At 53.8% G+C, this 57,671-nt stretch carries 49 protein-coding genes, 4 pseudogenes and 1 riboswitch (1 of these 54 running past the window's edge); of the genes and pseudogenes, 30 read left to right on the top strand and 23 right to left on the bottom strand.

Annotation, left to right across the window (positions count from 1 at the left end):
- On the bottom strand, positions 1-1,025 hold the 5' portion of the coding sequence (locus ACTQ33_RS12860) for an ABC transporter substrate-binding protein (RefSeq protein WP_441465001.1). The gene continues 61 nt to the left of window position 1, outside the view; the window shows 1,025 of its 1,086 coding nt (coding positions 1-1,025); its start codon is at positions 1,023-1,025; its stop codon lies beyond the left edge, outside the window.
- Between the two features lie 22 nt (positions 1,026-1,047).
- The gene (locus tag ACTQ33_RS12855) at positions 1,048-1,725 is read right to left on the bottom strand and encodes a Crp/Fnr family transcriptional regulator (protein ID WP_441465000.1); all 678 of its coding nucleotides are present in this window, start codon (positions 1,723-1,725) and stop codon (positions 1,048-1,050) included.
- A 175-nt stretch (positions 1,726-1,900) separates the two neighbouring features.
- On the opposite strand from ACTQ33_RS12855, the gene ACTQ33_RS12850 reads away from it, so the two are divergent.
- Genes ACTQ33_RS12850 through ACTQ33_RS12840 form a run of 3 tightly spaced genes read left to right on the top strand, consistent with a single transcriptional unit; the run spans position 1,901 to position 4,271 of the window.
- Entirely contained in the window at positions 1,901-2,617 is a 717-nt protein-coding gene (locus tag ACTQ33_RS12850; protein ID WP_441464999.1) for a GTP-binding protein, read from the top strand.
- Positions 2,605-3,348: an ATP-binding cassette domain-containing protein gene (locus ACTQ33_RS12845; protein WP_441464998.1), complete on the top strand. Its 744-nt coding sequence runs from the start codon at positions 2,605-2,607 to the stop codon at positions 3,346-3,348. The genes ACTQ33_RS12850 and ACTQ33_RS12845 overlap by 13 nt, the downstream gene beginning before the upstream one ends.
- Complete coding sequence (locus ACTQ33_RS12840; protein ID WP_441464997.1) at positions 3,345-4,271, top strand: hypothetical protein; 927 nt, start codon at positions 3,345-3,347, stop codon at positions 4,269-4,271. The genes ACTQ33_RS12845 and ACTQ33_RS12840 overlap by 4 nt, the downstream gene beginning before the upstream one ends.
- A 72-nt stretch (positions 4,272-4,343) precedes the next feature.
- Here ACTQ33_RS12840 and ACTQ33_RS12835 read toward each other — a convergent pair whose 3' ends face one another.
- The gene (locus ACTQ33_RS12835) at positions 4,344-4,835 is read right to left on the bottom strand and encodes a flavodoxin family protein (protein ID WP_441464996.1); all 492 of its coding nucleotides are present in this window, start codon (positions 4,833-4,835) and stop codon (positions 4,344-4,346) included.
- Positions 4,836-4,971: 136 nt separating this feature from the next.
- On the opposite strand from ACTQ33_RS12835, the gene ACTQ33_RS12830 reads away from it, so the two are divergent.
- Complete coding sequence (locus tag ACTQ33_RS12830) at positions 4,972-5,337, top strand: winged helix-turn-helix transcriptional regulator (RefSeq protein WP_441464995.1); 366 nt, start codon at positions 4,972-4,974, stop codon at positions 5,335-5,337.
- Between the two features lie 124 nt (positions 5,338-5,461).
- On the opposite strand, the gene ACTQ33_RS12825 is transcribed toward ACTQ33_RS12830, so the two are convergent.
- From ACTQ33_RS12825 to ACTQ33_RS12800, 6 genes and pseudogenes are all read right to left on the bottom strand, one after another.
- The gene (locus tag ACTQ33_RS12825; protein WP_441464994.1) at positions 5,462-7,633 is read right to left on the bottom strand and encodes an ATP-binding cassette domain-containing protein; all 2,172 of its coding nucleotides are present in this window, start codon (positions 7,631-7,633) and stop codon (positions 5,462-5,464) included.
- 55 nt (positions 7,634-7,688) lie between these two features.
- Positions 7,689-8,105 (bottom strand): annotated as a pseudogene (locus tag ACTQ33_RS12820) (ABC transporter ATP-binding protein); the annotation flags it as partial.
- The gene (locus ACTQ33_RS12815; RefSeq protein WP_441464993.1) at positions 8,102-9,085 is read right to left on the bottom strand and encodes a TIM barrel protein; all 984 of its coding nucleotides are present in this window, start codon (positions 9,083-9,085) and stop codon (positions 8,102-8,104) included. The gene ACTQ33_RS12815 and the pseudogene ACTQ33_RS12820, both read right to left, overlap by 4 nt.
- Positions 9,082-9,987 carry an energy-coupling factor transporter transmembrane component T gene (locus ACTQ33_RS12810; RefSeq protein ID WP_441464992.1) on the bottom strand — a complete coding sequence of 302 codons (906 nt, stop codon included), beginning with the start codon at positions 9,985-9,987 and terminating at the stop codon, positions 9,082-9,084. The genes ACTQ33_RS12815 and ACTQ33_RS12810 overlap by 4 nt, the downstream gene beginning before the upstream one ends.
- 2 nt (positions 9,988-9,989) lie before the next feature.
- Positions 9,990-10,910 (bottom strand): DUF4430 domain-containing protein, encoded by a 921-nt coding sequence (locus tag ACTQ33_RS12805; RefSeq protein ID WP_441464991.1) that lies wholly within the window; start codon positions 10,908-10,910, stop codon positions 9,990-9,992.
- 13 nt (positions 10,911-10,923) lie between these two features.
- Positions 10,924-12,453, bottom strand: a complete 1,530-nt coding sequence (locus ACTQ33_RS12800; RefSeq protein WP_441464990.1) for an S-layer homology domain-containing protein — start codon at positions 12,451-12,453, stop codon at positions 10,924-10,926.
- A gap of 190 nt (positions 12,454-12,643) precedes the next feature.
- Here ACTQ33_RS12800 and ACTQ33_RS12795 point away from each other — a divergent pair.
- Positions 12,644-12,943: pseudogene (locus ACTQ33_RS12795) on the top strand (ZIP family metal transporter); the annotation flags it as partial.
- Positions 12,944-13,070: 127 nt separating this feature from the next.
- Here ACTQ33_RS12795 and ACTQ33_RS12790 read toward each other — a convergent pair.
- Genes ACTQ33_RS12790 through ACTQ33_RS12765 form a run of 6 tightly spaced genes read right to left on the bottom strand, consistent with a single transcriptional unit; the run spans position 13,071 to position 18,926 of the window.
- Positions 13,071-13,745 carry an ABC transporter ATP-binding protein gene (locus ACTQ33_RS12790; RefSeq protein ID WP_441464989.1) on the bottom strand — a complete coding sequence of 225 codons (675 nt, stop codon included), beginning with the start codon at positions 13,743-13,745 and terminating at the stop codon, positions 13,071-13,073.
- Entirely contained in the window at positions 13,738-14,664 is a 927-nt protein-coding gene (locus tag ACTQ33_RS12785) for an ABC transporter ATP-binding protein (RefSeq protein ID WP_441464988.1), read from the bottom strand. Before ACTQ33_RS12785 ends, ACTQ33_RS12790 begins: the two co-directional genes overlap by 8 nt.
- Positions 14,661-15,485, bottom strand: a complete 825-nt coding sequence (locus tag ACTQ33_RS12780; RefSeq protein ID WP_441464987.1) for an ABC transporter permease — start codon at positions 15,483-15,485, stop codon at positions 14,661-14,663. Before ACTQ33_RS12780 ends, ACTQ33_RS12785 begins: the two co-directional genes overlap by 4 nt.
- Positions 15,482-16,423 (bottom strand): ABC transporter permease, encoded by a 942-nt coding sequence (locus tag ACTQ33_RS12775; RefSeq protein WP_441464986.1) that lies wholly within the window; start codon positions 16,421-16,423, stop codon positions 15,482-15,484. The genes ACTQ33_RS12780 and ACTQ33_RS12775 overlap by 4 nt, the downstream gene beginning before the upstream one ends.
- An 8-nt stretch (positions 16,424-16,431) precedes the next feature.
- The gene (locus ACTQ33_RS12770; protein WP_441464985.1) at positions 16,432-18,051 is read right to left on the bottom strand and encodes an ABC transporter substrate-binding protein; all 1,620 of its coding nucleotides are present in this window, start codon (positions 18,049-18,051) and stop codon (positions 16,432-16,434) included.
- A gap of 50 nt (positions 18,052-18,101) precedes the next feature.
- Complete coding sequence (locus ACTQ33_RS12765) at positions 18,102-18,926, bottom strand: class I SAM-dependent methyltransferase (protein WP_441464984.1); 825 nt, start codon at positions 18,924-18,926, stop codon at positions 18,102-18,104.
- 108 nt (positions 18,927-19,034) lie between these two features.
- Positions 19,035-19,236, bottom strand: a riboswitch (cobalamin riboswitch).
- 161 nt (positions 19,237-19,397) lie between these two features.
- Here ACTQ33_RS12765 and ACTQ33_RS12760 point away from each other — a divergent pair.
- From ACTQ33_RS12760 to ACTQ33_RS12745, 4 genes and pseudogenes are all read left to right on the top strand, one after another.
- Positions 19,398-20,285, top strand: a complete 888-nt coding sequence (locus tag ACTQ33_RS12760; RefSeq protein WP_441464983.1) for an alpha/beta hydrolase — start codon at positions 19,398-19,400, stop codon at positions 20,283-20,285.
- Positions 20,282-20,515, top strand: a complete 234-nt coding sequence (locus ACTQ33_RS12755) for a hypothetical protein (protein ID WP_441464982.1) — start codon at positions 20,282-20,284, stop codon at positions 20,513-20,515. Before ACTQ33_RS12760 ends, ACTQ33_RS12755 begins: the two co-directional genes overlap by 4 nt.
- Before the next feature lie 197 nt (positions 20,516-20,712).
- The gene (locus ACTQ33_RS12750) at positions 20,713-20,907 is read left to right on the top strand and encodes a hypothetical protein (protein ID WP_441464981.1); all 195 of its coding nucleotides are present in this window, start codon (positions 20,713-20,715) and stop codon (positions 20,905-20,907) included.
- A pseudogene (locus tag ACTQ33_RS12745) lies at positions 20,876-21,280 on the top strand (DNA cytosine methyltransferase); the annotation flags it as partial. The gene ACTQ33_RS12750 and the pseudogene ACTQ33_RS12745, both read left to right, overlap by 32 nt.
- 93 nt (positions 21,281-21,373) lie before the next feature.
- Here ACTQ33_RS12745 and ACTQ33_RS12740 read toward each other — a convergent pair.
- The gene (locus ACTQ33_RS12740) at positions 21,374-22,168 is read right to left on the bottom strand and encodes a sigma-70 family RNA polymerase sigma factor (protein WP_441465014.1); all 795 of its coding nucleotides are present in this window, start codon (positions 22,166-22,168) and stop codon (positions 21,374-21,376) included.
- Between ACTQ33_RS12740 and ACTQ33_RS12735 the strand changes: the two are divergent.
- The 16 genes and pseudogenes from ACTQ33_RS12735 to ACTQ33_RS12660 form a co-directional block, all read left to right on the top strand.
- Positions 22,149-22,496 (top strand): annotated as a pseudogene (locus ACTQ33_RS12735) (ParB/RepB/Spo0J family partition protein); the annotation flags it as partial. The gene ACTQ33_RS12740 and the pseudogene ACTQ33_RS12735 sit on opposite strands and share 20 nt — an antisense overlap.
- Positions 22,497-22,589: 93 nt before the next feature.
- Positions 22,590-23,009: a hypothetical protein gene (locus ACTQ33_RS12730; RefSeq protein ID WP_441464980.1), complete on the top strand. Its 420-nt coding sequence runs from the start codon at positions 22,590-22,592 to the stop codon at positions 23,007-23,009.
- A gap of 82 nt (positions 23,010-23,091) precedes the next feature.
- Positions 23,092-24,009 carry a hypothetical protein gene (locus ACTQ33_RS12725; RefSeq protein WP_441464979.1) on the top strand — a complete coding sequence of 306 codons (918 nt, stop codon included), beginning with the start codon at positions 23,092-23,094 and terminating at the stop codon, positions 24,007-24,009.
- On the top strand, positions 24,006-24,740 hold the full coding sequence (locus ACTQ33_RS12720) for a class D sortase (protein WP_441464978.1): 735 nt from the start codon (positions 24,006-24,008) through the stop codon (positions 24,738-24,740). The genes ACTQ33_RS12725 and ACTQ33_RS12720 overlap by 4 nt, the downstream gene beginning before the upstream one ends.
- Positions 24,741-24,840: 100 nt before the next feature.
- Positions 24,841-25,119 carry a type II toxin-antitoxin system Phd/YefM family antitoxin gene (locus ACTQ33_RS12715; RefSeq protein WP_441464977.1) on the top strand — a complete coding sequence of 93 codons (279 nt, stop codon included), beginning with the start codon at positions 24,841-24,843 and terminating at the stop codon, positions 25,117-25,119.
- Positions 25,100-25,408 (top strand): type II toxin-antitoxin system RelE/ParE family toxin, encoded by a 309-nt coding sequence (locus tag ACTQ33_RS12710; protein WP_441464976.1) that lies wholly within the window; start codon positions 25,100-25,102, stop codon positions 25,406-25,408. The genes ACTQ33_RS12715 and ACTQ33_RS12710 overlap by 20 nt, the downstream gene beginning before the upstream one ends.
- A 218-nt stretch (positions 25,409-25,626) precedes the next feature.
- Complete coding sequence (locus ACTQ33_RS12705; RefSeq protein ID WP_441464975.1) at positions 25,627-26,799, top strand: S-layer homology domain-containing protein; 1,173 nt, start codon at positions 25,627-25,629, stop codon at positions 26,797-26,799.
- An 87-nt stretch (positions 26,800-26,886) separates the two neighbouring features.
- Positions 26,887-32,349 (top strand): SpaA isopeptide-forming pilin-related protein, encoded by a 5,463-nt coding sequence (locus ACTQ33_RS12700; protein ID WP_441464974.1) that lies wholly within the window; start codon positions 26,887-26,889, stop codon positions 32,347-32,349.
- Between the two features lie 59 nt (positions 32,350-32,408).
- Entirely contained in the window at positions 32,409-32,750 is a 342-nt protein-coding gene (locus ACTQ33_RS12695) for a hypothetical protein (RefSeq protein WP_441464973.1), read from the top strand.
- Positions 32,751-32,786: 36 nt separating this feature from the next.
- Entirely contained in the window at positions 32,787-35,009 is a 2,223-nt protein-coding gene (locus ACTQ33_RS12690) for a hypothetical protein (protein WP_441464972.1), read from the top strand.
- Complete coding sequence (locus ACTQ33_RS12685) at positions 34,999-36,330, top strand: hypothetical protein (protein WP_441464971.1); 1,332 nt, start codon at positions 34,999-35,001, stop codon at positions 36,328-36,330. The genes ACTQ33_RS12690 and ACTQ33_RS12685 overlap by 11 nt, the downstream gene beginning before the upstream one ends.
- A complete protein-coding gene (locus ACTQ33_RS12680) occupies positions 36,331-36,603 on the top strand; it encodes a hypothetical protein (RefSeq protein WP_441464970.1) in 273 nt (90 codons plus the stop codon).
- A complete protein-coding gene (locus ACTQ33_RS12675; RefSeq protein WP_441464969.1) occupies positions 36,593-36,898 on the top strand; it encodes a PrgI family mobile element protein in 306 nt (101 codons plus the stop codon). Before ACTQ33_RS12680 ends, ACTQ33_RS12675 begins: the two co-directional genes overlap by 11 nt.
- A complete protein-coding gene (locus ACTQ33_RS12670) occupies positions 36,895-37,572 on the top strand; it encodes a hypothetical protein (RefSeq protein ID WP_441464968.1) in 678 nt (225 codons plus the stop codon). The genes ACTQ33_RS12675 and ACTQ33_RS12670 overlap by 4 nt, the downstream gene beginning before the upstream one ends.
- A gap of 4 nt (positions 37,573-37,576) precedes the next feature.
- A complete protein-coding gene (locus ACTQ33_RS12665) occupies positions 37,577-39,538 on the top strand; it encodes a VirB4 family type IV secretion system protein (protein WP_441464967.1) in 1,962 nt (653 codons plus the stop codon).
- A complete protein-coding gene (locus ACTQ33_RS12660) occupies positions 39,526-40,233 on the top strand; it encodes a hypothetical protein (protein WP_441464966.1) in 708 nt (235 codons plus the stop codon). The genes ACTQ33_RS12665 and ACTQ33_RS12660 overlap by 13 nt, the downstream gene beginning before the upstream one ends.
- Before the next feature lie 86 nt (positions 40,234-40,319).
- Here ACTQ33_RS12660 and ACTQ33_RS12655 read toward each other — a convergent pair whose 3' ends face one another.
- The gene (locus ACTQ33_RS12655; protein ID WP_441464965.1) at positions 40,320-40,481 is read right to left on the bottom strand and encodes a hypothetical protein; all 162 of its coding nucleotides are present in this window, start codon (positions 40,479-40,481) and stop codon (positions 40,320-40,322) included.
- Between ACTQ33_RS12655 and ACTQ33_RS12650 the strand changes: the two genes are divergently transcribed.
- The 5 genes from ACTQ33_RS12650 to ACTQ33_RS12630 all read left to right on the top strand — a co-directional run bounded on the left by ACTQ33_RS12650 (position 40,480) and on the right by ACTQ33_RS12630 (position 46,129).
- Positions 40,480-41,610: a hypothetical protein gene (locus tag ACTQ33_RS12650; RefSeq protein WP_441464964.1), complete on the top strand. Its 1,131-nt coding sequence runs from the start codon at positions 40,480-40,482 to the stop codon at positions 41,608-41,610. The genes ACTQ33_RS12655 and ACTQ33_RS12650 overlap by 2 nt on opposite strands.
- Positions 41,549-43,567, top strand: a complete 2,019-nt coding sequence (locus ACTQ33_RS12645) for a VirD4-like conjugal transfer protein, CD1115 family (RefSeq protein ID WP_441464963.1) — start codon at positions 41,549-41,551, stop codon at positions 43,565-43,567. Before ACTQ33_RS12650 ends, ACTQ33_RS12645 begins: the two co-directional genes overlap by 62 nt.
- Before the next feature lie 64 nt (positions 43,568-43,631).
- Entirely contained in the window at positions 43,632-44,546 is a 915-nt protein-coding gene (locus ACTQ33_RS12640; RefSeq protein WP_441464962.1) for a replication initiator protein A, read from the top strand.
- Positions 44,547-44,551: 5 nt separating this feature from the next.
- A complete protein-coding gene (locus ACTQ33_RS12635) occupies positions 44,552-45,097 on the top strand; it encodes a hypothetical protein (RefSeq protein WP_441464961.1) in 546 nt (181 codons plus the stop codon).
- Between the two features lie 18 nt (positions 45,098-45,115).
- Positions 45,116-46,129 carry a hypothetical protein gene (locus ACTQ33_RS12630; RefSeq protein WP_441464960.1) on the top strand — a complete coding sequence of 338 codons (1,014 nt, stop codon included), beginning with the start codon at positions 45,116-45,118 and terminating at the stop codon, positions 46,127-46,129.
- A 163-nt stretch (positions 46,130-46,292) separates the two neighbouring features.
- On the opposite strand, the gene ACTQ33_RS12625 is transcribed toward ACTQ33_RS12630, so the two are convergent.
- The 6 genes from ACTQ33_RS12625 to ACTQ33_RS12600 all read right to left on the bottom strand — a co-directional run.
- Complete coding sequence (locus tag ACTQ33_RS12625; RefSeq protein WP_441464959.1) at positions 46,293-49,448, bottom strand: S-layer homology domain-containing protein; 3,156 nt, start codon at positions 49,446-49,448, stop codon at positions 46,293-46,295.
- 90 nt (positions 49,449-49,538) lie between these two features.
- The gene (locus tag ACTQ33_RS12620; protein ID WP_441464958.1) at positions 49,539-52,964 is read right to left on the bottom strand and encodes an S-layer homology domain-containing protein; all 3,426 of its coding nucleotides are present in this window, start codon (positions 52,962-52,964) and stop codon (positions 49,539-49,541) included.
- Positions 52,965-53,002: 38 nt separating this feature from the next.
- Entirely contained in the window at positions 53,003-54,604 is a 1,602-nt protein-coding gene (locus ACTQ33_RS12615; protein ID WP_441464957.1) for a serine hydrolase, read from the bottom strand.
- 19 nt (positions 54,605-54,623) lie between these two features.
- Positions 54,624-55,805 carry a YARHG domain-containing protein gene (locus ACTQ33_RS12610; protein ID WP_441464956.1) on the bottom strand — a complete coding sequence of 394 codons (1,182 nt, stop codon included), beginning with the start codon at positions 55,803-55,805 and terminating at the stop codon, positions 54,624-54,626.
- A gap of 207 nt (positions 55,806-56,012) precedes the next feature.
- Entirely contained in the window at positions 56,013-57,059 is a 1,047-nt protein-coding gene (locus tag ACTQ33_RS12605) for a YccF domain-containing protein (protein WP_441464955.1), read from the bottom strand.
- Positions 57,056-57,671, bottom strand: a 616-nt coding sequence (locus ACTQ33_RS12600) for a zinc ribbon domain-containing protein (protein ID WP_441464954.1), incomplete at its 5' end; no start/stop codon positions are given. The genes ACTQ33_RS12605 and ACTQ33_RS12600, both read right to left, overlap by 4 nt.

The raw sequence follows: 57,671 nt of genomic DNA, 5'->3' as shown, positions 1-57,671 counted from the left end.
TCCAGTAATACGGAGAGATAGCCGGACAGCTTCTCCTGCATCTCCGTACCTTCCATAAAGACAATGTTGCAAGCAGGAATGGCCTTTTCTGCCACCTCTGCGGTAACAATATCATAGGCCCCTACCAGCTGGGCAGCCTCAGTTACATTAGAATTGACAAACTCCACAGAGGTCTGATAGTGGTCCAGAAAAGCTGAAACCGCATCAGGATGTTCCTCCACAAAAGCCGATCGGGCTACCACCACACCAGTGACCAGCGTGGAGGGCGTCTCACTGTCAGCCTGCAGCTTGTCCCACTCCTCTGTCAGATCCAACGCTACCCGGATGGCGTCACTCTTCGTCTGAGCTGTGGTGACAAAGGGCTGCGGCAGCATGGCGATGGCATTCTCCTGAGCAGTAAGGGCTGCCAGGCACTCCGTCTGCTCGCTCTTCCACTCAATGGTCACATCAGTGGCTGGATCGATACTATTTTCAGTCAGTATGTAGTTCAGCGCATACTCCGGTGTGCCGCCCTTACCACTGGCATAAATGGTTTTGCCCTGCAAGTCTGCTATGGACTGAACCGTATCGCCACTCTCAACGATGTACAACACGCCCAGTGTATTCAGAGCCAACACTTGAACCCCGCCTTCCGTATTGTGATACAGAATGGAGGCCAGATTGGCCGGTACAGCCGCAATATCCGTCGTGCCCTGCGCCAGGGCCGCACTGACCTCATCAGTCATGGCCGTAATCGAAAACTGATAGTTGTTGTCGGTGATTGTGCCGGCGTCCACTTCGCTCATAAACTGTACCATGCCCATGGCCGTAGGACCTTTCAACGCCATGACATTCACATCCACCGCCTCTGCCGTCTCCGTCTCGCTGACCTCCGGAGTATCCGCCGTTCCCGATTCCGTCACAATGGTCTCACCGTCGGTATCCTGCGAGTTTGAAGTGGCCTCCGTAGAGGAATCGACAGCGCAGCCTGCCAGCATGGTAGTCGTCAAAGACAGTGCGCACAGCAACGTAAAAAACTTTTTCATAATAATATTCCTTTCCTATGGATCACTTGATGTTGGATGGATGGTAGAGCAGATGCTCCAACTGTTGGGAGTCCAGAACCGACAAGCTTGTCCCATGAGCTGCAACGGTGCCCATGGCCTGCAGTGCCGCCAGCTCCCGGAACAGCGCCGCCCGACTGACACCCAAATGACGAGCCAGATCCTCCCGGGAACCATGCAGATACACCGTGCCGTTCTGATCCTGTCGGGACAATAAAAAGGCTATGACCCGGCCCCGGCAGGACTGCATGGTCAGCAGTTCAATACGACGCAGAAGAAATTGTAACTTTTTTCCGCACACCGTCCCGAATCGCAGGGCAAACGCGCTGTCTTTCGTCAAACACTGCCGCAGTACGCTTTTGGGAATATAGAGAATCTCCGCTTCCGTGCCGCAACGCAACACCGTCTCCAGCTCCGACGGAGCCAGAAGATTGCAGATTCCAAAACACTCCCCTGCCGTCAACTCATTGAGCAGGACATCCTTCCCATCCAGTGCCACGGAATAGACTTCCAGCCGACCGACTGTTACCAGCCCCACAGACGGCGTTCCTTTGTAACAATCGCTGACAATCTGCCCAGCGCGGTACTGTTGGACGGAAAGCTGCTCCGGCGGTATCTCCATCCCAGCCAGCAGCGGCGATAGAGCCAGCTTTGCCCCCAGTTCGGTCTGCTCCAACTCCACACCTCATTTCACTTTAGTTAGTTTCCACTAACCTTCCTGTATTGTACAGGCAAGAGGGCCTATTCGTCAAGGAAAAAAGATTTTTCCTTGGTCTCATTTGATACTGACAATCACGGTGTTCTTATGGTAGGTTAGATATAACTAACGAAATTTTATCCCTTAAGGAGGTACGACCATGCCAAGTCATGTTATTTTGTTTTCCGGAGCCTCGGCTGTGGGCAAAACTGCTGTCCTCCGCAGTCTGCTTCCTCTTCTGGATCAAAGTGGTTTTTCTCCCTGTGTCTGTAAGATCGACTGCCTGCACAGCCAGGATGATGCCGTATTCCACGCCCTGGGCCTCCCCTGTGTGACAGGCCTCAGCGGCGATATCTGCCCAGACCATTTTCTTGTTTCCAATTTGCCGGAGTTATGGGACTGGGCCGACCGGTTGGGACGCCGCACCCTTATCATTGAGACCGCCGGATTGTGCCACCGCTGCTCTCCGGCCACGGCGAAAATGGCAGCAGGCTGCGTTCTGGACTGTACCGCCAGCTGCCGGGCACCGGATCAGCTGGGCCCCATGCTGACCCAGGCAGATTTTATTGTGCTGACCAAGACAGACATGGTGTCCCAGGCGGAGCTGGAGATTATTTGCTGGCGGGTCCGGCATTTGAATCCCACCGCCGCCCTGTTTCCCGTGGATGGCTTGGCCGGTTATGGCGTGGATCGTCTGGCCCTGTGGTTGCAGGAACGACCCGCCTGCGGCGATTTTGCAGAGGATGTGCTTCGCCACACCATGCCCAGCGGCGTATGTTCCTACTGTGTGGGTGAGCAGCGGGTGGGCAGTTCCTATCAGCAGGGCATTGTAGGTAAAATTTCCTTTGGAGAGGAGGTTCCTTCATGGACTGCATAACGATCTTGCCCGGTCGGGATAAACATGGCCAGCCGGAGCCCTTTTCCGCCATCGACCTGTATCGCGGCCATCTGTACACCATTGTTGGCAACACCGGTTCGGGAAAATCCCGACTCATCAAGGATATTGAACAGCTGGCCCAGGGGGATTCTGTGACAGGCCGCACGGTTCTTCTGGACGGTGCTCCTGTGTCCCGTGCCTGCCGGCAGACGATGTCAGGGCAGTTGGTAGCCCATCTGGGGCAGAACATGCGTTTTGTATTGGACACCACAGTGGAGGAATTTTCGTTGCTTCATGGCCAGTGCCGTGACCGGCAAGTGGATCCGGGCGAAATTTTAAAGCTGGTTAACACCATTACACCAGAGCCGGTGGCCCTGGAGCAAAGCCTCAATCAGCTGAGCGGTGGTCAGTCCCGGGCATTGATGATCGGAGATATTGCTCTGATCTGTGACAGTCCCATTGTACTGATTGATGAAATCGAAAACGCCGGAATCGATAAGGAAAAGGCGCTGGGTTTGCTGCGGCACCAGGAGAAACTGGTACTGGTGGTGACCCATGACCCCCACACTGCTCTCCTGTCGAAGCAGCGCATTGTTCTTGGCGGTGGTGCGGTCAAAGCCGTGGTAGATCGCTCTCCGGCAGAATCCGAACTGTATCGAACACTGGAAGAAGAATACCGTCGGCAGCGGCACTATCAAGCCCTGCTGCGGAAAGGAGCCCTGTTGGCATGACCCATATTTTACTCTATTGGAATCACATCTGTGTACTGCACCGGCAGGAAAAGGCATTTCTGGATACTCTGGCCCAGCGATTGCTGGCTGACAACATCCATCTGGAAGTGCGCTATTTTGGCCTGGGATATTCTGAACATCTTTCCGACTATCTGGCCCGGCCTGACGCCATTCTGCCCGATTTGATCGTTTCTGCCGACCTGGAGGTATTCGAGGATCCGGAAATTTTCTGCAAACTGCGGGATTCCTTGTATTCGGTCCGGGACTGGATACCTCTGCGTTCCGGTCCCATGCTGGATGCCGTGGAGCGTGGCCCTTTTCTGCTCCCCTTTCTGTCCATTCCCCTGGTCTATTACACCCGGGATCCGGAGTCTTGTGCCTGTACTGCTCTGCCGGATTGGAACGGTCTGGCCCTGGGCGGCATCAACAACTCCGCTGTCAAGACGGTGGTCAAAGCCGTGTGGGAACGGTGGGGCAGCCGTGCGGCAGAAACACTGCTGGAACGCAGCCTTGTAACCGATATGCCCATTGGCGCCTTCCATGCCGTACGGCAGAACCGCGCTCGAACTGCTCTGGTGCCCTCGCTCTACGCTCTGCGGGCCGATGGCCGGGAAACTTTTTTGCAGCTTCCAGCCGGGGGGCCTGTTTTAATCCCCTCCTATTTCTGCGCCCGTACCTCTCTGGCACAGCAACTGGCTCGCCGGATGGCAGAAGAAATTCTATGCCCGTCTCTCTGTGCGTTTTATGCATCCAACGGAGATCTGATCGTTTACCCGGAGCATGCACAGTCCAGAAGCCTCCAGGATGTCTCCATGGCCTGCTGTCCTTCTGCCTCATGGCTGGAAGCTATGACACATGATGACTTTTATCGGCTGTACTGCCGGAAGCTCCCTGGTGCGGTAGATTGGACACAACGTTCTTGAATGGCTTAAAACACCGAAAATGGCTGCAGCGATTGCTAGATCGCTGCAGCCATTTGTCTCTCCGGTATGGTTTCAGTTCTGATACAGCCGCACAGCCTGGGTGGCCATCCGCTGGCCATAAGTACGGAACAGGTCGGCAAACTGCTCCAGCTGCGGCGCAATGGCCATAGGGCCCAAATGGATCACGGGCATACCGTAGGACTGACCGCCGGAATAGGTCATCATACCGTCCACCATCAGATGAGTCAGAATACACTGGATGGCCAGATCGCCGCCGCCGTGGATAAAAGCTGCCGTCGCATAGGCACCAGCCAGCTTACCGGCTACCTGCAACTTGGCAGGACCGCTTTCCAGCCAGGTCTTCATACGGGCGGACAAGTAGCCGTTATAGGTGGGCGTACCCACGATAAGGCCGCAGCTGTTCTTTACATAGTCGGCGTCGATAGCATCGATGGAAAAAGCTTTGGCCTCCATCCCTTCTACAGAAGTGATGCCCTCGATAATGTACTTGGCCATCTCCTCAGTGTTGCCGGTCTTGGTATCGTACACAATGGAAATCTGCATGGTTCTTCCCTCTTGCTTTCTAAAGAATATCTGGTATACTTTTCATACCACTTACCAGTATATCAACTTTTACCACTCTGGCAAGAACGCAGTTTTTCTGAACATGGTAAGAAAATTCTGACCTGGAGGAACTCCCATGGACTCTTCATTTCACGATCTCTGCCCCCTGCGGCTGACCATGGACATCATCGGCGGCAAGTGGAAGCTGAATATTATCTGTCTGTTGAAGGACGGCAGACCATGGCGATACAATGCCATCAAACGGGCCGTACCCGGCATCACCAATGTCATGCTGGCCCAGTCCCTCAAGAGTCTGGAAGGCTACGGCATTCTCAGCCGCCAGCAGTACAACGAGGTTCCGGTCCGAGTGGAATACCAGCTGACCGATGCCGGTGTGGAGCTACTGGAGCTCCTGCGGCAGCTCCGGGACTGGGGCAATCAGCATATGCAGGAGTTTTCCAATCTGAAAAGCCATTGCCCACAGTGTTTACTGCAAGAGTAGTGCCTGTCAGCATAAATATAACCGGCGATAGCTCGACAGCAAATCGCCGGTTATACTTAACTCAGATGTCTCACAAATACCTACCCTTATTTGCATCTGGTCGGCTGCTTTTTTTCAGTTTGTTCTATACAATTAAACCATATTTTACTTTGATCCGGTCTAACTTTTCCAGCATAGGTTCCGCGGCAAACCACAGAAACAGCCAGGTTGCCATGGCGTGGATACAGTCAAACGGCATTCCCACGATATAGCTGCTCAGCAGCATGCCGCCTGTCAGCTCCCGGTTTGCCGTCAGGGCAGAAGCCGGATTCATGATACCGCCGTAAATCAGGATGGCGCAGAGAGCGCCAAAGACACACAGTGCCCCCCGCGTCCGCATCAGCAGCCCTTTCCGGAACAGGATACCGGCAAGGAATCCAATGATACCCATGGAAAACATCTGCCATGGCGCCAGCGGCCCCTGTCCAAACAGGACATTGGATGCCAGCATGGTCATGGCACCCACCAGAAAACCGGCTTCTCCGCCAAACGCCACGCCGGAGATGATAGTCACTGCCATCACTGGCTTGAACTGTGGCAGCATAAAAAAGAACGCCCGGCCCGCCACGCCAATGGCACACAGAACCGCCAGAATCACCAGCTCCCGGGCCTGGGGTTTGCGGCCTTCAAAGATCATAAAAAACGGGAGCATGGTCTCCAGCAGAATCAGAAGGGAGATAAAATAATACTTCTTTCCCCCCAGATAAGTGATGCCAATAAAGAGTGTTACAGGAATGAGCAGTATGATCAGAATGGTTGCTGCCAACGTACGTTTTGTCAGCTTCCGCTGTTCCTTTGGCGTCTGCCGCAAATAGTCTGGTCGGTGGCTGCGGCGCGTAATACAGACGGCAAACGCAAGTAGAGAAACACAAAATACGATGTACAGCAGCAGCTGTTCCCCCGCCAGGGTAGTCAGCCCCTCCGCAGTGACCAGCGTCGTCAGATCTGCCACGCCCATAAAGGAGAAAAACAATATCAGCGCAACGGCAGCGGACAATGCCGCCAGCAGTTTGCGCCACCAGGGCAGCTTTTTCGGCTTTTCCGCCGGGCTCCCCTCCTCCGGTTCCGGAAGCAGTGGGATATCCTCCGGCAGCTCCGGCACAGGCGGCAGCTGCCCGCCGCACAGGGCGATCACATCTTCCGGCGTGATGGCCTCCGACGCCAGTTCCCGTGCCATACGGTTGGCAGAAGTGGTGTAAAAGCTGTTGCCGGAAAAGAAGGCCCGAGGCGTCCCCTCTGCCACCGTACTGCCGTCAAAGAAGAGCGCACAGCGGTGAGCATATCGGGCACAGAATGCAATATCATGGCTGACCATCAGAATCGTAACACCGCGCCGCAGCAGCACCTGCAAGATTTCTGCGAAGATCTGCTTGAACTCCGCGTCCAGTCCCTTGGTGGGCTCGTCCATTAGCAAAATATCCGGGTTCAGCAGCAGGACCTTGCCCAAAGCTGCCCGCTGCTGCTCTCCACCGGACAGGTCGTAGGGGTGTCGGTCCAGCAGTCCCTCCAGACGACACAGAGCTACCACATGGGCAATACGCGCTGTCTCCTCCTCTTTGCTGCCGCCCAGAATTTCCGCCAGATCCTCCCGGACGGTCTTTTTGACAAAAAGCGTCTGGGGATTCTGGGGCAGAGCGCCCACAGTTCCACAGACGTGGACCGTACCGCGATAGGGTTTTAAAAGTCCGGCCAGCAGCTTCAAAGACGTTGACTTACCGGCGCCGTTACCTCCCAGCAGTGCATAGAATTCGCCTTTTTTCAGTGCAAGGTGAAATCCACGTACCACATCGGGACCGTCTTTTTCATACTTGAACCACAGCTCCGACGCTTCCAGAACCGGTTCTTCCGGATAGGTTCTGGTTGGTTCCGGCGGCAGCGTGCCCAGAGGATGGGCCGTACCATAGGCTGCCAGCCAGTCCTTGCCTTCCCGGACGGTGACTGGGCAGGGTCCCACCTGCTCCACCGCCGCCCACACCCGCATGGCCGTGGGCATGGCCAGAAACATGGCATGACCCTTTTCCCGCAGAGCCTCCCCCACCTCGGCAGGCGTGCCGCTGCAAAGGAGCCGTCCTTGCTCCATCACCGCCACACGAGTGGCCAGAGGGAAGGCATCTTTCAGTCGGTGCTCCGTCAGAAGGATGGTGGTGCCCAACTCTCGGTTGATGCGTCCCAGCGTGGCCAGAAAGTCCGATGCCGCGATTGGGTCCAGCTGGGATGTTGGCTCGTCGAGGATCAGCACCGAAGGCTGCATGGCCATGCATGACAGATGCTAGGTTGAGCAGCTGTTTCTGTCCGCCGGACAGTTCCGTCACGTTTTTATAGAACCAGCTTTCGATACCGAAAAAGGCCGCCATTTCCGCCACCCGCTGTCGGATCACCGGCGTCTCATAGCCCAGACTTTCCAGGCCAAAGGCCAGCTCATGCCAGACCTTATCGGTGACGATCTGGTTGTCGGGGCTCTGCTGGACAAAGCCGATTCGCTCCGCCTGCTGCCGCTGGTCCATAGAATCCAGTGGCTGTCCTTCAAAAAGAATGGTGCCGCTCCGGCGTCCATGGGGTGCAAGCACCGTTTTCAGCTGCCGCAGCAGCGTGGATTTTCCGCAGCCGGAGGGACCACAGAGCACCAGAAACTCTCCTCGCCGGACCGTCAGAGTCAAATGCTGCAAAATAGTCCCAGGCTGTTCCGGATAGGAAAAACAAAGGTCTTCGATTACAATGGTATCTGTCATGGATCACTCTCTTTCTTTTGGAGCAGCGCCTGCTGAACAGCAATGGCACTTGCCCGTTTCTCCCGGGTGCGGGACGTCAATTCATGGGTCAGCCATGCCGGTTTGATCCGCTCCAGAACGGGCAATATGGCAGCGTCCGTCCAGGGCTGGTGCTGGTCAATTTGCAGCACATGGGCATAATTGACGGCAAAGCGTTCTTCAAAGGATGCCGGCCATGCTTTCGGCAGCCGGCCGGTATGGCTTTTGACATAGCTGCCGCTGAGAGACTGGTGAAAGTGAATACCGCGAATCATGGAGCAGAGACTGCCGTGACGGTCCAGTATGGCGCTGATATAGGCGGCCCCCTCTGCCTGATTTTGCAGCTCGGCACAGCAATTCATCAAATGACCGGTATCCAACAGGATACCTTTATTGGCATAGTGAATACCATCCAGCAATCGCTGGGTCTGACTGGGTTCGGTAAAGGTAAAACCGGGCCACCACTGATTTTCCACCAGGAAGACAAAGGTCCACTGCTTTCCCGTCAGCAATTCATTGATCAGCTCCAGGGCAGCAGTGATGACTTGATCGTTGCTGTGGGAAAACCGATAGGTAAAGCACTCTTCCATCGAGACATCCGACACATGGAACACCACATATTGCGCCCCCAGCCGCTCGGCCCGTTCCAGGTCTTCACGGTACTGGCGCAGCAGCGTCTCCCGACTCAGACCACCGTATATGGCGGTAGCCTGAGCCAGAGAGCCGTATTTCTCCTTTAGCGCCGACCAATTCCCATTCCACAGGTCTACCCAATCGTGGAAGAAAATCAGGTGATATCCCTGTACCAGGCCCGCCGGGATATCCTCCGGAACCTCTTCTCCACTCCATATGGCCTCAATTCCATCACAGCTCAGATCCTGTATTTCCTGTTGCAGATCTGCCCAGTCACGATACTCCCCCAGTGTGCCAGAATAGAGCGGCAGACTCATACTCTGAATCATTTTACGGCCTCCTCACAATGCAGCGCACGCCACACACGGTCTGCATGGACATTGATGACCACCGGTGTCAGACACAGTCCTGCCCAAAATAGCAGCAGGCAGATTGTCACCGGCGTCAGCGACGCGCCCTTTATGGTTGGATAATACCGCCAGGAAAGGCCGCCTGTCAACGCTCCCCAGCCAAGAACGATGCCGCAGCAGCAAAACCACAGCAGAATCGTCTTATCCCGGTCATCAAAGCGATAGATGGAGAACGCCGTTCTGCCGGGCAAACCGTAGCCGCGGCTTTTCATACTGTCCGCTGTCTCAATGGCATTCTCCAGCGCCCAGGTGACCATGATGGAGAAGATAGTCACCGCGTTGCGGACCCGCCGCAGGAGACTGCCGTCGGACACATCCCGGCCCACACATCGCTGGGACTCACTGACCACATGGAGCTGTGCCTTGAACTTGGGTACAAAGCGCAGCGTCATGGACAGCACCAGAGAAAGGGCCGGAATCACTCTGCCGAAGAGATACACAAATTTATCCGAGGTCATCACCGCCGTATAGCAGGAAAACCAGGAGATGACCGCCGCCAGCATGGCGGCGGCCGAAACGCCGTAGAGGATGCTCTCCAACGTCAGTGGATTGCCTGTCGGCAGGTAGGTCAGGATGGTGACACCCTGATGATTGAAGGCCGGATTGACCACCAGAGTCAGCACCATCATCGGCAGGAGAAAGGCCAGAGAAAACCGCACCGCCCGCTGACCGTTAAGGTACACCGCATAGACCACGCTGCCGACTAAAGAGATCCCCAAAATGACGGGATGCAGGCAAAACATGGTCACCATCAGGACCAAAGCAAAATACAAAAAATTGATGACTGGGTGACAGCTGGAAAACGCATCCCTGTTCCGCATGGTCAGTTCGCTCCTCTGTTCTCCGTAAAGCCCCGCCCGACATCTTCACCCAGGTCACAGGTGTAGACCCACTCGACGACATCACCGTCTTGCAGCTGATAGCGGCTGCATCCATAGTTGGGGAACCAGTCGTTGACGCTGTACATCCAGCCGGACAGCTCGCCCACATCGAATTCATAGAGGTTATGAATGCCTTCGATATAGGCAGAGTTATACATGGGTGTGTCCTCAACCTCCATATGGATTTTTTGCTGCTTACAGGTGCGCTGCAGCACGTTAAAGACACTTTCTCCCTCATAGAAAGTGACGGTCATGGGCTCCAGAATCCAGCCATCCTCCGGCACCAGTTCCTTCTTCTCCGGAGCACAGAGGTCCAGATTGTCCAGAATGGTAGCGCAGGAGATGGAAATGGTGCAGCTGTATGCCGTTGTGCCAATCGTCACATCCTGCGGTTCCACCGGCAGCGGCTTGCCTTCCGGCACTGGGTCAGTCAAATACTGATCCTTTCCCGTCTCTGGGTCAATGACCATCTCCGGCTGCTCTTCCACTTGGGCCGGTTTCGGTTGTTCCTGCTCCTGCTGTTGGGAAGTGGTCGGAGCCGCAGTCTGTTCTGGGGCTGTGGGCTGCTCAGGCGCCGTGACCGTCGGTTCTTCCTTCGGCTCCTCCGCTGATGCAGGAGCTTCCTGCTTTTCCGCTTCTATTGGTCCTTCCGGTACCGGTTCCGCCACTGTGGGCTTCTCCATCTGCACCGGCTTTACAATCTCCTGAACATCGTCTTTCGGTGCAGACTGGGCTGTCTCATTGGCAGCAACGGTCCAGCCCCGTGCGCCGGGCGCGTTGCCGCCGTACCAGAACGCGCCGACCAGCACCGCGACGATTAAAAGCGGTGCAAGGACTTTCCATTTATGCTGTTTCCACCACATTGCAGGATTCTCCTTACAGCAGCTTGGCGCTGCCCAGCATCCGATGCAGCATCTCGGCGATCTCACACCGCAGGATGGCACGGTTAGGCTCTACATTCAGATCACTCTGATCGAGGATATCTTCACCATAGCAGAAGGCAAGGCTCTCCTGGGCCCACTGAGCAACGGTCACATAGTCGGTAAACTGGGCCAGTGTATTGAGAATTTCGTAGTTTTCCAGTTCCGTATCCATGCCGCAAAGCTTGGCAGCACGGGCCACCATGACAGCTGCTTCCTGCCGGGTGATCGTACCGCTCGGATTGAAGCGTCCGCTGCCAACGCCGGTGATGATACCGTAGGAATAGGCAGTGCCCACATAACCGGCATACCATGCATCGGCGGCCACATCGGTAAAGGCATTGGTAGCCTTGGGCGTCAGCCCTAAGGACCGCACGATGATGGCGGCAAACTCCGCACGGGTCATGGTGGCATTGGGATCGAAGCGGTTTTCGCCCTTGCCGTTGATGATGCCCCGGGACGCCAGATCCTCAATGGCCTTCTGGTTGGTATGGCCGGTCACATCGGCAAAGGAGACGCTGCCGCTGACGGGCACCGGTTTGACATCGGCGTGCTTACCAGGTAGACCGATCGTTTCCACTGTTACACCAGTAACATGGATTGTCACATCATTCATCTCGTAAAGGGCGCTCTTTCCGGTAACAGCCCGCTGGGCCGCCACCAGGCCATAGAGACCTTGCTCGCTGGCCATCTGATTGTCTCCACCACCGGCAGAGGTATGCAGGAAGCTTCCATCTTGATTTTGATAACTGAGCAAATTATCCAGCAAAGTATGGCCATTTTTTACAAAACGAGCATCCTGCAAATCGATTCCCAGGGCGCACAAGCCAACGATCACTTGTACAACGCTCTCGGAACTGCTGGTATTGTGACTGGCGTAGCCGCCATCGCTCTCCTGCAGATTGCTTAAACACGTCAATGCCCGATCAATGGCCTGCCGTACATTGGCCTGATCCTGATAACCAGCCAGAGCCTGCAGCGCCATGCCGGTGATATCCGGATCGCTTTGACCATCTCCGCCTTTGTCCGTTAGATTCCAACCGCCGTCCTCCAGCTGCCGCGAAAGAATTTCATCCACATACATCTGTCGTGTGGCCTGGGTGGCAGCTTTGTCATTTTGAGGCATGGCATAGTTGCCGGAATCCAAAGCAATCAGCGCCCATATGGGACCGTTGATGCCTTGCCAGATGGTCTTATCAAAGTCTCCCAAAGGCGTGAGCAGATTATAACCTGCCACATCAGCAGGGTTGGCGCCAATGGCGGTGAGGGCCACGATCACACGGGAATACTCTGTATATTTTTTATCGTGGAGATTGCCTTTGTGGTCCTCCACATAGTCCTCTACTGTATTATAATACTGGTCCCAGTAAGATTGCGGCACATCGCAGCCACTGCGTGCCAGACCGATCACGGCCCACTCCCCGCCCACGGAGCCCACTTGGGGCTCCTGGACGGTGCGCAGCATGTAGGCTGTGCTGGTTTCCATGGCAGTCTGCAATTCTGGTTTTGCCGCAGCAGATGGCAGGGCCAACCCTAACAGCAAAGTCAGCGACAACGCTGCTCCCAAAATCCGTTTCAATTGTCGTTTCATACGCATCGCTCCTTTATCTTGCTCCACTCATGATCAAGTCAACAGCGGCATCATTCGCATCAGCATCGCAGCTACCTCCGCACGGCTTGCCGTATCGGTTCCCATCTACCAAGCCACCGGTTCCCGCTCCAAAGCCTTTGCTTACTCTTTCCTGTCGGGTCTGGCCGAGCCGTTGGGCGCTCTGCTGGGTTGGCTGGTACTGCGTCCCATCATGAGCGATACAGTCTTTGGACTGCTGTTTGCCGGTGTGGCCGGCATTATGGTGTTTATTTCTTTTGATGAGTTGCTGCCCGCCGCCCGGGAATACGGCGAACATCATCTGTCCATTTACGGCCTGATCTCCGGTATGGTGGTCATGGCTATCAGTTTGCTCCTGTTCTTATAAGCCATCTGACACTATATGCAAAATCCTGTGGAACAAGTGTACATCTTGTTCCACAGGATTTTTTTGCGTCTACAAACGACTTCAACTGAAAAAATAGCAAAAAACTATGCCATAGTATCATTTTGAATCAATGGGCAATCATGGGTTGTATACGATCGCAAAGGTACTCTGCCACCTCGCGGTCATGGGTGATAAACAAGTATGACAAACCGTGCCGTTCCCGTAGCTCTCGTAGGATCTGCAAAATCTGAGCTTGCACAGAGATGTCCAACATGGAGGTCGGTTCATCCAGAATCAGCACTTTCGGCTGCAGCAGCAGCGCGCGGCACAAGCTTAGCCTCTGGATCTCACCGCCGCTAACTTGGTGCGGGTAACGGCTCAGCAGTTCCTCTGTCAGCTTGACCTGCTCCAGCAGCCCTGACAGAAGCTCCCGCTCCTTTGGTAGTCCGAAGATATCCAACGGTTCCAATAGACTCTGTATCAGCGTACGGCGAGGATCAAAAAACGCTTCCGGCCGCTGTGCAATCAACTGCACCGACTTACGAAACGGGCGCAGCGCTTTGCCATGCCAATGTGTGATCTCCTCACCGCAGTAGAATATGCTGCCTTGATCTGGTGCAATCAACCGCAGCAAAATACGGCCCAGCGTACTCTTACCGCAGCCAGAAGGCCCCATGAGCCCCAGCGTTTCACCACGGTGCAGTTGGATCGATACTCCGTCCAGTGCCCGATGGGGCCGACTGCCGAAACCGCCCCGGAAGGTCTTTTCGATCTGGCGTCCCTCCAAAATAATCTCATTCATATCGAAAACACCTCACCATCTGCTCCGGCTGCGGGTGATATGCCGCCGGACGCTCTCGGTGACAACGTTCGGAGGCATGGGGGCACCGTGGAGCGAATGGGCAGCCAGGCAGTCGTTCTCCGGCTTTGGGCGCCACACCCTGCAAAGGCTGAAACCCATGTTCCGGCAGGGCGTGGAGAAAGGCTTGGGTATACGGGTGGAGAGGCCTGTTCCATACGTCCGGCCCCAATTCCAAAATTTGGCCGGCATACATCACCGCCACCTGGTTACAAAGCCCTTGCGCCAAAGGAACATCATGGGTGATTACCAACATACTTTCCACTCCACGTTTTTTTAATGACAACAGCGTTTCCTGTACCTGTCCCCGCAGGTCCCGATCCAAACCTTTGGTCGGCTCATCCGCCAGAATCCAACGGGGAGAACAGGCAGAGCCAATGGCACACAGTACCCGCTGCTGCATTCCGCCGGACAGCTCATGGGGATATGCCCGGAGAATCCGTTCTGGTGCGGAAAAACCGAATGCATTCAACAGTTGCTTCGCCTGTTCCAGAGCGGACCGGCGGGACAACTTTCGCGGCAGCAGCGCCTCCAGCAAATGCGCTGCAATAGTTCTGGCAGGATTCAGAGAATCGGCAGGATTTTGGGGGATCAGGCCGATTTCCGTACCCAAACGGCGTCGGGCGTCCCGGGCTGTCAAAGGCATGCCGTCAAGATATATGTTCCCGCCAACCTGGGCATATGGAGGCAGCAGCCCCAGCAGGGCCAGGCCCAACACGGATTTTCCGCAGCCGCTTTCCCCGATAATACCAGTAATGGTTCCGGCGGGAAAATCCGCTGTGACGCCATCCACCGCCCGAATATCGGTGTTGGGCAAGCGGAAGGTCACAGAAAGGTCATGAAATTGCAGTCCGTTCCTCACAGATCGCGTACCTCCTGGCTGCGCACGTCCAGTCGGTTCCGCAAGGCATCTCCCAGCAGATTGATGGACAGCAGCAGCAAAAAAATGCACATGCCCGGCGCAATAATCAAGTGCGGAGCGCTGCGGTAGTTCAGCCGGGCATCGGAGATCATCACGCTCCAATCCGGTGTAGGCGGACGAATACCCAGCCCCAGGTAACTGAGCGAAGCAATGGACAGGACACAGCGCCCAACCCGACTGGTAAATAGCACCACCATGTTGCTCATCATATTCGGAATCACATGCAGCCACAACAGACGGCAGTTTCCTGCTCCCAGCGTCCGCAGCCCTTCTATATAGGATTCTTCTCGGATACGGAGTGTCTCTGTACGGACAATGCGGGAAAATCCAGCCCAGCTGGTCAACACCAAAGCCAGCAATAGATTGGGGATACCAGGTCCCAAAATACCGGCAATTGCGATCATGAGACAAGTGCCGGGAAGCCCTTGAAAGATATTGGCAGCGGCAGTGGTAATCCAATCTATCGCACCGCCGAACCATCCGCCCAGCACACCCACCAACATCCCAAAGGCCATAGACAGGGCCGTGGCGGCCAGTGCCACCAAAATCGACGCCCGGCCGCCGTACAGTACCCGGCTGAACAGGTCCCGTCCCAGGGCGTCAGTACCCAACGGATGGGCTACAGAAGGCCCTTGCAGCCGCACCGCCATATCGGTGGCATTGGGATCGTAGGGAGCCAGAACAGGCGCCAGAAGATTGGAGAGCAGAAGGATAGCCAGCAGCGTGACCGCAAAGACCATTTGCGGATCGTGTTTCTTCATATACTTCTCCTTTCCAGCCGAACTTTTGGGTTTAATACCATGCTGGCTGTATCCACCAGCAAGGTGACGCCCACATAAATAGCGCCAGCCAGCAGCACATAGCCTTGCAGTGCTGGATAGTCGCGGTTGGAGATGGCCTCCAGCGCATAACTTCCAATACCGGGCAGCGCAAAGATGGACTCGACAATCACCGAACCGCCCAGCATCCCTCCTAAAGAGTTTCCAAGAAGCGCCACTGTAGGTACAATGGCGTTGGGCAAGGCATTGCAGATCACCAGCCGCCAAGGACGGATGCCACGGGCGGCGGCAGCCGTACAGTATTGCTTGCCGAATTCTGCCAGCAGAGCGGAGCGGGTCAGCCGGGCCGCCATAGCGGCACTGGCAGAAGACAGTACCACCGCCGGAAGCACCATATACCGCAATCCACCGTTGCCACTGGTGGGCAGCCATCCCAACGTCTCCGCAAAAAGAAGAATCAATCCTAGAGCCAGCCAGAACGCCGGCACAGACAGCTGTATATTGATCCATGTTTTGATGAGACGGTCTGGCCATCGTCCGCGATAAGCAGCTGAGAGGCAGCCCATGGCAATGCCTGTCACGCAGGCCACCACCATGGCGCAGGCCGCCAGTTTTAGGGTTACCGGCAATCGACGAGCCAGCTCTTCCCCCACTGCACGCTGGCTGTGGTAAGAGGTTCCCAGGTCTCCGGTGAGGACGCGCCCGACCCAACGCACATATTGGGCTGCATACGGTGCATCCAGGCCCATCTGCTGTTCCAACGTTTCAATCTGCTCCTGTGTGGGTTCATATCCCCCTTGACTGAGGGCAATCTCTGCGGGATTACCCGGAGAGATCACCCCCAGTACAAAGGCAATGAGGGAAATGCCCAGGAGTACTGGGATCAATGAGAGAACTTTCTGTATCAGATAACGGCTCATATCCGCTGTTACTGTGCCCAGGACACCATGGGCAACTCGATACCATACAATTTGGCATCGTAGCCGGTAAGTTTTGTACTGTAGGCCAGGAGTGTCTTGTCATTGAACAGCGGGATTACGGGGAATTCCTGGGTGGAGATCTCTTGAATGCGGTCATAGCAGGCCGTCCGCACCTCCATGTCCAGGGCAGCAGAAGCCTCTGCCATCAACTGATCCACTTCGTCGCTCTGGTAGCCCAGGGAATAGTTCTGATTATGATCACCGCTGGTGAGCATAAAACGGCGGAAAATCGTGGCAGGTTCGGAGTTGGACAGTCCCTGCTGCATCCGAGCAATGCCATATTCGCCCTGCTTCATCTCCTCTTTCATATTAGCCATTTCCATAGGCATCAGCTCACAGTCAATGCCGATTTCAGACAGCCAAGAAGCAATCAGTTCCGCCTCGCCTTTCTGTGCGGCCTCATTACCGTTATAGAGATAGGAAATGGTGACCCGCTCTCCGTCCAGCACAGCATTGGCCAGTTCTTTGGCTTTTTCCAGATTTTCCTCTACAGGGAATTCCTTGTAAAAGGGCGTGGCGTAGTTCAGAATATTAGTAGTCGGTGTGCCGAATCCGTAATACAGTTCATCGGTAATGACGCTGCGTTGGAGGGCCAAACTAACAGCCTGCCGCATCCGCACATCGTTGAAGGGAAACTTTGTGCCATTGACTGTCAAAAAACGGATCATAGTGGATTTGGTGGTGGTAAGGGCAAAATCATCGCTACCCTCCAGTTCCATGGCCAGGGCGGCGGGAATCGCATTGAGATCGATGACACCCAAAATCTCCCCGCTCTTCAATGCAGAGAAACGGGTATCTGCATCGGGAATAGCCTTGATCCGAATGGTTTTCGCTTTGGCGGCATCGCCCCAATAGTCGTCGAACCGCTCCAGCAATACATATTCATCCAGAACATTTTCGCGAATTCGGAACGGACCGGTACCGATACAGATGCCGTTGAAATTGCCCTCCTCATCGAAGCAGGCGGGGCTGTAGATGGCGCTGCCGAAGTTGACCATATTGTAAAGCTGTGTGGGAGACGGCTGCGTAAACGTCAGACGAACCGTGTACTCGTCCATCTTTTCATAAGTATCCAGATTGGGATAGTGGGCATCGATATCCAGCGGATAGAAAGAAGAGCTTTTGACGCCCATAGCCATTCGGTCAAAGTTGGCGATGACCGCATCAGCATTGAAGTCACTGCCGTCATGGAATTTGACGCCTTGGCGAAGATGGAAGGTCCACTGGGTTCCGTCTTCGCTCATCTCCCAGCTTTCCGCCAGGCAAGGAATGGGGGCGGCTGTTTCATCCTGGGTAATCAAAGGTTCCCAGACATAAAGGATCTTGCTGCAATAATAGCCGTCTTTTTCACCGGGCGCCAGATTGCGATATCCGGCCAGCACGATTTCCGCATTTGGGTCCACAGTATCCTGGGACTGCTCCTGTACCGTCTGCCCGGCTCCGGTGCTGCCTGACGTTTCTGTCCCATCGGTGGCAGAATCACCGCCGGAACAGCCCAAAAGCCCCAAGGAAAGAATCATCGTGAGAAAAAGTGCCATAATTCGTTTTTTCATATTTTTTACACCCATAGAAACTATTACCTCCTAAATTGCTCTTATCTGCCCGTTAAGGCAGCTGTTTACATACGTATGGGCTTCCACACCAAAAGTTGGGAGTCAAACGGATACTCACACACCCATTGCGTTCCCTCCCTGCGGTGAAACGGTGATAACAGATCCCACAGCCGCTCCCGAGGACAAGGTGCCATCAGGAATTGCTCCGCCCTCCGTAAGATCGCTTCCTTGTCGGCATAACGATATGTCCGATGATTCGGAATATTTATCATTTTGCAGGAAATCCCCAATGAAGTGAGCACCTCACCCAATTCCCGACATCCCTGGCGAGTGTAGCGGATCGGAAGGTCAGCTGCTTCCAGGACCGGCAGCCATGGAAATTCTGGTGGGCAGTTCATGCCGATTACACACAGATGACCGGCATGATCGTTCATCTTCTGCAAAAAATGCTCGGGCTCTTCCAAACGATATAGGCAATTGTAACCAAACACCAGGTCATGAACGGGAACTTCCGCATCTTCCCAGGTAGAACAGATCGGAACGATGGGATTCCAGGGTGCGGATCTGCTGCTGATATAGGCCAGATTATCGGGAGAAATATCCACACAGGTGACTTTTGGAAATGTACGGCACAGCGACAGTGTATAATTTCCCCAGCCCGGCCCGATCTCCAAGACAGAATGAATGGGCAACGGCTCTGTTAGAGCGCTCAGAGCCTCCCATACCGCTGTTGCATAAGCATCTGGCGGCGGTGGACCATCGGCCATGCGCTTGCGCCAAAACGCCTGCTCCTCTGCTGCGCTCTGCGCCCGCACCGGCAAATCTCCATTTGGAAAACGCAGGCCTCGACGCCATCTGTTGCCTGCATCTGTGTGCGTCACGTTGATCACTCCCTCCAAAATAAGACGCAAAAATCGGGCCATTACTGCATAAAAATACAGTAATGGCCCGATTTTGCCAATACAAATACAATGCTTCCTTCCAAATGCACGTGGAGTATGGAAACAATCCAGCAGGCAAGTCTTCTGACTTGTGGATCAACACCTTCGCAGCCTTCCCGGTCACAGGACCAGTGGCATCTTTGCGTCGGCTCCTCACTTACAGCGGCGGCTCCGTGTGGGATTTGCACCCAGCTTCCTTCTTCGGCTTCTCACTGTGTATTTTTCACATCTGAGAAACACCTGCGCCCGTAGTATAGCACAGTCCACAGCCATTTGCAAATCTTTTTATTGTGAAAATCTCTTACTGTTCCTCCATGGAATGCTGCTCAATAAAATGGATTTCCTATACCTTGACACCTTTTCTTAAATGTGGTACTCTTTGGTTAATTAAGACTAACCACCGCACAAGGAGGAGCAAACATGCAGGAATTTGACGCCTTTGACCGTCGGTTTCCCCTGCGGCAGATGACCATTGGCGGAATCTCCTTCCCCTATCGCCATCATGTCCATAGTCAAAATCGGGAAACTCTGCTGCTGCTGACCGGCGGCATCGGGCTGTCCGATCTGTTTTTTCACCATTTTGCAGCATTTGCAAAGGATTTTTCCGTACTCACCTGTGATTATCCCCTCCACTGCACTACCATGGCCCAGCTGACTGACACTTTAGCCCAGCTGCTGCGTACCCTGGGCATCCGGGCCTGGCTGGTGGGCCATTCCTTCGGCGGCGTGGTGGCCCAGCTGCTGGCCAGACGCCATCCGGATGTGGTAGCCGGTCTGGTTCTGTCCAATACCGCTTCCCTGGCAGCAGATATGACACCGAAAACCCGCGCCTCTCTGTTGGCTCTGTTGGAGAAGGAGGAACGCTATCACAGCCAGATGCAGGCCATGCCCTTCGCCCTGATCAAACCCATGCTGCGGCGGGCCATTCTGAAAAAGGCTGTCGGTCTAACACCTGCCCAGCAAAAGACTGTCAACGATCTGTGTCAGTTGATGACGCAAAAGTTGACCAAATCCTATGGACTGCATATGCTGGAACTACTCTGTGACTGCCGCAACCATCTGGAGTTGTCTCCCCGGGATTTTCTACCCTGGAAAGGTCGTGTGCTGCTTCTGCTGTCGGAGGATGACCATACGTTTACCGATGGTGTAAAGGCGTCTTTGATATCGCTGATGCCGGAACCCCAGGTGGTGACAGAGCTGCCCGGCGGTCATCTTGCTCTATTGCTACAGAGTGCATCCTATCTTTCCACCGTGACAGCCTTTATCCAGCTGGCAGCCGTGGGTGAATCGGAGGCAATGTGTGTATGAGCAGTTTTTTTGAACACACTCGCAAGCCCCGTGGTTTGGGGGGAAAGCTGATGGTAACTCTGATGAATGCCGGACATCGGCCATTGGCACGTTGGGGCTTATCCCATTTGCAGTTGGTGGACCACTCCACAGTGTTGGACAAAACCACGCCGAGATTGATACAATTCCATATCCTCAAAAATGCCGTAAATCCGCCGTTTCTGGGCGGTTTTTTATTTTCGGCACAGTGACGGCATAGGCAGAATGGCGGCTTTGTCGGGGTGGTTCACACTTTTTTACGGTACTCTGTAACGATAGAAAAGCTATCGTTACAGAGTAGGGCTATCGTTAAAATGTAGAAACTGTCCTCGTTGTGGTATAGAGGCTTGACTCTGGACTGAAAACAGTTTATAATTAGACTGAATTAAGGGCGAGGAGGAAAGCCGCAATGACAGATTCATGCATCTACCTGGACACTTATGTGTTGCAGCAGGATATGCGAGTAAGAATGCCGAAAGCAATCCTTTCTAATATGGGAGTCGAAAAGGGCAAGACCAGTTTTGATATTTATTTGAACGCACAGGAAAACGAATTGATTTTCCGGGTTCACCATGATAAAGAAGGAGAAAAAGCCGATGAGTGAGCCATTAAGAGCCATTTCGTTATTTTCTGGGGCTGGCGGCATGGATGTCGGTTTTGAGAACGCTGGAATAAAAGTCGTGTTTGCCAATGAGCTGGTTTCCGATGCTGCTGAAACCTACAAAGTCAATCACCCAGACTGCATCATGGTCAATGATGACATCAATAATGTAATTGACTCCCTCGACAAATACGAGGGGATTGATCTTGTATTTGGAGGACCACCCTGCCAGGGATTTTCTGTGGCAGGCAAAATGGACCCCGATGACGACAGGAGCAAACTGATTTTCACCTTCCTGGATGTCGTTGAAAGAGTCAAGCCAAGAGCTTTTGTGATGGAGAATGTAAAAGCCCTGGGCGAACTGAGTAAATGGAAAGATGTACGAGAACGCTATTTGAAGAAGGCTTCTGACCTTGGATACGATGCGCAATGCATCATAACTGGTGGACTTTTTACCTCTATTTACTTATCAGATGAAATCTTTGACTATTTTTCCTGCTTTACCGTGTCTAAGCTTCCTTATTGCTTTTGCTTCTATTTGGCGAATCCTTTCTCGTGTAACGCCAAATTTCCCTCCCAATTCCTCAAGTGTCCACTCTTTGCCATCCATGAAGCCAAATCGGTATTTTATTACTTCCGCTTCACGTTCTTTTAGAGTATCAATCATTTTTGCGACTTGCGCCTTTAGGTCTGCCTCACAAGCACATTCTAATGGATCTTGACTTCCTCCACAAATAGTCTCTGGTTCCACCAACACTTCTGCTAAACAAAAAACATCTTCGTCCGTTTCGTATGTTTCTAATGCGTCAAAATTCCTGATGTTTCTTTTGCATTTTATCACATCCACTGGCATATCTGCATCAAGCTCAAATTTTCCGTGCATTTGCAGCCTTGCAGCATTCAGATACTCTAACACCTGCTCCTTTGTGACGTCCATTTCATCTGCCGCATCTAAAAGGAATGTCTGTGATACTTTCTGCTCTGGAATTTCGCCACAGAACTTCATGCACTTATCTAAAACTGCGTAGATTTTATCTCTGTAGTGAACAGGAAAATAATACTCCATCCACGTAGGCACACAATCTCTCATAATATTTTGATAAATCCACGACGACGCATAAGATTGGAACGTTGAAAATCCATTTGGATCAAAGCGATCTACTGCAATTAGTAGTCCTGTGAATGCTGCTGATACTGCATCAGAGAAATCATATTTGTACTGTTTAGCAGTCGATAATGCTATTTTACTATCTATGGTAGACAACAAACAAATGGCATTGAATCCTGCATATGAGCTTTCCTTTTTATCATCCGAAGAACAGGTTCAGCTGTTGGATGCCATGGATCAAGAGCAGGCGACCCCTTCCCTGTCTCAAGCACAACGTCTGAAAAAATTCAGCCAGGAAGGGCGTTTGACCAGGGATATCATGGTAGGAATCCTTAGCGAGGATAAAAAGGGCGATTGCGGCAAAGTCGCATTTTCCTCATCTTCCTTGCAGCAATATTTCCCCAAAGAGTACACGCCCCAACGTATGCAGGAGACCATTTTACAGTTGCTAGAAAACTGGCGCAAAAACGGACACAAATTCTAGACTTGCAAAAATTCATCCAAACACTCAGGCCTGGCGCAGCTTCTGCGTCGGGCCTTTGTTATACCCATTTTACGATACAAAGGAGACGATTCTATGGAAAACACCGCTACGTTATCCACTCTTTCCCCCTTTGATGACGGCGTTACCGTCCGACATCAGCACATGGGGCTGCTGCTGGAAAACGGCAGTCCCAATCTGGCCATTGTGAAGGCGCTGGCCATCGTACACGCTGGTCTGTTCTTTGACCATCTCTGTGATTCCTGCGGTTCGGGCGAAAAGGCGTTGGAGATCTGTTCCCTCTTTCAGGAACGGCTGGACAACCGCGCCGGGGTGGTAACACCCAAGCGCCTGCTGTTGATGCTGTCCATGCAGTATGACATGATGCAGCGCCCCCTGCCGGAGGTCATCTGGTGGCTTTCCGGTACCCAGTCTCTGCTGGAACCGTTTCTGACGGAGTTCTTTCAGGCGCTGCACCACATCGCCCAGAAGGAACAGTCCTCCCAGCAGCGATAGGCCGCCGTTTGTCGAAGGAGGAATGCCCATGTAGCATATTTTATTTTCCCACAACCAAACCATAAGAATTGGAGGGTATCTTTTGAGACGTTCTATCTTGTACGCATTGCCTTTGGCAGCCCTGTTTTGTACCATGCCGGCATTGGCTATGGAAGTCCCAACAGATTTGGTGGTACAAAACCTCAACGGCGTGCAGCAGTGCATCAAAACCTTTACCACAGCGCCGGATGTAGACCCGGCAACCTTGATGGAGGACCCCTTTGACTATGAGGGCTACACTTACACCTTTGCCTCCATCACCAAAGCAGAACATTTCTTTGCGGAGGAAAAGCCCCAAAGTCGGGTAGTGACCGTGGAGACCTCCAGCAAGGAGCTCAACAAGGTTCTGGAGGCCCTTTCTCCTTCCCTGCCCTATGACGATGGGCAATATCAAGGCACATTGAATCTGGATCACACCACCATCCGAACAGAAGCTGCCGGATATACCACCAAAAGCTATGGTATTTCAGCCACAAAAGAGATCGGTAATCTGGACACCAATGACATGGCCTATGTTCCGGCCACCACAGTCAAGGACGGCGTGACCATTCCCCTTTCCAATGTGGACTGGCAAGTGCAAGGCACCGCTCTGGTGGGTGATGTTCTGGTACCATCCACCTATAAGGCCGTAGCCACCTACTCCGGCACAGGCTATTACACTGCGGCCACCGGATATGTGACCACAGCCGAGTACACCGGTACAGTCCACTGCGAGGAACTGGACAGCATTACCTATACACTGATCTATGTTGGGCAGGAAATCACAGAAGAACCGGAGCGCATTACCGCAGCAAAACCGTTCTGGCAAAATCACTGGGTTCTGGGCGGCGCTGGGCTGGTATTGGCCGCTGTGGCTTTTACGTCCGGTTTGCTGCTGGCCCGCCGACGCAAAGAGGATTTGGACGAATCAGCGGACATGGATCTGGAATCGGATGAAGAAACGGAGGAAATTATACCATGAGACAACACCGAACCATTGTTGCTGCCTTATGTACCGTCGCGCTACTGGCAGCATTGCCTCTGCCTACCCGGGCGCTGGAGTATTCTTTTTCAGAGAGCAGCAGTCCTCAATATTATCCCGCCACCCGGTATGCCTATCTGTATGACGCAGAGTACCAGTACGGTGGCCCCAACGTGATTGACCAGAAGATCCCGGAATTGGCCTACGGCAGTTTTTCCAATGTCAGTACTGGTATTATGGATACGGTGCAGGACCTGTCCATGGGTGGCATGGGGCTGGCTGCTTCTCTGACGGATGGGCCGGTCTACATTCCATCCAAGCATACGGACGTATCGGATATGCTTTTGGCCGACGGCAGCATCGGTACCGTATCCATTCCCTCTCTGGGTATCGCCATGAAGGTATGGGAGAGCGCCTCCGACAGCAGCATGGCCAAAGGCCTGGGGCATTATTCCACCACCTCCGGTTGGGATGGCAATGTAGGTGTCTGTGGTCACAACCGTGGCGCCGCCTATGTCATCGGCTCCATTAAAGACCTGCAAAGCGGAGATCGCATCACCTATACCACCCGGTACGGCACCCGCATCTATGCGGTGACCTTTGTGGGCACCATTGCTAATAATGACTGGTCCTACCTGCAGCCCACAGCCGACAACCGCATCACGCTGACCACCTGCCTGGCAAACCGCCCTGACGTGCGGATTTGCGTGCAAGCCCAGGAGGTGAAATAAACAAGTAAAAATTTATTATCATTTTCTTCGTTTCCACAGGATTGCAGGAATATCATATTTCTGATAGAATAAAACTAGAAATATGGCAGGAGGCGATTCTATGCAGATCAAACCGTCTACAGTACTTCGGAATGAGTATCCGCAGATTTCCCAGCTGGCCAAGGTATCCGGGGAGCCGATCTATATCACCAACAAAGGCGAGGCAGACCTCGTGGTCATGAGTACGGAAGCGTATGAAGAACGGGAAAAAATGCTGGCCCATCGGGCAAGCATCCTGGAAGCAGAGTTTGAACGGCTGAGCGATGCCCCCACCCATTCTCTGGAGGATGCCCGCGCCATGCTGAAGGAGAAATATCGCCATGCCAGAGTTTCGGATTGAATTTCTCCCCTCGGCCTGGCAGGATCTGAATAAGATCGCTGACCTTCATCTGCAGTTGGTTGGGGCGGAATCTGCTGAGCGGATCACGGATGAGATTCTGGATGCCATTGATGGCTTATCTCGTTTCCCCTATATGGGCGCTCTGCATCCGGACCCGGTGCTGGCCAGGATGGAATATCGCAAACTGGTATGTCGCAAATACGTTGCTGTCTATCGGGTTATGGAGTCTACTGTTTATCTGTACCGCATTGTCAATGGCATTACGGATTATTCCAAATTGTTGTACTGATCAAAAAATCAAAACATTGTTAGGAGTATGCATCGGCATACTCCTTTTCTATGCTAACGTACTGGCTAAGGAGGTGACATACGCAGAAACTTTTGATCGTTGCATCCTGGATGTTTTACCGGCGAAAGCATTTCAAATAAACCTTTGACAGGGATTCCATTTTCTAGTATGCTGGAGGTATTCAGAACTGCCCTAACGACAATAAGGAGGACTCCACAATGAAACGTATGGTAACTCTGCTGCTGTCTATTCTGCTGGCATTCACCCTGTCGCTTCCAGCACTGGCTGGGTCCCTGGACAGCGAGATTGCCACCGCCAGCCGGTTTTTGCAGGCAGAGGGAATCCTGCAGGGTAATGCTTCTGGCGATTTGCAGCTGGAGAAGCCCCTGACCCGTGCGGAGCTGGCTGTAATTGCTTCCCGGTTGACTGTTAACCAAGAACATCTCATGGCCGACAAGACGTACTATTCCAACCAGTGCAAGTTTACGGACGTTCCAGACTGGGCCAGAGTGTATGTTGGCTACTGCGCTTCCATGTACTATGTGAACGGATACGGCGACGGACGCTATGACCCGGATGGGATGGTAACACCTGCCGCTGCCTGTACGGTTCTGCTACGGTGCTGTGGCAATCTTGTCCCGTTTGAATGGTCTTATGAAACTGCACTGGATGCTGCCGTCCAGTACGGTATCGCCCCCAGAGAGGCTTTGCAGGAGCAGTACATTTCCCGCGGCAATCTGTCTATCCTGCTGTATCGCACTGCGGAGAAACTGGGCTTCATGGGCGACGTAGATGTAGAAATGCCAGAAAACGATGGGCGTTCCCCGTTGACTAAAAATGCCGACGGCTCTATCAATGTCCCGTCCGACGGTTCTCAGTATATCCCGCAGGCTGGTGATGTGATCCGCTGCGACGATGGCACGAACTACACCATCACGGATACCCGTCTTTATGGCAATTCCATGTTTGCTGAAGGTCAGCTACCGCCGCTGCCCACCCCTACCTGCGACTGGAGCCAATTCCCAGAGCTGGAGCTACCCGAAGCCGAGGTAAGGCATTTTAAGGATGAATACGGTGACGATATCTTCATTCGGAACCTGTATGAAACCCGCCGGATGCAGTACACCCTTTATAATGCCATTGGAGCCAATCCGCAGACATGGCAAAATGGCAAGCTGGTACTTCGGAGCGACGGTTCTCCACTTGCGCGTGTGCAGTTAACAATTCCTGGAGAAGACCATTCTAATTTCTGGCCTTGGAAGCCGGAGCAATTGCTGAATTATTTTAATAGTTGTCCAACTGGGCTATTCCAAGTTCAAGTTTGGGATGTTTTTTCTGATGGAGTGTACCTTCGTACAGAATATCAAGTCAATCTTGACATTTTTAGCTAGGACAACAAATGCTCCACAACTCCATTAGTCTAAGGGAAGTATGCTTTTAGTATACTTCCCTTTTTTAGTGTAAAAGGAGGCATTCAAATGTATTTCAAACGATTTATAGCGCTGCTCTTGACGGTCGCCATGCTGTTCAGCATGACGGCTATTTATGTTCAAGCCGCCGATTCGGAGGAAGGGGCGCTGAAAGATATTCAAATCTACAACAGCGGAGAATCCCTATCCTGTCTGGCTGTCAGCGGTCGTGTTCAGACGTTGAATTATGTCTACTACTTATACCGCTCTGAAGTAACCGGTCAAACGAAAGAAATTCCAACCTACTGCATCAATCCGACTACAGATGGTGTACCGCAAAAGGTCGGACCTGGTGAGAGTATCGACTACATTATCGGTGAACGAGCTTCGGACCCCAAAATTATGGGAATCGTATCAAACGGCTATCCCACTAAAAGCCTGGGCGAGTTGGGACTACAAAGTAAAATAGAGGGTTATTATGCCACCAAAATTGCTTTGTGGTGCCATATTATTCCCAAATGGAGCATCACACAGGTCTCCATCAATCCCAGTCTCAGCGGCGAGCAGCGGACACAGGCCGAACGCGTGTTAGCTGCGGCCAAAAAAATCCACCAGTACGGTATGTACTGGACAGAGGTGCCATCCGCTACGCTGACAACCGCAGTAGACAAAGAACTGGCCTATCCGGTAACCATTGACGGCAAATCGTACAAGCAGCAGATTTTTACTGTAACCTCTCCTACGTTTGTCAACGGGCGAATTGCTGATGTCGCTTTTGCTGATCCCGGTAGTGTACCGTCCGGAACCCGTATCGTCAATATGGAGAATCAAGATATCACCCAGGTTACCATGGATGGTTCCGGTATGAATATTTCCGGCAAATTCAAGGTGCTATATCCCGCAGATGCCGTAGAGGGCCAGAGTGGTACTGCGCAAATCAACTTGAAAGCTGAAGTCTATCAGTACGGTGTCTTCTATGCATCCTATGCAGAAACAGATCAATATGGCGAAATTCAGAACTATCTGTGCGATACAGACCCCACCATCAAAGTAAATACCTCTGCAATCAGCAAATACGGTACCAGCGAAATCCCGGATGACCCAGATACCGGCCTAAAAATCATTAAGATTCAAGAGGGTACACAGACTCCACTGGAGGGTGCGGTTTTTGAAGTAAAAGGCCCGAACGGCGATGTTATCGGCCAGTATTCTACAGACGCCCAGGGTACAATTCTCGTACCGCTTACGGTTTCGGGTACTTATACCGTTACCGAGGTTGTACCGCCCAAAAATCATACCCTTTCCAAGAACCCCAGCCAGACCGTCACCGTCGTTTATGGCAAGGTGGCCACAGTCACTTTTGAAAATGCCCCTTATGGCAGTCTGCGCGTCGAAAAGCTTTCCGACACCGGCGACCGGCTGGAGGGCGTCACCATCCAGATCAAGCACATCGAAACCGGCACCACCTACACTCAGAAAACCGAGGCAGGCGGCGCAGCCGTCTTTACCGACCTGAAGCCCGGTGCTTACGAGGTACGCGAAACCTCCGGTATCGAAGGCTGGCTGCCTGACACGGAAACCGTGGTAACGGTATCTGTAGCCACCGGCGAGACGGTCACGGCCACCCTCAAAAACAAGGAACTGCCCGGTCTGCGGATTCTCAAATACGACCGGCAGACCATGGAAGTCATGCCCAATGTGACCTTTGAAGTTTTCAAGGACAACCAGTCCATCGGCACCTATAAAACCAACCAGTTGGGTGAAATCCTGCTGCCCAATCTGGAGCCTGGAACCTACCGCGTGGAGGAGCGGCACACCGGCGATGATGAACACATCGTCGAGGCCATGCCCCAGGAGATCGAGTTGGAAGCAGGCAGCGGCATTCTGGAGCTGGTGTTCTTCAACAGCAAAAAGCCCGGTCTGCGGCTCGTCAAGGTGGATGCGGCCAATCCGTCCAAAGTCATTCCCAACGCTGTGTTTGAAATCAAATCCGTAGACGGCAGCTTCGGCCCCCAGGAGTTCACCACCGACGAGAACGGCGAAATCGACCTCAGTAAACTGGACCCCGGCGCGTATGTGGTGACGGAAAAGTCCTGCCCTGGCTACGTCATTGACGAGGCCCAGCGGATTATCCAGTTGGAGCCGGATGAGACCGGCGAGTTCGTGTTTACCAACTCCATCAAGCCCAGTCTTCACCTTGTCAAGTTCAGCGCTGACGGCACCCCCCTGGGCGGTGTAACATTCCGTATCTCCAAAATTGAGGATGGTTCCCACTACTTGGATCGCACGACCAACGAGCAGGGCGAAATCCTCATTTCCGACCTGGAGCCGGGTGTCTACCTGGTTAAGGAGACGGCCACTGTTGCCGATCACATCCTGGATGAAACCGAATACAGAGTGGAACTGTTCCCTGGTAAAACCAGCACCATCACCATCCAGAACGACAAGCGGCCCAATCTGACCATCCGCAAAACCGACAAGGACACCGGCGAACCGCTGGCTGGCGTTACGTTCAAGCTGCAATATGCTGACGGCCCCACCATTACCACGGAACCCACCGGCGAGGATGGCACTGTGACCATCGAGAACCTGCTGCCCGGTGTTTACACCGTCACGGAGCAGAGTGTCCCGGAGGGCTACATTCTGGACACCACGCCCCAGCAAATCACCCTGGAGCCGAACCGGGACGCCACCGTGCAGTTCCAGAACTACAAGCGGCCTACGCTTACCATCCACAAAGTAGACATCAATGGCAACGCTCTGACGGGAGCCATCTTTGAGGTCAAGACCAAGGCAGGCGTAAAAATCGGTGATTTCCCCGTCGGCCCGGATGGCTCCATCACCATTGAAAACGTCCATCTGGACGAGGGCTATTACATCGTCACAGAAATTCAAGCCCCGGACGGCTACATTCTCGATTCCACGCCCCATGAGGTCTATCTGCGGCCCGGCAAGGTGACGGAGATCACCATTGAGAACGAGAAAAAGCCGGGACTGACCATCCGCAAGATTGATTCTGTTACCGGCAATCCCCTGAAAGGCGCAAAGTTTGAGCTTTGGGTGTCCAAGGACAATACCGAGGACGGCACATTCCAAAAGCTGGACCAGAACTACTACTACACCGACGAGAACGGCGAAATCTTCCTGGACAAGCTGGATACCGGTTGGTACAAGGTGGTGGAAGTCGAGCCGCCCACGGGCTACGCGCTCCGCGATCCCTCTGAGCAGATCATTTATGTAGACAATGATAAAGCGGTGGAATTAATTTTCGAAAATACGCCCCTGTCTGCGTTGATTGTCTGGAAGTTTGATTCCAAGACCGGCGAGGCCCTGGAGGGCGCGGTATTCCAGGTCAAGTACCTGGGCGGTACGTCCGGCAGCGGCGGCACCGTCATCGGTACCTATAAGACCAGCGCCAACGGCAGCTTTACCGTCACCGGCCTGGAGGCTGGCACCTACGTCGTGGAGGAAATCGCCGCGCCCGATGGTCATGTCATCGATACCGCACCCCAGACCGTTTTTATCTCCGGCAAGGAGCAGGATGTAGTGCAGCTCTATTTCGGCAACTCTCCCAATGGTAGTCTTTTAATCAAAAAAATTGACAGTGAGACCCGTGAACCGCTCAGTGATGTGGAGTTCATGGTCACCACCAGCGACGGCACCGTGGTGGGCGATGCCAACGGCAAGTTTGTCACCGACAGCGCCGGTACGATTCTTATTGAGGATATCGACCCTGGCACGACACTGGTAGTCAAGGAAACCAGGGCCAGGGACGGCTATTTGCTGGATAACACGCCTCAGACTGTCAAAATCAAATCCGGCAAAACGGTGACATTGGAGTTCCGCAACCAACCCAAGGGCAATCTTATTATCAATAAGCTGGATTCCGTCACCAAGGCCCCGTTGGAAGGCGTCGAGTTTGAGCTGACGTACTCGGACGGCTCCTATGTGGATGCCGAAGGCGGCACCCTGTCCAGCAAGGGCCTATACCGGACAGACACGAATGGCCAAATTATTCTGTCTGGTCTGACCGGCACCATCGTCGTGACCGAAACCAAAACCATTGAGGGCTACACCATCCATGAAGAAACCCGCACGCAGACGGTCGTTGTGAACCCCAATGATACGCAGACCCTCACGTTCTACAACGACCCGGTGGGCGGCGTGGAGATCATCAAGGTGGATGCAGCGGATAAAACGGAACGTTTGGGTAACGCCACATTTGAGATTCGCAAGATGGATGACGCCCTGGTAGACACTGTGACCACCGATGAAAATGGCCGTGTTTTCCTGTCTCTGGAGGATGGCTCCTACTATGCCGTGGAGATCGAGGCCCCGGAGGGCTATAAACTGGACAATACGCCCCATTACTTTGAGGTAAAGAACGGCAAAACCAGTAAGCTGACCATTACCAATACGGCCATGTCGGGCATTATCATCCATAAGACCGACAGTACCACCGGCAAGGGAATCTACGGGGTGACGTTCCTGCTGTATGACGAGGGCAATAACCCCATTGGACAGTACACCAGCGATGACCAGGGATATGTCTACATCGAGAATCTGGAATCGGGCCGCTACTATCTGCGGGAGCTGGAGAACGAGGGTTACATTCTCGATACTCAGCGCAAGACCGTCAATGTAAAGTCTGGTGAAACGACCCTGGTTGAGTGGGAAAACACACCCATTACGGGACAAATCCAGATCACAAAATATGCCGGCAGCGCCAACCCGGTCACGGGGGAAGCAGCCGGCACAACGCTGTCCGGGGCGGTCTTTGAGATCGTGCAGGAACGCAGCGGCGCTGTTGTGGACTATATCACCACGGACGCCCGCGGCGTGGCGGCCTCGGATCCCCTGCCCCTGGGTCGCTATCTGGTTCGGGAGGTAACGGCTCCGGCATACTACCAGCTGTCCGATCAGACGTTTGATGTGACGCTGGAATACGCCGGTCAGATCCTCAAGCTGGCAGCCTACAATGACCCGGCAGAACTGGATGTGACCATCGTGAAAACAGGGCCAAAGGAAGTGCTGGCCGGCAGTAAGATAACGTACCAGTTTACCGTGGCCAACGGCTCCAACGTGGCGCTGAGCAATTTTTTCTGGCATGATAAGCTTCCCTACGATATTACCAGCGCCTCTACCCTCATCACCGGAACCTACAATCAGCGATTGACATACCAGGTGCTGTACAAAACCAATTATAACGGCTATCGGGTTCTGGCCAGCAATCTGCTGACAACCAACACCTACAGCTTCTCCCTCAACGCTCTGCCCTTGATGCAGGGTGAAGTGGTCACTGATGTGTATTTTGACTTTGGCACAGTACCCGCTGGATTCCAGTCTATGTCTAAACCCATGCTTATCGTCTCTGTCAGCCCCCAGGCTACCAACGGCTATTATGTCACCAACCGGGCCGACGCCGGCGGACAGTACCTTGGCACCTGGGAGACCGGCAACACCGCCTGGGTGACCATTGTCCGCAATCTGAGTTCCACCCCCAAACCGACACTGCCGCAAACCGGCTATTGACACAACCAAACAGGGTAACGGGTCCACCGTTACCCTGTTTTTATAGAGGAGGTCTTTACTTGAATAAATTATTTCGTTCCTATCGCATCCTGCTGGCACTGACGCTGCTTCTCTCCCTGGCAGTTGTTCCGGCCGCAGCCGCCGAAGATATGTGGACGGTGGCCAACACCATCATTGTAGACGTTTACGGCAAAATTGCCGGTATCAGCACCGTACTGGCAGGTCTGATGTCGGCGGTGGCCGTGGTGGGCGCCAAACTGTCCAACAACCAGCACAAGGTCGACCAGGCCTGGGACTGGCTCAAACGCATCTGGATCGCCTGGGCCATCATCAACGGCATTGGCGCTTTTATCGCCTATGTCGTTCCCCTGTTTGATGGTCTGGCCACCCTTACCCCGTGACCGCATCAGCCATTCCGGTGGAAAGGAGGCCACCCATTGCTTGAATTGATCTTCCAGGGCTTTGCCGAATGGCTCTACGGTCTGATCCTGGAGTGCTGGGAGCATTTTTCCTCCTCCCTGCTGGACATTATGAGCATGGACTTTGCCTACTTACAGGAGCAGATTCCCATTCTTTCCGTCATCCGGCAAATTCTGCTGGCGGCAGGATGGGCGCTGCTGCTGGGCAATCTGGTATTTCAGGCTGCCAGAACCATGATGACCGGCATCGGCTTTGAGGGCGAAGACCCCAAGCTGCTGTTCACCCGTACCTTCGTCTTTTCCTTTCTGCTGCTGGCCAGTCCCCAGATCTGTCAGATCTGCCTGGACCTGACCTCCACGGTCATGGAACTGTTGGATACGCCGGATGTAGCAGAAATCTCCCTGTTGTCGGAGTCGGCCTTTGACGGTCTGGATGCCGCGTGGCTCCTGGTGATCCTCTGCGGCATTATCGTCATCGTCCAGTCCTTTAAGCTGATCCTGGAACTGGCGGAACGATATCTGATTCTAGCCATGCTGACCATCTGCGCCCCCTTGGCCTTTGGCGTCGGCGGCAGCAGAAGCACAGCAGATATTTTCCAAGGCTGGTGCCGGATGTACGGTTCCATGTGTTTCCTCATGGTGTCCCATGTGATCTTTCTGAACCTGCTGCTGTCGGTCCTGGCTGCTGCACCCAGCGGTCTCAGTGTGCTGCCCTGGATGGTGCTCATCCTCTCCATTGTTAAGGTAGCGAAAAAGTCCGACGCCATTATTACCCGCATCGGGCTGAATCCTGCCATCACCGGCGATTCTCTGGGCCGTGGGTTCCCCGGTGCACTGACATATATGGTTCTGCGAAACGTGTCGTCCCATGTGACCAAGGCAGCAGCCAGTTCTGTAGCTGGTCAAGGTCCCGGCCGCAGCGGCGGCACTGCTCCAGGCGGCTGTCCGGTACCACCCCGGGACAACGGCCCCAGCGGCGGCAGTTCCGGAGCTGTCCTCAACAGCCATACCTCTGCCAGTCAAACCCAGTCGCAGGTACATTCCGCCTCGGCCCAGCAGTCCGGTCAAACCACTCAGGCCAGCACACAGACCTATGCGGCAGCTACGCAGCAGACCAGCAATCGTACCCAGGCCAATACCCAAGCGTATACGACCGCCACACAACAAAGCAATCAGAGTATGTGCGCCAACGCACAAGCCGCAAGTCAGTCTCAAACCAGCCATACCCAAACAAATCGTACCACCCCGACAGCTGGAGGTGGGGTCGCTGCCCCCTTCCAAACCACGCCCAGCAGAAACAGTGCCGTGCCGCCCGGTGTCCGCCGTTCTCCCAGTCATGTGCCGTCTCCTCATTCTGCTGGTGCGGCAAGAACGCCGGCATCCGTCGTGCAGCACGGGGATGTGGTTTCCAACGGACCGGTGGTACAGCCGCCCCAGGGCAGTTCCACAGCTGCGCCGTCCTCTGCCGCTTTTGCGCCCGGTCATCCCGTCAGCCCTCCCACCCCAGGGAATTCCAGGGAGACCCGATCCAATCGATACACGGCCTCCCACACTGCTGCTCATCGGGAACAGGTCAGCAGCATGACAACTGCAATCCATGGAGCCGGTACCGCATCCTCTCCATCCTCTGCCGTATTTGCCGCACCGCCTGCTGGGTCTGCTGTTTCCGGTCGTGTTAACACGCCGGTTTCACCACATACCTCGGCCAGCCCCGCTCAGGAAACACGGTTTACCCATCACCACACAGAACACAGCGCCGCATCTCCGCAGGAACCCGGTGCTGCCACCCCATCCATGGCTTCTGTCCCCGGTATGGCTCCGCCGCCCAGCCGCCGCACCCAGGCCGATCCCAAAGCAGACCACCGCAGTGTCCTCTCCACCGTCGAACCGGCACAGGCACAGCCATCTGGCCCTGCTGTCAGCCACACAACAGCACCTCCTGTCGCAGGACAAGCTCCCAGAGCCTCAACCCGACAAACGGCTCGGCAGGAACGACCGTCCCGCGCTGCTTCGCCGCAGAGTTCTCCGCAGTCACCTGTCAAACCCTCATTCGCAAGTCGCAGTGGCAAACCGGCTGGTGATACGTTCCGGCAACCGCCAACGGCCCAGAATCGTCCCCCTCGGCCGGCAGTAGTCCCTGATACCGCGAAGCCCTGGAAGGAACAGCCTGCCAAACAGCCCACTCGCCAAACATCCAGCAAGCCGAACCGTGCTCCAGGAGGTGAGCGCCATGGGAGATAATCATTTTGGCCGCAGTATGGGAGAGCGGTTGATGAGCCTGGCCCGTGTGGCCCGCGGCGCCATCGTGGGCGGCATCAAAGGTGCAGCGGTAGCAGCCGCTGTGGAAGCCGCCCCCCGTCTTGGCAAGATTCTGATGGTACTCCTTGTAATTGTCCTGACGCTTCCCATGGTCATTTTCACCGCCATTCCCAATCTGTTTTTCGGTTATGGCAGTCTCCGAGACCCCTGGATTCTGCAGATGACCGAAAAAGCCCTGGCTGTGGGCGATGCCTATCTGAGCCTGGACATCCTGGAGGACACGAAAATCGATGCCATTGTCACAACTCTTATGGATTACTACGAAACCGCCGGCACCATCATCGACAAAGTCAATATCTTTCACAGCTTCCAGGAAGAGGACCTGCTCTGGATGATCGCCATTAACTCCGTGTCTCATCAGCAGGATCTGGCCACCATGGACCTTGCGGACATTCAGAATTTGTCCATTTCCCGGCTGACCTACACCCCTACCCTGGAGGTGCTGGAAACGGCTGGAGGTGTTTTTCAGAATATTCTGACCGTGCGCTTTGACCCGTATGACCCCGAGGCTGTCATGGAGGAACTGGACTTTGACGAGGAAGAGCGAACCTGGGCCGCCGCACTGTTTGAAACTCTGAAAGAAAGCGATGCGCTGGCGTGGTATGAATCCCAGTTTGGCCCCTTTGAACCAGACTACGACGGTGATGGTTCTTACACCGGCGGTCTGGAACACGGCGGCAGTTACGGAACCACCATCGACGTTTCCGGCTTTGTGGACCCATCCACCAAGAACAATCTGGATCTGGCCGCCTACGCCATCCAGGCCTGGGAAAACAACTGGGGCTACGTCTGGGGGACCTTCGGCCAGGTGCTGACGCCCTCTCTGTTCCAGTACAAGCTGGAACAGTACCCCGACGGTGTCGGCGGCTATGCCGATTTCATCCGGGACAACTGGGTGGGAGGACGCACCACGGACTGTGTGGGCCTCATCAAGGGCTACGGCTGGCTGGACCCTGCCGCCGGAACCATCCAGTACGGCACCAACGGTATGCCCGACTATGGCGCCGATCAGATGTACCGTTGCGCCCAGCAATACTGTACCGACTACGGCAACATGTCCACCATGCCGGAGGTGGTGGGCCTGGCCCTGTGGAAACCGGGACACATCGGTGTTTACATCGGTAACGGCTACGCCGTGGAGGCCATGGGCACCACCTACGGTGTCGTCAAAACTCAGGTGGACGGCCGCGGCTGGTCCGGCTGGTGCAAAATTCCCTTTATCAACTATTTGGAGGTGGAGTAAATGGTCACTGTCACACGACTGCGTCTGATTCGGACGCAATATCACATTCCCCTGCCCGCCATTGCCCGGTATACCGGTTTTTCCGTCCAGCATTTGAGCCGTCTGGAGCTGCAGGCTATCCGTCACAGCCGCCGCCATGAAGCGCTGGTCACAAAAGCGCTGGGCCGCTGGATTCAGTACCACAAAAGCGAAATCGCACAGCTGGAGGAAACATACCGCCAATATGCGGGCCGCCTGCTGGAGCCTGTGGAGGTGCCGAGCGATGCACCATGAAATCTACTACATCCCAACCAATTTCACCGACGCCGGGCGGGTCATGGGCGTCTTTGCTATCCGCAATCTGGTGGAAGCCGTTCTTCTGACTCTGCCGGTCCTCTACCTCTGTCTGGCCTTTCTGCCCCTGTCTCTGACACCCAAGGTGGTGGTGACCCTGTTTCTCATCGTCCCCCTGGGCGGCTTTGGACTCATCGGCATCAGCGACGACAGTCTGACCCGTTTTCTGGCTATCTGGTGGAAATGGCGCCGCCACCGGCGGCGGATTACCTATCGAGGGGAGGTGAAAAAATGAAGCTGAAAGAACTGATCCTGGGCGGCAGCGTGCGGGATTTAGGCCGCGGCGGTTCCCAGTATCGGGACAGCATCCAGGCCTGGCTGCCAATCAAGAACATTCTGGGCGGTGTGGTCATCACCAAGGACAATCGTTTTGTAAAGATCCTGGAAGTGCTGCCGGTGAATATCTATCTGAAATCCCCTGCCGACCGGCAGAATATCATTTCTGCCTTCGCCGCCTATCTCAAGATCGCACCGGACAGCATGAAAATCGAGGTACGGACGCTGCCGGCGGACACCTCCGACTATGTGGAGCGCATGCGCCAATACGCAGAGAAAGAGGAAAACGACTACTGCCGTCAGATGATCGAGGACAACATCCAGGAAATCGGTCTCGGCATCGCCAATGATGCCATCCGCCACCGGTTTTTTATTTCCTTTGCCTACGAGGCCCATATGAAGGCCCGGAAGAATACCGTCCGGGATATCATTGTGCGGCTCAACGAGGAGGCCGACACAGCCCGGCGCTATCTGGATCTGTGTGAACTGGAGGTGCTGGAGCCCCGGTACGCCGACGACTTCACCCTGAAGCTGCTGTACGAGATCATCAACAAAGAGACCGGCCATCGTGTCAAGCTGCCCGAAGGCGTGTTTGACATGACCACGGCGGTTCATGGAATCTATGAGGAGTGACGTCATGCAGAAAAAACGACCGGCCAGGGCTGCCGCCAAAAAGCCCGCGGCCAAGAAGAAGCCAACCCCCAAGGAACCGAAGCAGCCCCTGTTCAAGCAGTTGCTGTTCGGCGAAGAAAAACCGGATCTCTCGGAGCTGGAAACCGGCTCCACCACCATTCTCGACATTCTCTCCCCCACCACGGTGGATACGAAAAGCCGTGACTATGTGGTGGTGGACGGCGTGCTCCACGCCTATCTCTACGTCACCGGCTACGGCTATTCCACCACCGTGGGCTCCTGCTGGCTGGCTCCTCTGGTGGAGGCTGGTGAGGGCATCAGTCTGATTTTCCACTGCAGGCGGCAGCCGCGGGAAAAGATTCTGGCCAAGATCTCCCAGACCACCATGGTCAACCGCAGCCGCCTGCGGGATGTGGGCGATACCCGGCAAGACTACGAGGAACTGGATAGCGCCATCCATTCGGGCCTCTATCTCAAGGATGTGATGAATCGGCAGGGAGAGGACTTTTATTATATGTATACCCTCCTGGAAGTGACCGCTCCCGACGCGGCTCTGCTGGAGCAGCGCGTTACCGCTGTGGAGAAGCTGTGTGTGTCTGTGGATATGATCGCCCGCCGCTGCGATTACAAAAACGAGCAGGCCTTTCTCAGCGCTCTGCCCCTCCTGGACCTGGATGCCGACCTGGAGCGCAAGGCCCGGCGCAACGCCCTCACCAGCAGCATTGCCGCCGCCTTTCCCTTCGCGTCCTATGAGCTCAGCGACCGCAACGGCATCTTTCTGGGACTGAATCTCTATAACCGCTCTCCGGTATTCCTGGATTTCTACGACGACTACAAGTACACCAACGGCAACTGCTGGATCGGCGGCTCCTCCGGCGCCGGCAAAACCTTTGCCCTTCAGTGTCTCGGCGGCCGTCTCCGGCAGCAGGGCAAGCGGGTCATTTTCATCGTTCCCAAAAAGGGCCACGAATTCCGTCCCCTGTGTGAGCAGCTGGGCGGCCGCTATCTGCGGCTGTCCCCCTCCTCCCGGGACTGCCCCAACATTATGGCCATCCGCCGGAAGTCCCTGGACACCTATGCGGGACTGCGGGATCTGGCCGTCCGTGATGACTCGGTGCTGGCCGATAAGATCTCCCGCCTGATCATCTGGTACTCCCTGCAGAAACGGGACTTGAGCGACGCCGATAAAAACCACCTCGATTCCTCTCTGGTGGAGTGCTACCGCCGGTACGGCATCACGTTTTCCAATGAGTCTGTGGTGGATGAAACGGGCGCTTTCCGCACCATGCCCATTCTGGCCGACTGGTACGATGTACTGCTGCAAAACCCCGACACCAAGCACCTGGCGGTGGTCCTGGCCCGGTATGTCACCGGTTCCGCCTCTGCCATGGGACAGCGGAATGACATCGACCTGGACAACAAGTACATTGTGCTGGACACCTCCGGCATGCCCGACGATCTCATGCTCCCCGGCATTTTCTGGGCCACCGATGTGGCCAATGATCTGATCCTGGGCTCCGGCACCGACCTGTCGGCCCTCATTGCCGACGAGCTGTGGAGCCTGGTGGGCGCCAGCTCCAATCCCCTGGCCGCCGGGTTTGTGCTGGAGATGGTCAAAACCATCCGCGGCCTGGGCGGCATCGCCGTCACCTCCACCCAGGGCATGCAGGACCTGTTCGGCCTGGAGGGCGGCAAGTACGGCAAAGGTATCCTTGATTCCAGCCGCATCAAGCTCATCATGCAGATGGAGGAACAGGAAGCCCGACTGATCCAGGGCGTCCTCAACCTTTCCGAGGACGAGGTGCGGCAGATCACCCGGTTCCGCCGGGGTGAAGGACTGCTGTGCATCGGCTATAACCACGTCCCCATCGCTTTTCACGCTACGACCCGGGAATACAACGCCATCACCACCTCGCCCACGGATCTGCGGGCCAGACGGAAAGGAGACGCTCCATGCGACAGTTGAAACAGGACATGACACGGGTGCAGATGCTGGTGGGAGACGCCCTGGTCCAGACCGGCGGCCTTATGGCCGTGGCCGACGGTGTACCGCTCAGCGCCCCCAAATTCCAGAAGTCATTGGAGCGGACCATGGAGCTCTTTGAGCAATCCACCCTGGAACTGCGGCAGCTGTGTGAACGCCATATGCCCGGTCTGGGGTACTACGGGTCCCGGTCCCAGCTGCCGGCTGTCTCTGTGACCGGTTCCGTGGATCTGCTTCACGGCTGGCTGCACATTCGGCTGAACACCCTGCTGCCCCACTGCCGCTACCAGACGCCCGCCTGGCTGTCGGACACCATCCGGCGGCTGCTGGATGACTACGAACAAAGCGGCGGTGTTCTCCCCCATCTGGAACAGGCCCTGCTGGTCATTGACGAACACAGCGACGTGGAGGGCCGTCACATTTTCGACCAGGACAACAAGGGTTGGAAAACCGTCAGCAACGCATTGAAAGGACGGCTGATCCTCGATGATGACCAGTACACATTGGGGGTCGCATTGCTGTCCCGCCGGAGTCAGGCGAATGTCTGCCATATCTTTCTGCTCGACCCCAAAGACAGCGGTGATTTCTTTATCGGATACTTCAATCACGGTGCAGAAACGTACTTTTACCACAACCATTGGACAGCCGACACCCAACAGAACCACACCCATTTTTAGGCCAATGGTACATCTCAGACAGAAATCCAGAGTCTGTTGGGTATGGGTGCTTGGAATCCCCTCTATTTTCAAGGGCTTACACCAGTTCACCCCGGCAGATACTGCCCGGCAATCTGTTCCTGCGTTGCAACCAACAGATTGGTGGGCAATACAGCCTGTGGCACCTGCCGAAATTGTTCTTGCGCCGGCAGCGGCGCAAGGGCGGTTTCGGCGGGGCCCAGCCCCCGGTCTGGGGGTGATCCGTCCATGATGTTCAGCCTCCGGGATGTAGAGATTCTCCGGCTGGTGCAGTGGTCTCAATATGCGTACCCCGCTGATCTATGTACCATTGCAACGGAAACGGAGCTCTCCAATCTGCTGTCGCTGAGTCTTTTGAAGTTTCATCCGTCCAGCGGCTCTTTGGTGCTGACGCAAAAGGGAACCAAATTGCTGCAATGTGCTTTTCCGGGCAGCGACCTGCTGCTCGCTCCCTCCTATCATGCGGATGCCATCCAGCGGCGGCTGCGGTTATCCAAAGTTCTGCTTACATCTTACGGTGCATCCCTGCAGGTATTTCTCAACGACCCCCATCAACTGCGGGAGCCCTCCACATTCTTTCTGACTGCCATTGCACGCACCCGTGGGCGCAATCCCTGGGGCAGCACCCGAGTGGCCGCCCTGTGCCATCTGGGTGACTGGATCTGTGCCATGCACTATGTGGCCCCCGATATTGGCCCTGTGCATCTTCATGACGAATCCATGGCCTTTCTGAATCATGCAGCACAGCTGTCCATAGCACAAAAGGCATTTATTTTCTGCGGCGCCTCTTACCAGGATATCTGTGCCGAGTTAATGCTGCAGCAGGATGCCGCCGCAGCTGCTCCCCATTCCTACAGCGCTGCCTACGCACAGACTCCCTACCCGGTCTTTCTGGTCCCCTGCAATCGCACCGGTATGATCCAGCTGCGGTTGCTGGCCATTCCCCGTTACCGGGAGGCACTGAGCCGTGCGGCCCTGCAGGGACAGTACCAACCGCCCGACAATCCCCTGTGGGATGCCACGTTCCAGGGACTGCCCTTTCTGGTGGCTGTGGACATGGATCTGCACCGGCTCGATGCCGCCATTGCGGCAGCGCAGGAACGGGGCTTCCCCTCCGTTGCCATGGTAGCATTGGCAGAGCAGGCCGAAGCCGTCCTCCACACCCGCTATCGGGACACGGGCCTGGCCCGAGTCTTTACTCTGACGGAGGAGGCCCTTGCGTCGGTGCTGGGGCCAGACCCCATTCCCTACCGTCCCCCACAGGTTCCCTATGTCACAGAGAAAGGAGCGTATCTCCATGCCCCGCTTATCCAAACTGCTGGAAAAACTGGAAGACCGCGTGGAACGCCGCTGGGGTAGCTGGGCGGCTCGCCATAAGATCCGGCTGCACACCCATCTGCCCCTGTTCCTGATCGTCGCCTATTTCTACGGCATGTTCCTCAACTCCTTGAAACTGGGCATTGCCGCCACATTCCACACCGGCGAGGAAACCGTGGAAAGTATCTGGGTATTCAACCCCTTTCGCAACCTGCTGGTGCTGGTCACCCCCTTTGGGCTGGGTGTCACCGCCGTGCTGGCGCTTCTGGTCTGTCTCATCACCAAAAAGGGCTATCTCTGGTTTTCCGGCTACAAGTACACCCGGGACCCCCGGGGCTTTGATATCCTGCCCGATGCCACCCACGGCTCCTCCGGTTTCCTCACGGAAGCCGAGATGCGGACTTTTCTGGAATTGGGCAGCGTCAGTGAAGTCCAGGGTATGATGCTGGGCAAACACAAGCGCCATGCCGGTGACCCCGACCGGTACGATCTCTACGCCGCCCACACCATGCGGCCTGGTGACAACAACAATCTCCTCTGCATCGGCGCTCCCGGCACCGGCAAAAGCCGCGGCTTTGTCCTGCCGTTTCTTCTGGGCTGCGCCCGCCGGAAGGAGTCCGTCTATTGTGTGGATCCGAAGGGCGAGCTGTTTGAAAAGCTGTCTGTCTACTTCCGGCAGCAGGGCTATTACGTCAAGGCCATGAACTTTCTCGACATGGAGCACTCCGACGGTTGGAATTGCCTGTACGGTTTGGAACGGGAGACCCAGCTGGTGCAGACCGTGGCCAACACCATCATTCAAAATACTTCCGGCGCCAAAGAGGCCGACGACTTCTGGAGCCGTGCCGAGCTGAATCTGCTCATGGCGCTACTGCACTACGTCTGCAATCTGCGGGATGAACGCGGCGAGCTGCTGCCCATTGAGCGGCGGAGCATTGGCGAGGTCTACCGGATTATTGCCAACGAGAGTGTTGAAGCAATCAACCGGAAATTGGCCGCCCTGCCGCCGGACCACCCAGCCCGGGGCCACCACGGCCTGTTCCTCAAGGCGAAAGAAAATCTCTGGGGCAACATCATCATTGGACTGGGCAACCGGCTGGCCATCTACCAGAATCAGTTGGTAGACCAGATCACCCGGGACCACGATATCGACCTGACACTGCCAGGCAAACGGCCCTGCGCCTACTTCGTCATTATCTCCGCCCAGGACAGCGCCTACCGCTTTCTCAGCTCCCTGTTCTTCTCCCTGGCCATTCCGCAGTTGTCGGACTACGCTCGGCTCCACTGCCCCAATGGGCGGCTGCCGGTGCTGGTCAACTTCTGTCTCGACGAATACTGCAACATTGGCTATATGGAAGGCATGGCCGATGCCCTCAACAGCATCCGCGGCTTCAATATGAGCTGTCAGATCGTGGTCCAGAGCCTGTCCCAGTGGCAGGAAAAGTACCCGGGCAAGGAGTGGGAGAATCAGTTGGCCACCTTCAACCAGACCCTTTACATGGGCTGTAACGACCTGACCTCTGCCAAGTACATTTCCGAAAAATGCGGCAAGGTCACCATTGCCGTCACCAATAATCAGATGCCGCTGATGCCCCTGTTCTCCCCCATTTACAGCAGCACCCGGCCCTACTCCCAGACGAAAAGCAACACCCAGCGGGATCTTATGCAGCCCGATGAGGTACTACGCCTCGACAACAGCCGATGCATCGTCCTGTTCCAGGGCCACAAACCGGCGCTGCTCTACAAGCTGACGCCGGAGGAGATCCCCGGCTTTGATACGTTGGAGCCATGCCGCGTCATTGACTACATCCCCCAGTGGCGGCAGCGGCAATCTCCCCCCGAACCGACGGCACAGCCCCAGAAGCCGGAACCGCCTGCACCGCCACCGCCCACACCCGAAGCCACCCCATCCTACGAGATCCCCACCATACGATTGGAGGGTCTTGGTATGGTGGAGACGCCCAGGAGTGTAGTCTGCGGCGACGACGAACACAGTTAACTAACAGAATGGAGGCACACCCATGAGGGCTGCACAAATGAAGGAACGTCCAGGATTTTCCCTTATGAAACAGACGGACATTCAATCGCTTTTCTACATGAAACTGCCCCGCTGGCTGTTCTTTGACCCCCGTTACGCCGACCTGAGCCTGGAGGCTAAGCTGACCTACACCTTTCTACTCAACCGCTTCCAGCTCTCCCGCCGCAAAGGCTGGGTCAATGAACACGGCGAAGTCTTTGTCATCTATCCCCGACTGACCCTGGCCAGGGAGCTGCGTATCTGTGAGCAGCGAGTCACCGCCGCCTTTCGCCAGTTGGTAGAACAGCAGCTGGTGTGGGAAAAGCGCTGCGGCCGCGGCGAAGCCAATCAGATCTACCTGGCCCAGGTGCAGCCCCATGAGGACCCCAACTACAGCTGTGCGCCTTTCCTCAGCCCGGAAGAGGACAGCGCCCTGGAAGGCGCTGTTGCAGAACCGCAGGATCTGCCGTTCCAGAACCACGGAATCTGCGGTTCAAGAACCACAGATTTGGAGGTTCCAGACCCGCAGAATCTGCGGCCAAGTAAGAAAGAACAAAGAAAAAAAGAACAGAGTCAGGATCCTGTCTGTCCGTCTGTGTTACCGGAGACTGATGACGACCAGGAGCTGAGTGATATTCTGGCCAACTGTGAGCTGGACAGTCTGGACCCGGCTCTGGCCCAGGTGTTTGAAAACGCCATCGAACGTTTGTTCTATTCCGACTCCTACCGCATTGGCAACGCCACCCTGCCCCAGAAACGGGTGCGTTCCCGTCTCCATCTGCTGACCCCGGTCATCCTCTGCGACGTGGCTAACAAACTGGCCGCCAATCTGGATCAGCCGGTGAAAAACTCCACGGCCTATGTCATGGCCACCCTGTTCAACTACATCAGCGAATGCCACAGCGATCTCATGGTGGACCCGTATCTGAACCGGCTGCGGGCGCCACCCAATCGGAGGTGAAATCCATGTTTCTTTCCCTGCAGCAGCGATACATTCTGGATCTGCTGCATCAGCTCCACTACGCCAGAACCGACCAGCTGCACACACTGGTGCAGGAACGGTATCGGGCAGCGCTCCCCGGTTATACCCGGGCCAGGACCGATGCCATGCTGCGTCAGCTGCGGGGCTGTATCCCCTATTTCCGCATCCAGAATGACATTGCCAGTCTGTCTCCGGTAGAACCGGACTCTCTCTACCTGGAGGCCATTGACGTCATGCTGACACTGTCGGAAGGACGGCCTCAAGGCGTGGCCCGCTCCACTCGGGCGCCCCGGATGCTGTCCTTTGTCTGGGGCCGGGAACATCTGCATCGGTTCACTGTAGCCCGGTTGGAAGAAGCCACTCCCGCCGGTCTGGCTCTGGTGAACCAGGGCCAACTGGAGCGTATCCTCTGGCTGACGCCATCCAATACCGTCCCGGATGGGCTTTCCCTGCCCCTCAATCAATTTCTCGTCATTCGCCAACCCGACGGTACCCATCGCTTTTACGGTCCGTCCACCGAACACACCTGATACAGGAGGAATGTGATTATGCTCAAAAACACACAGGAATTTCCCGAAACCATGGACAAGGAACTGTCCCCGCTCCCTGCCAACACCGAGCAGTTTCATCTGGAAGAAGCGGAAGACCCGGAACCCCACAAAAGCGACCGACAGCTGTTCTATGAGCTGCACTTTTCTGAACTGGACCGAGATCTGACGCCGGAAGAACGGCAGGAATGGAACTCTATCTATGCTTCCTACCGCGGCCGCTCCTCGCTGCGCGGCATCATTATTGGCGTTGATCAGCATTCTGTCAAAAGGTGGGACCGCCAGACAGGAGAATCCCTGACAGAGACCATGTACTGCGCCATTGTGATCCCCTATCGTATCCGGGTTGTCATCCCGGAAACTGAACTGTGGGTAGAGGGTTCCGAGCGACCCCAATATGTGCTGCAAAACATGGTAGGGGCCACAGTGGACTTTATCATCATCAAGGTGGAGCGTGAAGCCGGCTTCGCCATTGGCTCCCGTCGGCTGGCCTCCCTGGCCAAGCGGCGCTTTCTCTCTCGCCGGCCGGCTCTGCATCAAAAAGATGCCCGTATCACCTGTCATGTGCTGGCCGTCGGTCCCCGCCGTTGCCTGGTGGACTGCTACGGCTACGATCTGGACTTGCGCCAGCGGGATATGCGTTATACCCCCACACCGGACCTGCGGGCTCAGTATCATCCCGGCACCGATCTGGACTGCATCATCAAAGAGTTCGATGCCGACCAACAGCACCTGGTCATCTCCGTTAAGGAGGCCACTGTCAATCCATTCGACGGAGCCATGGAACGCCACCCGGAGGGCAGCCGCCGTATGGCCACCATCTCCGGTAAATATGGCGGCGGTGTGTTCTGTAATCTGCCGGATGAAACCGTGTGCCTGTGCAATTACTCCTACCAGCATGAGGATTCGGAGTTCCAGATTGGAGATACGGTGATTCTTGTCATCCAGCGGCATGATTTGGAGAAGAAGCTGATCTTTGGAAAGATTCTGACACTGTGGTGTACAGAGCGGTAATGGAGGCATAAAAAACGTAACCGTCAAACCCGGTACAGCAGAAGAGTAGTCGTCATACCAGCAATCCGCTTCCAGGTTTGACGGTTACGAATACAGGACCGGCTGCGCCGATCTCGTATTCTTTGTATATGGCATTGTAAATTTCGTAATGGGCTTGTTGTATTCACGTCCCTGCTGCATTGGAAACCATGGTAATAACCGGTGCCGCACCAGAGTCGGAACACACCAGCATGATAAGGCCGCCAAATAGCAACCCTGCAATCAGCACAGCGCCAAGCACCATAATCATTTTCTGTCGGCGCAAGGGGCAACCAGCAAACCAACGCTTTCCTACCGACGTCAATCGCAGGCAGTAAAGCGCAATTGCAATAATCGCCGCACCACAGAGGCAGATCACGCTTATAGCAGTGCCTCCCGTTTGCGCCGGAGCCGTTTCTGATGCCACGGTATCGGATAGTTCCGGTGTCTGCATTTGAATGGGTGTGACTTCATAGAGCAGCATAAACATCCTGTACAGCAGTTCGGCACTTTCTGCGCAAGTCATCTCCCCCTGGGGGACCAGCATACCGCCACCTTCGATGAGTCCAAGCTGCTCGGCCAGAGCGATATACTCCATGGCCCATTGGGAAATCTGATCACGGTCGCTAAAATTGCCGTACTCATTCAAATTTTCCGGCAATAAATAGCCCTTTTTCTCTACCAGCGTACGGGCGCAGAATGCAATGGCCTGTTCTCGGGTAACCGCTCGGTCACCGGCAAACAGGTTGTTGCCGATACCCTCAGCAATACCCGCTTCAAAGGCAGAAGCCACATAGGGATATTCCGATCCGTCTTTCGGCACATCTGTGAAAATACAGGTGGCATCCCGATCCAGCGCGTAAAACATACCCACCAGCGCTTTGGCAAAATCATAACGGCTGAAGATGCTATCGGGATAGAAATTGCCGTCCTTCACCTGGAAAAAACCCTTGGACACCATGAATCGGATGATCCGCTGCTGTTCCTCTGTCAGTTGGCCAATGTCTGTAATCTCCACTGTGTTTTCGACTACCTGATATAGACCGCTCCACTGGGTGGAAAAAAAGATCAAGCCGCTGTTGGCATCATACTGCCCACCCCAATTATCATGATTGCCGTTATACTGCAGCTCCACAGAGGCAAGGGGCGTCTGTGCAGGAAGGTAGAGGGTGACAGGGATGGGGCTTCGTGTGATTTCTGCACCCGTTCCATCCTTGAAGTTCAGGGAATAGATATCGTTTTGGCATCTGATAGAGAAGCGTACCGGTGTATTGGACGGGAGCGCATCCATCTGAATACTGAAGCCCACCCCACTGTGATCCAATACAACCCGCAGGGTTTGCATCTCCTGCAACGCAGATAAAATATCCGGCTCCAGTTCGACCTCAATGGGCTTTCCCCAATCCAGCTGTGTGGCAAATACTCGGATAGTCACCTGCGGCATACGGTTTAGTGTAACGTTGTATTTGTCCAACAGCGATTCGGTTCGTTTTAAAAGTTCAGACAGCTCCGCCGCAATCGTTTCCATCTGTTTTAGACCGAGCACAACCCGATTCTCTTCCGTAGCAAGCTGGGTAAATACGGCGTTCTCGTACATAACCTGAATATACTTCGCCGTTTCTAATTTCCCCTTGTCATTGATTGGTTGGCCATCCAGCCCATCCAGCTGCTCCTCCAAATAGTCCAGATACTCTTTTTTTGTCCCAAATGCGGCAATTACCGTATAGTCGTACCGGGTATTGGGTTCAAGGATACGAGCCTTGAGCGCCGCCACTTCCGCGGCTACGGGCATACCCTCTCCAAGCGATAAAATCTGATAGGGCAGGGTAGCGCCTTCCGGACTTTTCTGAAGCAGCATATGGTAGAGGCCATCATAAAAACATTCTTCGCTCTGATCCATCCCCGTCAGGTAAGCAGCGTAAATCCCGTCCCCCAGATCGGATACGGCGCTAACCGGAGACGCAGAGTAATGCCCGCCCATTGGAACCATCACATTAGCAGCATACCAGTGCTCATCCTGTCCCTTCAGCGGAATATAGGTATCCTTGTAAAAGTGTTCATAGATGGCATCTACGTCAAAAGCCGAACCAAACAGGGCCTGGCATACCTGGGCCAAGGCCGCATCGTCTGTTTGATAGATACCAGCAAAGGATGTATTGCCCTTTACAAGCTGTTCCGCCCGGGAAGCAGACTCTGGCTCAAGCGTTTGGATAAACGCATCCAGGGCTGCCGGATCCCCGGGTGAGACCACCGGGGTCCCCGAACCGTCCCGCATACCGGGATCTGCCCACCAATCAAACATTCCCTCTGCCTGCGGAACGTCTCCCACAGAAAGGTCAAAGGGGGCATTGGTAAACAACGCGTCCCACACAGCAACCGTATCTGCCACATCTTGAAAGACGGGATCACCAGGATGCAACAGCTGCGCGCCCTGATCCGCCGCCTCCACAATGGCCTGCAATGTGTCCTTGACCTGCTCTGTAGGCATAAAATTTGAATAATATCCCTGCCCACTGTTGGAGATCAGCGGGTTTGTTAAATCTGCGCCGTAGGCTTTGGCGCCTTCAATCATCTGGGTCAACGGGTCGATATCTGGTCGTAGCCCCTGTAACTCTCTTGCAGTTCCAGTGTGGCTGATTATCTTCCCCGTGGCATCGGTGTAAGAGATCGTCACCTGTTCGTCGCTTTCGGAAGCAAACATCGAATCGGTATAATTAAAAAACCACTTGTTTAGTGTAGTCATCTGGCCATTTTCATATCGGTAAAGCGTAGCATATGCCTCTCCAAATGTCATTGAATTAGCACCAATATCGTAAAACTCCCCCACATAGGGCGGGTCGATCAGAATGGTACAGGGACGGCTTGTGCTGTCATACCCGCCGCCGAAGGAAAGCGACTCTCCCTCGGCCGAGCGGATCACGCCCTTGCCCTTCCAAATGCCAGGGGCGAAATCAAGCGGGTTCGGCCGGTTGTTGTCATACATATAAAGTTCACCGTCCCCGTCGCCATCTAAATCGATGAGCCAGGTATCCAGAGGCCACGGGTCGTCGCTATATCCATTTTCCTCCTCCCAGCGCACTATCTCTGCAATTTCCTGCTCCCGCTGTTCAATCGCATTCAGATAAGCCCGGGCCGTTTCCGGAGAGACGGCATAGTCCCCGGACTTTGCATTCTCTAATTGCTTCATCCGTTGAGCTGATAAGTTGAGCCCGTCCAGATTTGCGGCTAATACAGGCAGGTTACCCCCCAATAGTCCAGCGCACAGCAAGGCCGCCAGACCGCTTCTCTTCCAGTTTACCATATATGTGCTTCTCCTCTTATTTAATCGTAATTTTTAATTTCTCTCCATAGTCTGTTCATAGTTTTTATAGAACATCGTCGCCAGCATTACTCATTTTCTGCGCCGCTTGCAATACCATATCAGACCCGCAGCGACGGCCAGCACACCACCGCCCACGGCAACAACTGGCAACATAGAGACGGTTGTATCTGCCTCATAGACCCGCCGGTTTTCATCGGCAGATTCTGCCTTCAGGTCCACCATCGGCGTTTCGTACAGCAACATAAAGAGCCGATAGAGCATTTGCGCTGCCTCTGCTCTGGTGACTTCACCCTGTGGCTCCAGCGCTCCGCCGCGATCTACCAACAATTCTCGTACAGCCAACGCTGTCGTATCTTTGGCCCAGTCGGAGATAGCCTCGGCATCGGAGAATTGCAAATACTCCTCCGGTGTCTCAGGGTAGAGATAGCCACGATAGTCCACTAGGGTCCGGCTGCACAGAGCGATAATCTGCTCCCGCAGCACCGGATTCTCTCCACGGAACGTCTGATCCTCATAGCCCTGAATGATGTTCCGTTGTTCACCCGAAGCCACATAAGCATAATACGGCGATTCTGCCTGTACATCGGTAAAGGAAGAAGTTAGACTGCGATCCAGGGCAAAGAACATCCGTACTAATGCTTCGGCAAACTCATAGCGGTTGAGCGTTGCATCGGGATAAAAGTTGCCCGAATCATCCACCGCAAAATAGCCTTTGGATACCATGAAGGTGATGGCAGCAGCTGTTTCTGCGTCAACATCCTGCAAATCCTGGACTGACACAGCATTGTCTATCACCTGATATGTACCGGAGTAAGGTGTGGTAAATTGCACGGTTCCATTGCGTGCATCATATTGACCGCCCCAGTTATCCGATGTACCGCCATCATAGGTAGCCAGCACCGTAGCGGTTTCTGTGGAAGCGGGTAGCGTAAAGGTAACGCCCGCAGGCAACTGGTCAATGGGAGTGCCGTCCTCCTGACTGTAGGTGATGGAGTAACCTGCCGTCTCCTGCTGCACCTGTACAACCAGTGTATCATACTGCTCCATCAGCTGCTTCCATGCAGATTGTTCTACGGTGATGGAGTGTTGGCCGCTGCCAAAAATCAGCTGTACACCGTCGGTTTCTTCCGAAGCTTCCATACTTTCCCGATCCAGTACCAGCTGAATGGGCTGCTCCGGCTCCCATTTGGGACAGTAGATCTGCACTGGTTCAGAAAGTGTCTTATTCAGAGTGATATCCCCCAGCGCCTCTTGCAGTTGAGTCTTCATCGTCTCCATGGCCGACACATGTTCTGCTATGGTTTCCGCAGGCAACCGCAATAAACCGCCAGTCCAGCTCATGGCAAAGGAACCGCTGTCTGCCGAAGCAGCTTCAGTATAGGAGGCCAGCAATTGCTTGGCGGCATCGTTGATGGCGGTACCGTCAATTTGTTCCAGAGCCTGCTTCAGATAAGCTACGGGATCATCACCGGCTTCGTTGTAATCCAGGTTAATGTTGGGAGTGGCCGCAGCCTCATCCACATAAGATTGCAGCGCAGCCTGTGTTGCAGGCTCCGCATGGGACTCCACCATCCGATAGCCCAGCAGATTCTGCCGCAGGAGGACACCACCGCAGGCAGAGCCGTCCGCATCATAATAGACAGCATAATAAAGGTCGTTGGACAGATCGTACAGGCCGCCCAGGGTACCTGGAACCTGGCCTTCGGCCGCTTTCTCCAGCAGCCCTCGCTGCGTGGCGGGCAAGGTTTCCAGGATTTCCGGGTAGTCGTAGGACACACCAGTCAAAAGTTCCGCATACTCCCGAAGGGTGGCGGCTGCGGCTTTGCCGTCCCGCCAGTCGCCGTCTATGGAACAATCTCCTGCACTTCCCTGAGAAATAGACATGCCATAAAGTTTTTGGCGTGTAAATGCTTCTTTTGTAACAATTGTTCCGTTCAGTAAATATAAATTATATGACGAGGCACCGCCCGGCTCCCAACCGTATGATTCAATATTGGCTTCCGGTGCTGCCCATATTTCATATGTATATTCAAAATTTGGATGCTGTCGAATGGTAAATGGGGCCGGTGGGTGCAAATTCTCATCTCCATAGCTGGGGGAATAACACTGTAAAAGGCCGTCTGTACGCTCTACCAGATAGGCACCGTATACCAGTCGCTCTGCGCTGTACTGGAGGCTTCCACTTTGAATGCTGTATTCAGTGCCAAGGTAACTCCCCATGGAATCACCTCCGCCCAATTCAAAATAGAACTTCCCATCTGCTGTTGTAAAACAATACGAAAATGACATGCAGGATGGTTTGGAGATAGAGGGATGCTTATATAGATCATCGACAACAAGTTGCTCTACTGTTTTGCCATTCCATTGCCACATGCTCAATTTTGTTTCCTGCGTTGGGCCCATAATGGAAGAACTCTTCCAATCCCTTACAGTAGAATATCGACGGTCAATACCTATGTATCCTGTGATTAGAATTGGCACTCCATCGCCGGCAGGTTCGGCCAGCAGCGCAAATAGCTGATGCTCCTTTCCAATCTGAATTTGGGAGTCCTCTATCAGCCCATCCAGGTTACTTGGCAAGCGTTCCAACACTTCTGCATAGGCATTGGCCTGAGCTGCGCTCATTTTGCAGAGATTTCTCTGCCCAAAATACGGCAACTGGTCCAGCAATTCAGAAACTGAACGAAAGTCTGTAATTCCCATATCATGCAGTGATGCCGCAAGATTTTGGTATTGTGTGTCGTTCAGCCATGTGCTGTATCCTGTATTGCTTCCCGCTGGTGAAGATGTAGCATATTGTTCCGAAATGGTATATAGCTCAGTTATATTCTCTGTTTGTGGTATAGATTGATTACTTGCATTTAGAAATACATTATATTCAGTAGGATAAGCAACTTGTTTCCACGGAGTTGTATTAAAATCATAATCATATCCGTCTACACTTCGTGCAAGCACTATTTTCTGGCCAATTTCTGCTATAATTAGTTTGGCCGTACTCCATACCTGAGTAGAGTTTTCTTGGATTAGGCAAGGTTCCAGAAATTCCTGAATCTCTCCATTAGCATACTCATAAACAGCAGCCATAAGGTTAAAATCCCAGTCCTCTCCCGTTGCCTCCTGCCATACTACTACAAGCTCTGAATTACCATCTTCGGAAAAATCCCATTGGCCAACATAGATTAGGCTGCTTGGGACATTTACTGAATCCGGCTCTGTAATGTATCCAGGCATTATAAATTCGATCTCGGGTGTTACTTGCCGCACTCCATAGTTTCGGACATACTCCTGTACCACTTCCCGGTAGGCTTCTTCACGGGTTTGGGTCACGGCAAGCGAGTCTAGCTGCGGTATGTCCGTAGTTTCTAAATTCTCCAGTTCTTCTTCCGTTGTCTCCGTTTGCGGCCCGGTGATTACCGGGCCGTCGGAGTTGCCGCAGGCCGCCATGCCCCATAGCATGGTAAGCGTCAGAAAAAGCGCAACCGTTCTTTTTATCATGTATCGTTTCCTCTCTGTCTCTGCAAAACATTCCCAACTTACGACTGTAATACCGCATAAACCTGCTGCGAAATCTCCACAATTTTGGCGGCTGCTCCACCGTCTGTATAGGGATCATTACAGATTACACAAATAATATAGTCCCTCTCCGGTCCCAGCACGATACCCACATCACCGCAGCTTAGCCCCGACAGATCGCCGGTCTTGTGAGCAACTATCGTATCGCCTGGAACACCAGCCGGTATGCGGTTGTTGACCTGCTGCCCCTTCAAATGTTCCAGCATCGTGGCGGAATACTCCGCATTAACACACGTTCCGGTATAGATTGCCTTCAGTATAGCTGCACAATCCGCAGCAGAAACGTAGTTCTGTAATCCGTTATCATCCAGCATCAAACGGTTGAGTTCCGTATGCTCACAGCCCAACGACTTTGCAAACGCATTGACAACCGCCATACCCTTTGCCGCATCGCCGCCGCCCAGGAGCTTTGTCAGACGGTTAGAAGCGCTGTTGTCGCTAATGGTAATCATGGAATGGACATCGGCATCCACCTGGGATTCGGTCAGCATCCCGGCCTCCACCTGCTCATAAACGGCGCCCATAATAAACAGTTTTATGAGGCTGGCCGATACCATCTTACCGTCTGCCGGCAGCTGATGCGCAGCAGAGGCAATCTCACCGGTGGTCAGATCTTCCACATAAACATCCCATCGGCTGGACAGTCCCTCCAATGCGGTATCCAACGCCTGCTGCAGTGCGCTATCCGTCTGAACAGGCGCATTGCTGTCCTCTTGCCCGGCAAAAAATTGATCAAGGCCGTTGGCCATGCCCTCCGCCAATTTTTGCTGATATGCAGCAGTAGCCAGATTATGGTCTTCTGTCTCATTGGTCATATATCCCATTTCTACAATAGAAACCGGAACCTGCGCATGATTGATTCCGCTCATGGTATCCGTTTCCCACACTGATTGCCGATTGGCGCCGGTGGCCTCCACCATGCCATCCAGCAATGCGTCGGCCAGGGCGCGGCTTTGTGGATACAATACACTGTTATACGGATTGCCCGGCGTCATACACAGCGTCATAATACCATTCACAGATGGGTCTTCCGAGCCATTGGCATGAATGCGGATAAATGCATCTGCTCCAGCCTCATTGGCCATGGCTGCCCGCTCCATATTGGAAATGGAAACGTCATTGGACTCCCGGATCATCAGCACTTCATAGCCGCGATCTTCCAATTCTTCACGCAGCAGGGTAGCAACAGTCAGATTGAGCTCATACTCTGCCAGCCCGGTAAACCGGCCCTGTGTGCCGCTGCTGACCTTGGCCTTTTGCTCAGAAGCACCGGGACCGATGGGCTCCGTGCTGTAGTCTCCCTTAGCCTGATGGCCGGCATCTATGGCAATCAGATGTTTCTCCGGTTCCGGTATGATCGGCTCCTGTGCCTCCGGCTCCTTCGATAGTCCAACTTCTTCTGGCTGGGACACAGGGTTAGGTTCCACCACTTCCGGCTCCAATAGAGGCAGCTCCGGCACTCGAGATCCCATCTCCAGAATCTCCGGCTCTGCCGGATGACAGCCTGCCAGCCAACAGCACAGGAGCAAAATACTGCTGAAAATGCCAATCCTTTTTCTCATAGCAACCTCATATCTCATGTTAATAGTATGACCCGCCAAACTTCTCCTTTTCATATTGCTGGAGTAGCTGGACATTTTTCAATTCATAGTCGTTAAAATAGCTACTGGTATTCCGGTCAAAAACCTGCGGCTCGATTGTGCCTTGATACCAGTCCTTTTCTTCAAAATAAGTGGCAATCTCTTCCGTTGTAAATATTCTGCCATGGCGGGCATATATCTCATTTCTGGCAAGACAGCATTCTTGATGGGTTAGAGATTCCAAATCCGCTTCTGTCAGATAGCGCTGATTGCTGTCCGGCAAAATATAGTCATCCTGGGGTTTTTCACTGGTAAAGCGTTCTCCATCAATATAGAGTACACCGGATTCCGTAGCCAGAATCTGCAAGGTATGCCGTTGCTCTGATCCCCTTCGGACAAACTCACCATTCAAATCCGTAGTGATACCGTCACCATCAAAGGACACTAGGTAACATTCCTCATCTAACGAACACGCCTCACCCTGGTCGTTATACCACTCCCCCTGGAAATACTGCGGCAGTGGCGTATAGGAGAGGTTTGTCTCTGTCTTGCCCGGGTCTGGCACCTCCGGTTCCGTAGGCGACTCTATGGCAACATTCTCCGTAGTGTTTTCGCCGGTCTGGCTTTGTTCCGTATTCATATTGTTCAGCAAATCTGCAGGATACTTAAAATCCTCAAATTCGATCCGTTTAACACTGCCTGGCAGCAGTCCTGTGGTAAAGTCAGCCGTTGTAGACAGTTCAAAGATATCGCCGTTCACATCGAGCTCGTACTTACAGACCACATCCTCATACTCCAGCTCCAGCAAGCCCCAATCCGGCAGCTCTGTTGGAAGCTGTACCTTGGCCGTGGCGGTAATTGGATCATCTGCTCCCAGATCAGACTGGATCTGCTGCGCGACCCAGTCGCAGGCTGCTGGGGACGAAAGGGCGGATTCCGGCAACTTATGGGGTAAATAGTATGCAAAAGTGGCCACTCCCGCAGCAACAATCAGCACAGTACCTATACCGCACCCCAAAACCCATGGTTTTATACCGGGTTTATGATGTGCAGCCTGTGCTGCCTCTGTGGATTGCGGCTGCGGATTCACGGAATCGGATGCAGCACAAGGCGTCCCACAATTACCGCAAAATTTCTCTCCCTCTTGGATAATCGACCCGCATTTTGTACAATATATGCTCATAATGTTCCCTCTTTCTTCATATTCTGTGGTCAAAAATGAAACCACTACCCAATGTTTTATATCAGGAAATACAAATTCCCTTCAATCTGCAAAAATAAGTCTCAATAATAGGCCTTGTCTGAAAAGGAAGAGTTACGCATCAACGCAAGTAGATGTGCAGCTTTGATTTTCAAGCAAGGCCATATGTATTATCTCAAAGTATCACTATCAATTTTTTCTCAACAAAAACGCCACAAGTCCAAAAATCGCAAGAGCTATAATATTAATTAATTCTGTAACACGGTAAAAGTTTATTCCTTCTGAATAAATATTTATAATTGTGCTGGCTATTAATAGGAGAGTAGGGCCCCACAAACAAATTACACTCGATAAATACTTTTGCTGAATTATAAACAAAACGCCCAGCAGTGCAAAAGCGGGAATACCTTGAATCAAGCCATAAAAAATTCCTAATATAAGGCCATGTGTAGTTATGCCACCAATTACAAACAGAAACGCAACAACCCCTAAAATCCATGTTAAAAAAGTTAAAATAACGGCAACATAAGAATTTCTGTAAAGCGCTGATTCTACCTGTTCCATAACTGTACTCCATGATAGGTTCATGTCATTGCGTTCTGCGCGATGGATAGCTTCCTGATATGCGGTTTCCGTATAATGGCTTATCTGGCCAGCGTATTGCCGCGCTGAATCAGAAACGGCCTTACTTGCCCTTTTTAATTCATCCCGTGTATCCGAAACACCAGTTACCAAAGAATCTGCGAAGCTACTCATGTTCTCTTTTAACGCATATCCTTGTGTTTCAATGTTTGTATGTCCCACCAGTACATTTCTACTGTAAAATGCCGCTTGTTCTTCCCGTGTAATAACTTTAGCGCCTATCGGCCAGAGCAGAAAGACACAGCTTTTCGCAAGGACAACGGCGTACGGGATGCCAATGATTGTTATACATGCAGCAATGATTAGCGCCAGATTAAGAATTAAATATAAAATGCCAAATGGTAACCATATAATATTGGCGATTGTTCCAAACACACGGCGTACCAGTGATACATTTTCTTTACCTTTTATAAACGTTTCTCTAACCATCACCTTGCCAAATGGAAACGCCATCAGTTTAGCGTATTGAAATAATGCCTTTCCAATGGGAATTCCAATGATTGTTATGCATGCAATAGCGCCAATAAGTCCATGCAAAATGCAGCTCCACCAGCCTATAAAAATAAACCATAAAAGATTGCCTAGCGTTCTCATAATGATTTATCTCCCTTTTCAACTCTGCTTCCGCAAGCATGACAAAAATTAACATTCGGCTTAAGGGCCGTACCACAATGGCTGCATACATTTACATTGTTTACATTTTCTGTTTCCTGTAGCAGAAGTTCAGAAAGTCTTACGCCACATTTATTGCAATACAGGCTGTCCAGTGACAATGTATTACCACAACTATCACATTTTCTAAGCCCTTGCATTGCCAGTTTCTTCTGCTCATTGACTTCCCGTTCCTGCATAATTTTACTATATTCCTCCAAAAATCTTTCGTATTCTGTTCCTTTAATAGACTCCATTGAATTTTGCTGTACAAAAATATTACCAATCTGCACTAGAATAGCCGTCCGTTTTTTCTCTATCTCTACCAGTTGCCTCTCCAGTTCTGCTATCTGCGTAGAGCCATTTACCTTTTTATGTTCCTCTGAAGCAGATCGATTTTTAGTGTCAAACAAACCCATATTCTCTTTCCTCTCTTTTATTATTTTAAGGCAATACCGCACAGAAAAGTAGGCGCGATACTGCCAGAAGTGATATAATAAGACCATGGATAAACAGATGACAATGTCTGCGCTTAGTGATGAGTTGGCGCAGGTA

Source organism: Candidatus Avoscillospira sp. LCP25S3_F1, assembly GCF_052117125.1.
Taxonomy (GTDB): domain Bacteria; phylum Bacillota; class Clostridia; order Oscillospirales; family Oscillospiraceae; genus Avoscillospira_A.
Note: the sequence above shows the minus strand (reverse complement) of the source record. Positions and strands in the feature narration are given on the sequence as shown.

What these genes read in the sequence shown, in the direction of transcription:
- ACTQ33_RS12645 (WP_441464963.1), top strand. Translation starts at nt 41,549, where the DNA reads ATGCCCCGCTTATCCAAACTGCTGGAAAAACTGGAAGACCGCGTGGAA.
- ACTQ33_RS12660 (WP_441464966.1), top strand. Translation starts at nt 39,526, where the DNA reads ATGCGACAGTTGAAACAGGACATGACACGGGTGCAGATGCTGGTGGGA.
- ACTQ33_RS12830 (WP_441464995.1), top strand. Translation starts at nt 4,972, where the DNA reads ATGGACTCTTCATTTCACGATCTCTGCCCCCTGCGGCTGACCATGGAC.
- ACTQ33_RS12710 (WP_441464976.1), top strand. Translation starts at nt 25,100, where the DNA reads ATGCCAGAGTTTCGGATTGAATTTCTCCCCTCGGCCTGGCAGGATCTG.
- ACTQ33_RS12780 (WP_441464987.1), bottom strand. Translation starts at nt 15,485, where the DNA reads ATGAAGAAACACGATCCGCAAATGGTCTTTGCGGTCACGCTGCTGGCT.
- ACTQ33_RS12615 (WP_441464957.1), bottom strand. Translation starts at nt 54,604, where the DNA reads ATGAGAAAAAGGATTGGCATTTTCAGCAGTATTTTGCTCCTGTGCTGT.
- ACTQ33_RS12655 (WP_441464965.1), bottom strand. Translation starts at nt 40,481, where the DNA reads ATGGACGGATCACCCCCAGACCGGGGGCTGGGCCCCGCCGAAACCGCC.
- ACTQ33_RS12650 (WP_441464964.1), top strand. Translation starts at nt 40,480, where the DNA reads ATGATGTTCAGCCTCCGGGATGTAGAGATTCTCCGGCTGGTGCAGTGG.
- ACTQ33_RS12605 (WP_441464955.1), bottom strand. Translation starts at nt 57,059, where the DNA reads ATGAGAACGCTAGGCAATCTTTTATGGTTTATTTTTATAGGCTGGTGG.
- ACTQ33_RS12845 (WP_441464998.1), top strand. Translation starts at nt 2,605, where the DNA reads ATGGACTGCATAACGATCTTGCCCGGTCGGGATAAACATGGCCAGCCG.
- ACTQ33_RS12685 (WP_441464971.1), top strand. Translation starts at nt 34,999, where the DNA reads ATGGGAGATAATCATTTTGGCCGCAGTATGGGAGAGCGGTTGATGAGC.
- ACTQ33_RS12635 (WP_441464961.1), top strand. Translation starts at nt 44,552, where the DNA reads ATGTTTCTTTCCCTGCAGCAGCGATACATTCTGGATCTGCTGCATCAG.
- ACTQ33_RS12720 (WP_441464978.1), top strand. Translation starts at nt 24,006, where the DNA reads ATGAGACAACACCGAACCATTGTTGCTGCCTTATGTACCGTCGCGCTA.
- ACTQ33_RS12610 (WP_441464956.1), bottom strand. Translation starts at nt 55,805, where the DNA reads ATGAGCATATATTGTACAAAATGCGGGTCGATTATCCAAGAGGGAGAG.
- ACTQ33_RS12700 (WP_441464974.1), top strand. Translation starts at nt 26,887, where the DNA reads ATGTATTTCAAACGATTTATAGCGCTGCTCTTGACGGTCGCCATGCTG.
- ACTQ33_RS12665 (WP_441464967.1), top strand. Translation starts at nt 37,577, where the DNA reads ATGCAGAAAAAACGACCGGCCAGGGCTGCCGCCAAAAAGCCCGCGGCC.
- ACTQ33_RS12810 (WP_441464992.1), bottom strand. Translation starts at nt 9,987, where the DNA reads ATGCGGAACAGGGATGCGTTTTCCAGCTGTCACCCAGTCATCAATTTT.
- ACTQ33_RS12755 (WP_441464982.1), top strand. Translation starts at nt 20,282, where the DNA reads ATGAGCAGTTTTTTTGAACACACTCGCAAGCCCCGTGGTTTGGGGGGA.
- ACTQ33_RS12625 (WP_441464959.1), bottom strand. Translation starts at nt 49,448, where the DNA reads ATGGTAAACTGGAAGAGAAGCGGTCTGGCGGCCTTGCTGTGCGCTGGA.
- ACTQ33_RS12815 (WP_441464993.1), bottom strand. Translation starts at nt 9,085, where the DNA reads ATGATTCAGAGTATGAGTCTGCCGCTCTATTCTGGCACACTGGGGGAG.
- ACTQ33_RS12760 (WP_441464983.1), top strand. Translation starts at nt 19,398, where the DNA reads ATGCAGGAATTTGACGCCTTTGACCGTCGGTTTCCCCTGCGGCAGATG.
- ACTQ33_RS12680 (WP_441464970.1), top strand. Translation starts at nt 36,331, where the DNA reads ATGGTCACTGTCACACGACTGCGTCTGATTCGGACGCAATATCACATT.
- ACTQ33_RS12835 (WP_441464996.1), bottom strand. Translation starts at nt 4,835, where the DNA reads ATGCAGATTTCCATTGTGTACGATACCAAGACCGGCAACACTGAGGAG.
- ACTQ33_RS12715 (WP_441464977.1), top strand. Translation starts at nt 24,841, where the DNA reads ATGCAGATCAAACCGTCTACAGTACTTCGGAATGAGTATCCGCAGATT.
- ACTQ33_RS12675 (WP_441464969.1), top strand. Translation starts at nt 36,593, where the DNA reads ATGCACCATGAAATCTACTACATCCCAACCAATTTCACCGACGCCGGG.
- ACTQ33_RS12825 (WP_441464994.1), bottom strand. Translation starts at nt 7,633, where the DNA reads ATGGCCATGCAGCCTTCGGTGCTGATCCTCGACGAGCCAACATCCCAG.
- ACTQ33_RS12670 (WP_441464968.1), top strand. Translation starts at nt 36,895, where the DNA reads ATGAAGCTGAAAGAACTGATCCTGGGCGGCAGCGTGCGGGATTTAGGC.
- ACTQ33_RS12850 (WP_441464999.1), top strand. Translation starts at nt 1,901, where the DNA reads ATGCCAAGTCATGTTATTTTGTTTTCCGGAGCCTCGGCTGTGGGCAAA.
- ACTQ33_RS12800 (WP_441464990.1), bottom strand. Translation starts at nt 12,453, where the DNA reads ATGGAAACCAGCACAGCCTACATGCTGCGCACCGTCCAGGAGCCCCAA.
- ACTQ33_RS12730 (WP_441464980.1), top strand. Translation starts at nt 22,590, where the DNA reads ATGGAAAACACCGCTACGTTATCCACTCTTTCCCCCTTTGATGACGGC.
- ACTQ33_RS12620 (WP_441464958.1), bottom strand. Translation starts at nt 52,964, where the DNA reads ATGATAAAAAGAACGGTTGCGCTTTTTCTGACGCTTACCATGCTATGG.
- ACTQ33_RS12750 (WP_441464981.1), top strand. Translation starts at nt 20,713, where the DNA reads ATGACAGATTCATGCATCTACCTGGACACTTATGTGTTGCAGCAGGAT.
- ACTQ33_RS12770 (WP_441464985.1), bottom strand. Translation starts at nt 18,051, where the DNA reads ATGGGTGTAAAAAATATGAAAAAACGAATTATGGCACTTTTTCTCACG.
- ACTQ33_RS12840 (WP_441464997.1), top strand. Translation starts at nt 3,345, where the DNA reads ATGACCCATATTTTACTCTATTGGAATCACATCTGTGTACTGCACCGG.
- ACTQ33_RS12790 (WP_441464989.1), bottom strand. Translation starts at nt 13,745, where the DNA reads ATGAATGAGATTATTTTGGAGGGACGCCAGATCGAAAAGACCTTCCGG.
- ACTQ33_RS12630 (WP_441464960.1), top strand. Translation starts at nt 45,116, where the DNA reads ATGCTCAAAAACACACAGGAATTTCCCGAAACCATGGACAAGGAACTG.
- ACTQ33_RS12705 (WP_441464975.1), top strand. Translation starts at nt 25,627, where the DNA reads ATGAAACGTATGGTAACTCTGCTGCTGTCTATTCTGCTGGCATTCACC.
- ACTQ33_RS12640 (WP_441464962.1), top strand. Translation starts at nt 43,632, where the DNA reads ATGAAACAGACGGACATTCAATCGCTTTTCTACATGAAACTGCCCCGC.
- ACTQ33_RS12805 (WP_441464991.1), bottom strand. Translation starts at nt 10,910, where the DNA reads ATGTGGTGGAAACAGCATAAATGGAAAGTCCTTGCACCGCTTTTAATC.
- ACTQ33_RS12775 (WP_441464986.1), bottom strand. Translation starts at nt 16,423, where the DNA reads ATGAGCCGTTATCTGATACAGAAAGTTCTCTCATTGATCCCAGTACTC.